The 57,671-nt window shown below is 59.5% G+C and carries 48 protein-coding genes, 1 other RNA gene and 1 pseudogene; 36 read left to right on the top strand and 14 right to left on the bottom strand.

The features are described 5' to 3' along the window. Positions 1 to 211: 211 nt before the first annotated feature. Entirely contained in the window at positions 212 to 2,668 is a 2,457-nt protein-coding gene (locus RQ593_RS07875; protein ID WP_311450259.1) for a non-ribosomal peptide synthetase subunit, read from the bottom strand. 272 nt (positions 2,669 to 2,940) lie between these two features. Beyond that, entirely contained in the window at positions 2,941 to 3,108 is a 168-nt protein-coding gene (locus RQ593_RS07870) for a hypothetical protein (RefSeq protein ID WP_168167599.1), read from the bottom strand. A 380-nt stretch (positions 3,109 to 3,488) separates the two neighbouring features. Here RQ593_RS07870 and RQ593_RS07865 point away from each other — a divergent pair, with 380 nt between their 5' ends. After that, positions 3,489 to 4,817 carry a S1C family serine protease gene (locus tag RQ593_RS07865; protein WP_298699045.1) on the top strand — a complete coding sequence of 443 codons (1,329 nt, stop codon included), beginning with the start codon at positions 3,489 to 3,491 and terminating at the stop codon, positions 4,815 to 4,817. 202 nt (positions 4,818 to 5,019) lie between these two features. Here RQ593_RS07865 and RQ593_RS07860 read toward each other — a convergent pair whose 3' ends face one another. Next, on the bottom strand, positions 5,020 to 5,667 hold the full coding sequence (locus RQ593_RS07860; protein ID WP_311450258.1) for a uracil-DNA glycosylase family protein: 648 nt from the start codon (positions 5,665 to 5,667) through the stop codon (positions 5,020 to 5,022). A 1-nt stretch (position 5,668) separates the two neighbouring features. Further along, a complete protein-coding gene (locus RQ593_RS07855; protein ID WP_044145784.1) occupies positions 5,669 to 6,136 on the bottom strand; it encodes a tRNA (cytidine(34)-2'-O)-methyltransferase in 468 nt (155 codons plus the stop codon). A gap of 180 nt (positions 6,137 to 6,316) precedes the next feature. Between RQ593_RS07855 and RQ593_RS07850 the strand changes: the two genes are divergently transcribed. The 10 genes from RQ593_RS07850 (at position 6,317) to secA (ending at position 20,078) form a co-directional block, all read left to right on the top strand. After that, a complete protein-coding gene (locus tag RQ593_RS07850; protein WP_311450257.1) occupies positions 6,317 to 7,564 on the top strand; it encodes a cysteine desulfurase family protein in 1,248 nt (415 codons plus the stop codon). A 193-nt stretch (positions 7,565 to 7,757) separates the two neighbouring features. After that, positions 7,758 to 8,972, top strand: a complete 1,215-nt coding sequence (mnmA, locus tag RQ593_RS07845) for a tRNA 2-thiouridine(34) synthase MnmA (protein ID WP_311450256.1) — start codon at positions 7,758 to 7,760, stop codon at positions 8,970 to 8,972. Positions 8,973 to 9,046: 74 nt separating this feature from the next. Then, positions 9,047 to 9,445 (top strand): chorismate mutase, encoded by a 399-nt coding sequence (locus tag RQ593_RS07840; RefSeq protein WP_070634482.1) that lies wholly within the window; start codon positions 9,047 to 9,049, stop codon positions 9,443 to 9,445. A 67-nt stretch (positions 9,446 to 9,512) separates the two neighbouring features. Next, the gene (locus RQ593_RS07835; protein ID WP_311450255.1) at positions 9,513 to 10,817 is read left to right on the top strand and encodes a methionine synthase; all 1,305 of its coding nucleotides are present in this window, start codon (positions 9,513 to 9,515) and stop codon (positions 10,815 to 10,817) included. Between the two features lie 55 nt (positions 10,818 to 10,872). Next, the gene (gene mtrA / locus RQ593_RS07830; RefSeq protein ID WP_012903206.1) at positions 10,873 to 11,574 is read left to right on the top strand and encodes an MtrAB system response regulator MtrA; all 702 of its coding nucleotides are present in this window, start codon (positions 10,873 to 10,875) and stop codon (positions 11,572 to 11,574) included. A gap of 34 nt (positions 11,575 to 11,608) precedes the next feature. Continuing rightward, positions 11,609 to 13,363 (top strand): MtrAB system histidine kinase MtrB, encoded by a 1,755-nt coding sequence (gene mtrB, locus RQ593_RS07825; RefSeq protein WP_294627509.1) that lies wholly within the window; start codon positions 11,609 to 11,611, stop codon positions 13,361 to 13,363. Positions 13,364 to 13,598: 235 nt separating this feature from the next. Next, entirely contained in the window at positions 13,599 to 15,305 is a 1,707-nt protein-coding gene (locus RQ593_RS07820; RefSeq protein ID WP_049354277.1) for an LpqB family beta-propeller domain-containing protein, read from the top strand. Positions 15,306 to 15,345: 40 nt separating this feature from the next. Beyond that, a complete protein-coding gene (locus tag RQ593_RS07815) occupies positions 15,346 to 16,248 on the top strand; it encodes a ComF family protein (protein WP_311450254.1) in 903 nt (300 codons plus the stop codon). A 209-nt stretch (positions 16,249 to 16,457) separates the two neighbouring features. Continuing rightward, positions 16,458 to 17,099, top strand: a complete 642-nt coding sequence (hpf, locus tag RQ593_RS07810; RefSeq protein WP_012903212.1) for a ribosome hibernation-promoting factor, HPF/YfiA family — start codon at positions 16,458 to 16,460, stop codon at positions 17,097 to 17,099. 363 nt (positions 17,100 to 17,462) lie between these two features. Beyond that, positions 17,463 to 20,078, top strand: a complete 2,616-nt coding sequence (gene secA / locus RQ593_RS07805) for a preprotein translocase subunit SecA (RefSeq protein WP_311450253.1) — start codon at positions 17,463 to 17,465, stop codon at positions 20,076 to 20,078. Between the two features lie 185 nt (positions 20,079 to 20,263). Here secA and RQ593_RS07800 read toward each other — a convergent pair whose 3' ends face one another. Together RQ593_RS07800 and RQ593_RS07795 are read right to left on the bottom strand one after the other, a co-directional pair. Next, a complete protein-coding gene (locus RQ593_RS07800) occupies positions 20,264 to 20,914 on the bottom strand; it encodes an Rv3235 family protein (protein ID WP_311450252.1) in 651 nt (216 codons plus the stop codon). A 72-nt stretch (positions 20,915 to 20,986) separates the two neighbouring features. After that, entirely contained in the window at positions 20,987 to 21,982 is a 996-nt protein-coding gene (locus tag RQ593_RS07795) for a LysM peptidoglycan-binding domain-containing protein (RefSeq protein ID WP_311450251.1), read from the bottom strand. A 208-nt stretch (positions 21,983 to 22,190) separates the two neighbouring features. Here RQ593_RS07795 and RQ593_RS07790 point away from each other — a divergent pair, with 208 nt between their 5' ends. After that, positions 22,191 to 22,844 carry a histidine kinase gene (locus tag RQ593_RS07790; protein WP_296548067.1) on the top strand — a complete coding sequence of 218 codons (654 nt, stop codon included), beginning with the start codon at positions 22,191 to 22,193 and terminating at the stop codon, positions 22,842 to 22,844. Positions 22,845 to 22,967: 123 nt separating this feature from the next. Here the strand turns inward: RQ593_RS07790 and RQ593_RS07785 are convergent, their stop codons facing one another. Continuing rightward, on the bottom strand, positions 22,968 to 23,201 hold the full coding sequence (locus RQ593_RS07785) for a helix-turn-helix domain-containing protein (RefSeq protein ID WP_044150292.1): 234 nt from the start codon (positions 23,199 to 23,201) through the stop codon (positions 22,968 to 22,970). A gap of 363 nt (positions 23,202 to 23,564) precedes the next feature. On the opposite strand from RQ593_RS07785, the gene RQ593_RS07780 reads away from it, so the two are divergent. The 3 genes from RQ593_RS07780 to RQ593_RS07770 all read left to right on the top strand — a co-directional run bounded on the left by RQ593_RS07780 (position 23,565) and on the right by RQ593_RS07770 (position 27,843). Next, positions 23,565 to 24,257 (top strand): SAF domain-containing protein, encoded by a 693-nt coding sequence (locus RQ593_RS07780; RefSeq protein ID WP_049356534.1) that lies wholly within the window; start codon positions 23,565 to 23,567, stop codon positions 24,255 to 24,257. After that, positions 24,254 to 25,930, top strand: coding sequence for a P-loop NTPase (locus RQ593_RS07775; protein WP_311450250.1), 1,677 nt, complete (start codon positions 24,254 to 24,256; stop codon positions 25,928 to 25,930). Before RQ593_RS07780 ends, RQ593_RS07775 begins: the two co-directional genes overlap by 4 nt. Positions 25,931 to 26,268: 338 nt before the next feature. Continuing rightward, positions 26,269 to 27,843, top strand: coding sequence for a sensor histidine kinase (locus tag RQ593_RS07770; RefSeq protein ID WP_303984083.1), 1,575 nt, complete (start codon positions 26,269 to 26,271; stop codon positions 27,841 to 27,843). A gap of 155 nt (positions 27,844 to 27,998) precedes the next feature. Here RQ593_RS07770 and RQ593_RS07765 read toward each other — a convergent pair whose 3' ends face one another. Next, a complete protein-coding gene (locus RQ593_RS07765; RefSeq protein ID WP_005505386.1) occupies positions 27,999 to 28,247 on the bottom strand; it encodes a WhiB family transcriptional regulator in 249 nt (82 codons plus the stop codon). Positions 28,248 to 28,719: 472 nt separating this feature from the next. Between RQ593_RS07765 and RQ593_RS07760 the strand changes: the two genes are divergently transcribed. Next, positions 28,720 to 29,160 (top strand): alpha-N-acetylglucosamine transferase, encoded by a 441-nt coding sequence (locus RQ593_RS07760; RefSeq protein ID WP_311450249.1) that lies wholly within the window; start codon positions 28,720 to 28,722, stop codon positions 29,158 to 29,160. Between the two features lie 11 nt (positions 29,161 to 29,171). Here the strand turns inward: RQ593_RS07760 and RQ593_RS07755 are convergent, their stop codons facing one another. Continuing rightward, positions 29,172 to 33,734, bottom strand: coding sequence for an FtsK/SpoIIIE domain-containing protein (locus tag RQ593_RS07755; protein ID WP_311450248.1), 4,563 nt, complete (start codon positions 33,732 to 33,734; stop codon positions 29,172 to 29,174). A gap of 644 nt (positions 33,735 to 34,378) precedes the next feature. Between RQ593_RS07755 and glf the strand changes: the two genes are divergently transcribed. The 20 genes and pseudogenes from glf (at position 34,379) to RQ593_RS07660 (ending at position 52,290) form a co-directional block, all read left to right on the top strand. Next, positions 34,379 to 35,566 carry a UDP-galactopyranose mutase gene (gene glf, locus RQ593_RS07750; RefSeq protein WP_005508581.1) on the top strand — a complete coding sequence of 396 codons (1,188 nt, stop codon included), beginning with the start codon at positions 34,379 to 34,381 and terminating at the stop codon, positions 35,564 to 35,566. A gap of 2 nt (positions 35,567 to 35,568) precedes the next feature. Further along, positions 35,569 to 37,575 carry a glycosyltransferase gene (locus RQ593_RS07745; protein ID WP_049352623.1) on the top strand — a complete coding sequence of 669 codons (2,007 nt, stop codon included), beginning with the start codon at positions 35,569 to 35,571 and terminating at the stop codon, positions 37,573 to 37,575. Continuing rightward, positions 37,572 to 38,453: an ABC transporter permease gene (locus RQ593_RS07740; protein WP_049352622.1), complete on the top strand. Its 882-nt coding sequence runs from the start codon at positions 37,572 to 37,574 to the stop codon at positions 38,451 to 38,453. The genes RQ593_RS07745 and RQ593_RS07740 overlap by 4 nt, the downstream gene beginning before the upstream one ends. 4 nt (positions 38,454 to 38,457) lie before the next feature. Then, entirely contained in the window at positions 38,458 to 39,231 is a 774-nt protein-coding gene (locus tag RQ593_RS07735) for an ABC transporter ATP-binding protein (protein WP_049337844.1), read from the top strand. 440 nt (positions 39,232 to 39,671) lie between these two features. After that, complete coding sequence (locus tag RQ593_RS07730; protein ID WP_303987098.1) at positions 39,672 to 40,934, top strand: CpaF family protein; 1,263 nt, start codon at positions 39,672 to 39,674, stop codon at positions 40,932 to 40,934. Then, positions 40,934 to 41,788 carry a type II secretion system F family protein gene (locus tag RQ593_RS07725; RefSeq protein WP_049354294.1) on the top strand — a complete coding sequence of 285 codons (855 nt, stop codon included), beginning with the start codon at positions 40,934 to 40,936 and terminating at the stop codon, positions 41,786 to 41,788. The genes RQ593_RS07730 and RQ593_RS07725 overlap by 1 nt, the downstream gene beginning before the upstream one ends. Next, the gene (locus tag RQ593_RS07720; RefSeq protein ID WP_049345773.1) at positions 41,785 to 42,717 is read left to right on the top strand and encodes a type II secretion system F family protein; all 933 of its coding nucleotides are present in this window, start codon (positions 41,785 to 41,787) and stop codon (positions 42,715 to 42,717) included. The genes RQ593_RS07725 and RQ593_RS07720 overlap by 4 nt, the downstream gene beginning before the upstream one ends. Before the next feature lie 108 nt (positions 42,718 to 42,825). Continuing rightward, positions 42,826 to 43,053: a hypothetical protein gene (locus RQ593_RS07715; RefSeq protein WP_070676030.1), complete on the top strand. Its 228-nt coding sequence runs from the start codon at positions 42,826 to 42,828 to the stop codon at positions 43,051 to 43,053. Positions 43,054 to 43,058: 5 nt separating this feature from the next. Further along, entirely contained in the window at positions 43,059 to 43,508 is a 450-nt protein-coding gene (locus tag RQ593_RS07710; protein WP_397545902.1) for a TadE family protein, read from the top strand. Continuing rightward, on the top strand, positions 43,474 to 44,010 hold the full coding sequence (locus tag RQ593_RS07705) for a pilus assembly protein TadE (protein WP_311450246.1): 537 nt from the start codon (positions 43,474 to 43,476) through the stop codon (positions 44,008 to 44,010). Before RQ593_RS07710 ends, RQ593_RS07705 begins: the two co-directional genes overlap by 35 nt. After that, complete coding sequence (locus tag RQ593_RS07700; RefSeq protein WP_083297895.1) at positions 43,997 to 44,566, top strand: pilus assembly protein TadG-related protein; 570 nt, start codon at positions 43,997 to 43,999, stop codon at positions 44,564 to 44,566. The genes RQ593_RS07705 and RQ593_RS07700 overlap by 14 nt, the downstream gene beginning before the upstream one ends. Positions 44,567 to 44,827: 261 nt before the next feature. Then, a complete protein-coding gene (gene prfB / locus RQ593_RS07695; RefSeq protein WP_005508590.1) occupies positions 44,828 to 45,955 on the top strand; it encodes a peptide chain release factor 2 in 1,128 nt (375 codons plus the stop codon). A gap of 19 nt (positions 45,956 to 45,974) precedes the next feature. Continuing rightward, positions 45,975 to 46,469, top strand: coding sequence for an SsrA-binding protein SmpB (gene smpB, locus RQ593_RS07690; RefSeq protein WP_304276502.1), 495 nt, complete (start codon positions 45,975 to 45,977; stop codon positions 46,467 to 46,469). 129 nt (positions 46,470 to 46,598) lie between these two features. Then, the gene (locus RQ593_RS07685) at positions 46,599 to 47,063 is read left to right on the top strand and encodes a DUF4190 domain-containing protein (RefSeq protein ID WP_049342185.1); all 465 of its coding nucleotides are present in this window, start codon (positions 46,599 to 46,601) and stop codon (positions 47,061 to 47,063) included. A gap of 237 nt (positions 47,064 to 47,300) precedes the next feature. After that, positions 47,301 to 48,197, top strand: coding sequence for a DUF4190 domain-containing protein (locus RQ593_RS07680; RefSeq protein ID WP_311450245.1), 897 nt, complete (start codon positions 47,301 to 47,303; stop codon positions 48,195 to 48,197). A 324-nt stretch (positions 48,198 to 48,521) separates the two neighbouring features. Then, positions 48,522 to 48,894: a transfer-messenger RNA gene (ssrA, locus tag RQ593_RS07675) on the top strand. A 695-nt stretch (positions 48,895 to 49,589) separates the two neighbouring features. After that, the gene (locus RQ593_RS07670) at positions 49,590 to 49,952 is read left to right on the top strand and encodes a hypothetical protein (protein WP_311450244.1); all 363 of its coding nucleotides are present in this window, start codon (positions 49,590 to 49,592) and stop codon (positions 49,950 to 49,952) included. 167 nt (positions 49,953 to 50,119) lie between these two features. Continuing rightward, complete coding sequence (locus tag RQ593_RS07665) at positions 50,120 to 50,569, top strand: 8-oxo-dGTP diphosphatase (protein WP_049333302.1); 450 nt, start codon at positions 50,120 to 50,122, stop codon at positions 50,567 to 50,569. Between the two features lie 687 nt (positions 50,570 to 51,256). Beyond that, positions 51,257 to 51,385 (top strand): annotated as a pseudogene (locus RQ593_RS09470) (phage portal protein); the annotation flags it as partial. A gap of 308 nt (positions 51,386 to 51,693) precedes the next feature. After that, entirely contained in the window at positions 51,694 to 52,290 is a 597-nt protein-coding gene (locus tag RQ593_RS07660; RefSeq protein WP_070614994.1) for a hypothetical protein, read from the top strand. Between the two features lie 114 nt (positions 52,291 to 52,404). On the opposite strand, the gene RQ593_RS07655 is transcribed toward RQ593_RS07660, so the two are convergent. The 5 genes from RQ593_RS07655 to RQ593_RS07635 all read right to left on the bottom strand — a co-directional run bounded on the left by RQ593_RS07655 (position 52,405) and on the right by RQ593_RS07635 (position 57,469). Further along, positions 52,405 to 53,346 carry an inositol monophosphatase family protein gene (locus RQ593_RS07655; RefSeq protein WP_311450243.1) on the bottom strand — a complete coding sequence of 314 codons (942 nt, stop codon included), beginning with the start codon at positions 53,344 to 53,346 and terminating at the stop codon, positions 52,405 to 52,407. Positions 53,347 to 53,427: 81 nt separating this feature from the next. Continuing rightward, entirely contained in the window at positions 53,428 to 54,555 is a 1,128-nt protein-coding gene (rsgA, locus tag RQ593_RS07650; RefSeq protein ID WP_070604484.1) for a ribosome small subunit-dependent GTPase A, read from the bottom strand. Continuing rightward, positions 54,556 to 56,061 carry a 3-phosphoshikimate 1-carboxyvinyltransferase gene (gene aroA, locus RQ593_RS07645; RefSeq protein ID WP_311450242.1) on the bottom strand — a complete coding sequence of 502 codons (1,506 nt, stop codon included), beginning with the start codon at positions 56,059 to 56,061 and terminating at the stop codon, positions 54,556 to 54,558. A gap of 261 nt (positions 56,062 to 56,322) precedes the next feature. Next, positions 56,323 to 56,637, bottom strand: coding sequence for a mycothiol system anti-sigma-R factor (rsrA, locus tag RQ593_RS07640; RefSeq protein WP_070599437.1), 315 nt, complete (start codon positions 56,635 to 56,637; stop codon positions 56,323 to 56,325). A gap of 91 nt (positions 56,638 to 56,728) precedes the next feature. Beyond that, positions 56,729 to 57,469 carry a sigma-70 family RNA polymerase sigma factor gene (locus tag RQ593_RS07635; protein WP_311450241.1) on the bottom strand — a complete coding sequence of 247 codons (741 nt, stop codon included), beginning with the start codon at positions 57,467 to 57,469 and terminating at the stop codon, positions 56,729 to 56,731. Positions 57,470 to 57,671: the final 202 nt, after the last annotated feature.

Genomic DNA, 57,671 nt, shown 5'->3' with positions numbered 1-57,671 from the left:
TCACGGCGTGCTTGTTCAACGCACACCTTAGTGCTGGTCACATTATTAGTGTAGCGGTGGCACACGGGCACAACGGCACAGATACGAGAATATTGCGCCGCTGTTTGCCGACCGTTTACCGACTTCCCAGGCTTTATACAGGAAAGCCGGTATATAGGAAAGCCGGGGTCTAGCCTCACACCAGACCCCGGCCCACCGGCTATTCAGCTAGTTAGCGTCGACGCGCAATCTGCAGATTGCTCATCAGATGCTCCACCACCTCCGCGGCATCAACATCGTGGATACTCTGTGCTACGCCGTTCACCACCTGCACCCGCGACGACGAGGCGAACATCCAGCCCAAGAACTGCACCGTATTCAGCAACCTAGAACTGCGTTCTGCCTGCTTCCGCATCTGAGACCACAGGATGCGGGGGACAGGCACGTCACGGCCCCTATACTCCCGAGAGCTGGCACGAGCCTCCAGAAGCTCAGCGAGCGCCTCAATATTTTCGGTCAGCTCCTTCAAATCCTCATCCCCGGCAGAGGGGCCGACGTAATACCGCTCGACCAGGCTCAAAGGCATGTAACCGCTACAGCTACTCACCCACGCCAGCTTCAACCGCAGATTCTGCAGGCGAAGCACCTGATGCAGAAGCCGCGAATGAGTGCGCAGCACCGACAGCGGCATGGGAGATAACTTCATCTCCTCCGAAAGCAGACCCTCGAAGGAGCCTTCCCCGGAAAACGCCTTATACGGATCCGAGACGCCCGTCAGAAGCACTGGTCCCTCGTAGTGGACGAACGCCAGAACCTCGGGAACACTCGAGAGGGAACGGATGCGCTCGCCAATGGTCGGCAGATCCTCCCCCTCGGGGGCGTACTGTTCACGGCTGAACATCAACGTCTGGATAGGCAGCTCAGCAAGGTCGGGCGAGTCATGAGCAAGCGCCCGCAAATCGGTCACAATCTCCGCCAGAACGCCCTCCTGCTCAACCTGCAGAAGCTCCTGGAGAAGCTCAATGACGGCCTGCGCCTGCAGGCTCAAGACCGCGGCGCAGAACTCCGCATCTTGAAGCTCAAGACGCACCTTCTCCAGGCGCTCTTCCAGCGTGGACTGCACGCCCTTGAGCTCAAACTCGCTCAGCTGCTCAGGGCGGAGCATACGGTGCACACCGTCCTCGCCAGTGCGGTAGAAAAGTTCGCTAAACTCTAGCGTAGACTGAACGCCCCTCAACGCCCGCTCTCGCAACTCGGGCAGAACGTCAAAGGCGACTTCGGTCATCTCATTCCAGACCTTGCCCTCATCGATCTTCGAATCCTTGCGGGCAGTCTTCTTCCAGGTTTCGGCAAGCTGCATAGCGCGGTCAAATTCGCTCAGCTCCACAAAAGCCGCCAGCTTCTGGGCGCTCTCACGCAGATAACGCACCGCGTACAGGCGGTCGCTCAAAGAATCCGGGAGGGCATCCTCCAGCAGACGCCACCGGAAGGTACGCTCAAAGCACTGCTCCGTCAGGTCAATGATGGTGGCGCTCAGCGAGAGTGCATGATCACGGGCAAAAGCGAAAGAGCCCGGCGCCTCCGCCAGACGAGGAAGGGACGTATAGAACTCCAACGCCCCGCTCAGCTTTAGCCGAGACTTCCGGATGGTCTCTTCCAGCTCGGCGGCAAGCACCGCGCGGTCAGCCTGGGCAGTATCCTTGAAACTGTGTAGCGGAGAAACCTGTGCACGCTCCAGCGTCTGCAAGTTCATGACCGCACGCATGAGGTAGTTTTCCAGAATCCTGACCTGCTCCCAGCGCTGACGCTGATTCAGCGGAATATGATTCTCTTGCGTGCCGACCAGCAGATGCTGCGGCACACCGCTAATTGACGGCAGCGCAAAGACTTCATCCTCAGATTTACTGGCAGAAAGCACCATGGGGTAGCGGCTGCGCTGTGCGTTCTCTAGAGGGGGAATGAGCTTGAAGTTGGTGCTCAAAGAGAATGGGTCGGAGGGTGCCGGGTTACTCTTGGGAGTCTGCTGGGCGGCCTCCTGTTGCGGGCGCTTTTCAGGCTGCGCCGGGGTGTTCTGGGGCATGCTCTGTTGCTCCTGGCTTTCTGCTGAATGGTTCTGCCCCGAAGATGAGTCGGCGCTGCCCGCCTGCATTGGCTCCAGTGGGGACGGTGCCGCCACCGGCTGAGGAGGCTGAGGCGAGGGCGCCTGAATCTGCTGGGGGAGCGGGGACTGCGCCTGGGGCGTTGCAGATACCGGGGCCTGCGCGGGGTTCGGTACCTGGTTCTGAACAGGATCCTGCACCGACTGCTGATCGCTACTGCTGGGCTGTGCCGGCTTCGGCTGGTAGTGCATCGGGTAGCTCACCGCGCCCTGTACCTGCTGAGGCGGCATCTGCTGAGGCGGCATCTGCTGATTGGATACCTGCTGATTCATCGCCTGGTTCTGCTGCTGCTGTTGCAATACCTGCCGCCTAATCTCACGCGCGCGACGGCGCGACGGGCTCAACGACGCAAACAACGCCACCATCGCGCAGATCAGAACAAATATAAGCAACGCATACAGGCGGGTTGCGCCGTCCAGCGAAGACGCCACCGCCGGTAGGGTCGGCAGCGCGCCAAGAAGAGCGAAAACAGCAGAAATAATCCTCATGACTTCACCATAACCCAGCCAGCCACCTGCTGCTCGTAGCACCGTTGTCTTACCGCATGCTAAAAGGGAATAGCCGGGGTTCCGGGTACTCTCCGCCAGTGCTTTCCGCCAGTGCCTCCCGCACCAGCGTCACAGTTAAAAGACGATGCGGCGCAAGCCCTCATGCAGGGACCTACGCCGCATCAATCATCACTCAACTCACTATCACACCCGGGCCGGTCCTCACACCGACCCTTCGGGACATACTGGGGATTCTCACCCCTCCGGTGCAGGGCTCTCAACTCCTGCTCCGGAAAACTATCAAACTCTATGCGCTACCTACCGGCGGTCAATGCGTGGGTGGCAAGCGGCTGCGCCAGCTCGGAGGCCTTCTCTGCACGATGACGGCGGTACACCATTCCCGAGCAACAAGCCACAATACCCGCACCGATACCGATGGAGCTTGCCAAGACCGCACAGAAAATCAGGGTTCCGATCATCATGGGTTTCTCCTCGTGTTTGTCCTTTGCATTGGTTTTCGTTCCTATGTGTCTTCAACATTACGGACCGACTCTGTGCTGAAGCTGTGTATGCGGACGCATCATGCTGTGTAAACCGTGGAGAAAAACTGGGCGCTTTAAAAGAGAAGCCTGGGAGCGACGAAAAATAGCGAATAAAGCCCCAAAATAAACCAGCCGCCGCGTGAATCGCCGAGCACCTCAGACCGGCTAATCGGTACCAAATGAAGGGGGATGAGAAAAATTCCCAGGGAACTCCCCGAAAACCAACAGCGAAAAGATATCGAACGCCCTAAAACACCCTCTACAGTAGAAAGATAGCGTGCGCCCAGGGTGACGCATACGCACGACTTCTAGGAGAACTCATGACTCAAAACAACGGATGGTCTTACGGCGGCAATGATGGCGTCACGGACGCAACCCGTCCCATGCAGAACGTCAGCGGACAGGCAGGCTACCAGTCTGCAAACCAGCAGCAGGGTCAGAACGCATACCCGCAGGCATACGCTTCTCCCGGCTACACCTACCCCCAGGCAGCTGCCGCTCAGGTTGCTGCGGCACAGTCTGCACCCCAGGACACCAACAATAACAAGCGTTACGGCGCAGGTGTTGTGCTCACCGCAGCTCTGCTCGCAGCCCTCGTTGGCGGCGGCGTCGGTGCGGGCGTCGGAGGCGGCATCGCGGCATCGAACAACAGCTCCTCCAGCTCCTCCTCCCGCGGTTCCGTTAGCTCCAATATCAGCAACTCCTCCACCGTGGCAGGCGTAGCAGAAACCGCGAAGAAGGTCCTGCCCTCCACCGTGACTATTGTTGCTTCGAACGGTTCCTCCTCCGGCGGCGGTAGTGGCGTCATCCTCGACAAGGAAGGCCACATCCTCACCAACCACCACGTGGTCACCCTCGAATCTTCCAGGGAAGCATCCACCATTGAGGTGCGTCTGAGCGACGGCACCGTGCGCACCGCATCCGTGGTGGGCCTGGACGCAGCCGCTGACCTGGCGGTCCTGAAGATTAGCCCCTCCGGCCTGGACCTGCAGCCCATCGCCTGGGGCGACTCCTCCAAGCTGGTCTCCGGCGAGGCCGTGGTTGCCCTCGGCGCGCCGTATCGCCGTAGCGAATCGGTGACCGCCGGCGTAGTCTCGAACGTCAACCGTGTGCAGCCCGCTGATGCAAAGGGACAGAACTACATCCCCATGATTCAGGTTGATGTGCCCATCAACCACGGTAACTCCGGTGGCCCGCTGGTGAACCTCAAGGGCGAACTGGTCGGCATCAACGCACAGGGCCAGGCAAGCCAGGACGGTGGTGCCGCTGACGGTATGGCGTTCTCCATTACCTCCAACTACGCCAAGCGCATCTCCTCCGAGATCATCGCCAAGGGCAAAGCAACCCACGGCTACCTGGGCGCGAGCGTGAAGAACAGCCCCGCAGACACCGGTTCGGGCTCCTCCAAGCTCATCCCCGGTGGCGTTGAAATTGCCTCGGTGGAGTCTAATAGCCCCGCCGCAAAGGCAGGTCTGCGTGCCGGTGATGTGGTGCTTGAAGCCGACGGTCACGCCGTGAACAAGAGCGAAGAGCTCAACGGTACCGTTCGTGCCGCGGCGGCAGGCTCCGATCTGAAGCTGAAGGTTAAGCGCGGCTCCTCCACCCAGGACATCACCGTGACCCTGGGCGACGCCGACAGCCAGAAGTAAATAGCCAGAAGTAAAACGCCTCTCGCTTCTGAACGTTGAAGGGGCACGGCTGAGAATCACCCGCTCAGCCGACTCTACCGTTCAGCAGGACTAACCGCTCAGCAAGAGCGCAACATGGTGCATACAAAGAAAGCTCCCACCCCATATGCGGGGTGGGAGCTTTCGCTTTTAAAACTCTAGAATCACTGCTCGGCGCGGAGGGCTAGGACTCCTCAAGAATTGCCCGAACCCTACTCTGCAGCTGCGGAATCACCTGCTCCTCGAACCACGGATTCTTCGCCTGCCACCTAAAATTCAGCGGCGAAGGATGCACCAGCGGCAGGAACTTCGGAAGGTAAGACTCCCACGCACGAACCGTCTCCGTCAGGTTCTTCTGCGCCTTCGGGGCGTGCACACCATCCAGGTAATGCTTCTGAGAGTACGCGCCCACCAGCAGAATGAGCTGTACATCCGGCATGAGCTCGAGCAACTGGGGATGCCACTTCGGCGCGAAATCCTTACGCGGCGGGTTATCGCCGTGCGCGCCCTTACCGGGGTAGTAGAAATCCATCGGCAGCAGCGAAATCAGCTCGGGGTCGTAGAACTGCTCGTCCGTCACGCCCATCCACTCGCGCAGCTTCACACCACTCGGGTCATTCCACGGGATACGGCTCTCCTGCGCGGCACGCCCAGGCGCCTGACCAATCACCACGATGCGCGCCTTCGGGGACCCCGAATAAACCGGCTCCCAACCCTGCTCCGTGAACTCCCTATTCTGCGGATCCAGGCGAATCTGATCAGCCAGGGGAGGGGTGGTCTCCAGAATCTGCTGAACCAGAGGCTCCGGCAGATTATGGTGTGCAACAGCCATGCTAGATGGCGCCTCCCTCAAAACCGTTCTGACGCCACGCCTCAAAAATCGCAATGGACGCAGAATTAGCCAGGTTCAGCGAACGACGGCCCGGCTTCATCGGAATCTTCACACGCTCGGTCACATGCGGATCCTGCTGAACCTCAGCGGGCAGACCCACCGACTCCGGGCCAAACATGAACACATCACCGGGACGGTACTCAATATCCGCATACGACGTCGAAGCGGTCGTCGTGAACGCAAAAACACGCTCCGGAGCCAGAGCCTGCCACGCGTCCTCGAGGGTCTCGTGCACCGTCACCACCGCCAGGTCGTGATAATCCAGACCCGCACGGCGCAGATGCGCATCATCAAAGTTAAAGCCCAGCGGCTTCACCAGGTGCAGCTCAGCGCCAGTAATCGCCGCCAAACGGATAGCATTGCCGGTATTGCCCGGAATCTCAGGGGTATAGAAAAGAATCTTGAACACGTTCCTAAGTGTACCGCGCAGCCCCCGACCAGCCCGGAACAGCCCCCGACCAGCATTGAGCGTCCCGGGGCAGTAACGCTCGCCGACCCAGCCGCAGGTGAACACACCTAGAAGAGCACGGATAGAGCGCGATAAAATAAGCGAGGCGAAAAACCGCCAAACAACCCAGCAGGAGGAACCATGAGCGCAGAAACCAACCGTCAGAACGGCCGCGTCTACCTCGACCACGCCGCCACCACCGACGTACTGCCCGCCGCCATCGACGCCATGGTCGAACAGATGCGCAACGGCGGCAACCCCTCCTCCCTGCACGCCGTAGGACGCGACGCCCGCGCCACCGTCGAATATGCCCGCGAACGCATCGCCCGCGCTGTTGGAGCGGACCCCGCCGAGGTTATTTTCACCTCCGGCGGCACCGAGGCGGACAACCTCGCCGTCAAGGGCATCTACTGGAAGCGCCGCGAAGAAGACCCGCAGCGCACCCGAATTCTCGTCTCCTCCATTGAGCACCACGCCGTGGAAGAAACCTGCGAATGGCTCGAAAAGGCAGAAAGCGCACGGATTGAATGGATTCCCGTGGACGAACGCGGCCGCGTGAACCCGCAGACCGTTCGCGAGCTCATCGAAAAGAACCCCGAAGACGTTGCGCTCGTGACCGTCATGTGGGCGAACAACGAGGTCGGCACCGTACAGCCCATCCCCGAAATTGCCGCTATCGCCGCCGAATACGGCATTCCCGTGCACTCGGATGCGGTGCAGGCGTTCGGCGCGGTACCCATCGACTTCCACACCAGTGGCGTGGCGACCCTCGCAATCTCGGGCCACAAGATTGGTGGCCCCATGGGCATCGGCGCGCTGGTCGCAACCCGCGCCGTGCAACTGACCCCCGTGCTCCATGGAGGCGGCCAGGAACGCTCCGTGCGTTCCGGAACCATCGACGCACCCGCCATCGCGGGCTTCGCGGAAGCCGCCGTGCACTCGGTCGAGAACCTCCCCGAGGAATCCGCCCGCATCGCCGCCCTACGCAACGAGCTCGTCGCGGCAATTAGCGCACTCATCCCGCAGGCACACCTGAGCGGCGAAAACCCGCTCACCGAAGAATACCCCGGCCAGAAGCGCCTGCCCGGCAATGCCCACTTCACCTTCGAAAACGCCGAAGGCGACACCTTGCTCTTCCTGCTGGACATGCAGGGCATCAGCAGTTCCACCGGCTCCGCCTGCAACGCCGGGGTGACCCGCCCCTCCCACGTGCTCATGGCAATGGGCATGGACGAAGACACCGCCCGTAGCGCCCAGCGCTTCACCCTCGGCCACTCCACCACCGGAGCCGATATTGCGCGCCTCATTGCGGCACTACCCGCCGCCTACGAACAGGCCGCGAAAGCGGGATTGTCCTCGCAGCTGCCGGATGCCTCCCGCTGGCACTAGAAAACCACAAGAGAAGATACCAACCCGCTCTCAGCCTGCAATCTCAGCGTTCGCTGAGGGCGGGCTGAGGGTGCACTGCCCAATATCCCGCCTGGCCCCTGCGTACAATGGGTAGCTACAGTAACGGAAAGCGCGCCCGCACAGGGCACGCCCCGAATGTTCCTAGAGGCTCAACACAACAGAAGGATAGGCAGTGAAAATTCTTGCAGCTATGAGCGGCGGCGTTGACTCCGCAGTCGCCGCAGCCCGCGCCGTAGAAGCAGGACACGAAGTAGTCGGCGTTCACCTCGCCCTATCCCGCATGCCCGGCACCCTACGCACCGGCTCCCGCGGCTGCTGCACCCTCGAAGACTCCATGGATGCCCGCCGCGTCTGCTCCCAGCTGGGCATCCCCTTCTTCGTCTGGGACTTCTCCGAACGCTTCAAAGAAGACGTGGTCGACGACTTCATCTCCGAATACGAAGCCGGACGAACCCCCAACCCCTGCATGCGCTGCAACGAAAAGATCAAGTTCGCAGCGCTCCTCGAGCGTGCCCTCGCCCTCGGCTTCGACGCCGTGGTGACCGGCCACTACGCCCGCGTCATCACCACCGAAGACGGCAACCGCGAACTGCACCGCGCCGCCGACTGGGCGAAGGACCAGTCCTACGTGCTCGGCGTGCTCACCCACGAACAGCTCAAGCACGCCTGGTTCCCCCTGGCGGACACCCCCTCCAAGGCACAGGTGCGTGCGGAGGCGGCAGAACGCGGCTTCTCCGTGGCGAAGAAGCCGGACTCCTACGACATCTGCTTCATTCCCGAAGGCGATACCCGCGCCTGGCTGGGCGACCACATCAAGATGCGCCCCGGCCTCATCAAGGACACCCACGGTGAGGTGCTCGGCGAGCACCCCGGCGCGCAGGCGTACACCGTGGGCCAGCGCAAGGGCCTGGCTCTGGGCCGCCCCGCCGCCGACGGTAAGCCCCGCTTTGTGCTGGAGGTGCGCCCCAAGGAGAACGAAGTCATCGTCGGCTCCCGCGAGCTGCTTGCCGTGCACGAAATCCGTGGTATCCGCGCCACCTGGGCGGGCGTACCCGTGGAACAGGCGGCACGCTTCCTGGAAGAGCCCGCACAGCTGGGCGCTCGCAGTGAAGAGTTCGAGGTGACCGCACAGGTTCGCGCGCACGCCGACCCGGTCCGCGCCAAGGCGTACATGACCTGGGCACCCGACCCCGAAGCTGAAGAAGAAGGCGCACTGCGCCTAGAAACCGTAGTGCGCCTGCTGGACCCGCTCTCCGGCGTGGCACCGGGCCAGACCATGGTGCTCTACCAGGGCACCCGCGTGCTGGGCCAGTCCACCATCGCCCGCGCCTACTCACTGGACCGCGAAGATATTCAGGAAACCCTGAGCGCCAACTCCCAGCGATAGACACCCCGCGGATTGCCCCAACCACACCGCAACCGCATCGCATAGAAGACCACAAACGATCTGAGGAGAAACCGATGACCGCCGAGAACACGTCCTGCGAATTTGACCCCCACGCCACCTCCATGGGCGATGAAGTCGCACCGGAAGTCTACGAAGAGCTCTTCGCCATGCGCCGCTCCATCGACAACTTTGACGCAGCGCTGGTGCACATCCTCGCGGAGCGTTTTCAGGCAACTAAGCGCGTGGGCATCCTGAAGGCTAAGCACAACCTGCCCGCCGGCGACCCCGGTCGTGAAGAGGCACAGATCGCTCGCCTGCGTGCCATGGCGAAGGAATCCAGCTTGGACCCGGAGTTCGCGGAGAAGTTCCTGAACTTCATTATTTCTGAGGTGATTCGCCACCACGTGCGCATCGCAAACGAGCAGGCTGAGCAGGACGGCGAGGCAACCGAAGCTGAGAAGTCCGAAGGCTAGTAACGCGCTACTTTCGCGTCGCTACGTTTGAATTTGTACGTTATCTGATCCCTCTGGATAAACCCCTATGCCCGCTCATTCTTCCAACCGCCAGGCTGCCCGCACCGAACCTGTGCCGGAGCGCCTGCTCCTGCCCGGTGAGTACCGCGCCCCCGAGGGGGACGAGCTGACCGAACAGGACCTCGCCGCGCTCGCTACCGAGCGTCCGCTGGTACGTGCCAGCGGCCTGGGCGATTTTCCCGGTGACGATTTGGGCGAGGCGATGTCCCGTGTGGAGGGTGAGCTGGGTTCTCCACACCTGCCGTTCCTGCCGCATCTGCCGGCGCTGGGTTGGAAGAGCACCCCGCTGGCACGCACCCTGGCGGTGTGCGAGGGGCTTGCCTTTGACGGTGCCTCGTTTGGCTGGCGCATGGTGCATAGCGGCGGCAGGGGAGCGCGCGAGTCTGCCCTGGCGCAGGATCGTCTGCTCTCGGATATCAATCTCCTAGCTGATCGCGTGGGTGCGCAGAAGAAACGTTTTGGCTCCGGACAGGACACCGCCGCGGTGTATAAGATTCAGCTGGTTGGCCCGCTGACCCTTGCCGCCAGCATCTACCTGCCCGGCGGTGAGCGCGCTATCAGTGACGCGGGGGCGAGCCGTGACCTGCTGGAGTCTTTCCTGGAGGGCCTGGAACGCTGGGTGGATTCTCTACGTGAGGCTCTGCAGGCCCCGCGGGCGCTGATTGCCGTGCAGCTGGATGAATCGGAGTTTCAACGTCTGATGGAGGGCTCGATTCCTACGGTGAGTGGTTTCCGCTCCCTGTCGGCGTTGCAGCCTCACTACTATCAGCAGGTGTACCGCCGTGTGGCGGAGCGATTCGCTGAACTGAACCTGCAGCTCATCCTTGATGTGGACGGCACCGCGCTCAAGCCGGTGCAGGAGCTGAAGCTGCTGAGCCAGGCGCATCCTACCCTTGATGCTTTGGCGCTGGTGAAGGCGATGCAGGTTGAGGGCGCCGCCCCCTGCGCTTTGCTGTTGCACCCTGATCGCGCCCGCCTCAAGGGGCCCGGCACGCTGCAGGTTCCGCCGCTGAGTGACCCTCGTTCATGGGAACCCGTGGCGCAGCTTCTGGAGGCGCAGGCTCAGCTGTGGCTTCCGGTGGTGACCTCTGCGCGGGTGCCGGATCAGGTCCGCCGCCTGCATAGCCTGTGGCGTGAGGTTGGTCTTGAATCTGCCCAGCTGAGCGCGGTGGGTTTGATGCCTGATGAGCGTATTCAGCGGGGTTCCGCGTCTGCTGGGGCGGCTTCGGGTACGGTGAGTGTGCTGGATGCCACGGCTTCCCTGGCTCGTGTGACAGAGTGTGCCCGTGCTTTGGCTGAGCGCGCGGTATGATTAGAGAATCAGCATTTTTATGTAAGTATTTACGACATTTCTTTAGGGAGGTACTGTGAGCGCTAGCGATGCACACACCATTTTGGTGGTTGATGATGATGATGCTCTGGCGGAAATGATTGGCCTCGTGCTCGCGCAGGAGGGTTTCAACGCCGTTTTTTGCGAAAATGGTGCACGCGCTTTTGAAACTTTTATGCGTTCCACTCCCGATTTGGTGCTTTTGGATTTGATGCTTCCTGGCATGAACGGTATTGAAGTGTGCCAGCAAATTCGTCGTTCTTCTAATGTGCCGATTATTATGTTGACCGCTAAAAGCGACACTGAAGATGTTGTTAAGGGTCTTGAGGCTGGCGCTGATGATTACATTGCTAAGCCTTTTAAGCACGCTGAATTGTTGGCGCGTATTCGTACCCGTTTGCGTCCGCGTGAGAGCCGCCAGCTGGTGGTGTCTATTGGCGATATTGTCATGGATATGGACGGCCGTACCGTCAAGTACCACAGCACTGAGGTTCCGATGACTCCTCTGGAGTTTGACCTGTTGGCTGCGCTGGTGCGCCACCCGGGTCAGGCGTTGAGCCGTCAGGAACTGCTGGATATGGTCTGGGGTTACACTGATGTGAGCGATTCGCTGGTAAACGTGCACGTCCAGCGTTTGCGCGCTAAGTTTGATGAGCTGGGTGCGGATCGTTTTATCCAGACGGTCCGTGGCGTTGGCTATAAGATTCCGACCGAGCTGGTGGGATCTTCCGGTAGCTAATCGGAACCTATTCATAGGCGAAGGGATAACCTGATTGTCTGTTGCGAAGTCGAGCCATGAGCACGGCGCTTTGACGGCGGAGGCGGTAGCCTCCGCCTCTTCGCGTACCCGCACTTCCAAGCCGCGTAAGGCGAAAAAGCAGAGTAGTAGGAGCCTGATGCAGCGCGCTCAGCGTTTGTGGAAGGAATCTCTGCAGTTCCGTGCTTTGGGTACTGCGGGCATCATGATGTTCCTGAGCTTCTTGATGGTGGGTTGGTCCTTGTCGAGCCAGATTGCGACGAGTCTTTTTGAGAATCAGAAGGGTCAGGCGCTGGCGGAATCGGAGAGTGGTTTCCGTAACGTTCAGAGCGTGCTGGACTCCTCTGAGGCCCGTAGTGACAGCGAAATTCGCCGTAATGTGAGCCGTACCCTGACCGTGCTGGATGCGGGTAGCTCGGGTAAGCGCAATTGGATTCTTGTGCCTTTGGAAGGTCAAGGTAAGCAGGGTTTTATTCCTGAGCAGAGCAGTAATAATTCTTTGAATTCTTCGAGTATTCCGAATGATTTCAAACAAACTGTTCGCGATAAAGAGGGTATTTTCTGGCAGACGTCTACGGTGACTACTGTCGAAAATAATCGTGAGCGTACCTATCCGGTGCTTATTGTTGGTACACATATTTCTATTTCTCAGAACCCTAATTACGGTTTGTTCCTTGTGTACGATATGACGGATTCTTCCGCCACGATTGCGCATATTAACTTTGTTCTTTTTGGCGGTTTCTGCGCACTGCTTACTGTGGTGCTTTCTGTGGTGTGGATTGTGACTCGTTTTGTGGTCCGCCCGATTACGCAGACCGCTATTACGGCGGAGAAGCTGGCTGCTGGCGATCTGGATCAGCGTGTGTCTGTACACGGTGAGCACCAGGCGGCGCGTCTGGGCTATTCCTTCAACCTGATGGCTGACTCGCTGCAGGAGAAAATTGTTCAGCTGGAGCGTCTGTCGACTCTGCAGCAGCGATTCGTTTCTGACGTTTCGCACGAGTTGCGTACTCCGTTGTCGACGGTTCGTCTGGGTACGGAGCTTCTGTACGATACGCGTAACGAGATGGAGCGCACGCAGAGCCGCACCGTGGAGCTTCTGCACGATCAGGTGGATCGTTTCCAGTCGATGCTTTCTGACCTGCTGGAGATTTCTCGTTTCGATGCCGGTAGCGCAATGCTGACCATCGACACTGAAGACTTCATGCGTGTGCTGTCGAATATTCTGCAGGAGGCTCTGCCGCACCTGGAGCGCACGAATACTAAGCTGAACGTGCATACGAGCCATGAGAGCATCATGGTTGATATGGACCGCGTGCGTATTGAGCGTGTGCTCCGTAACCTGCTGTACAACGCGATTGAGCACGGCGAGTCCCGCCCGATTGACGTGTACGTGGGTGCGAATGCCACGAACCTGGGTGTTGCGGTGCGTGACCACGGTATCGGTCTGTCTGAGGATGAGGCTGTTCAGGTGTTCAACCGTTTCTGGCGTGCTGATACTTCACGTAAGCGCACCCTGGGCGGTACGGGTCTGGGGCTGTCGATTGCTGCTGAGGATGTGCGTCTGCACGGCGGCACGATTGAGGCGTGGGGCGAGAAGGGCCGCGGTGCCTGCTTCACGATAAACCTGCCGCTAATTCACGGTGCGCCTTTGGGCGAGTCGCCGGTTTTGGTGACGGGTGAGCCTGAGGTGAGTGCGCATCGTTCGGCGACCGCGAAGGATACGCTGCCCAATATTGCTCCTCGAGCGAACCTTGAGGGCGAGCTCTAAGGGGTTCAAACGGGGAGAGGCTTTAGGCTTCTGTCATATATCGGTGCGTTGGTGTTGCTCGGCTGTATTTACGCTTATCCTTGCGTATTTGCACTGTTCACCCAGTACAATCAATGCAGATATGTTTTCACGGTGTTGCTATTTCGCTGTGGTCATCTTTTCACCGTGTTGCGATGGCCTGCAACGGTAGTTGGCGATTGTTTGTCTTTGTTCGTAGAGGAAGGTTAAGACCTCCATGGCTCACAGGGCTATTGTTTCTCGACGCGCCGCGCTGTCTTGGGGCGCGGTGTCTTTGGCGACGCTCGTGAGCTCTTGCGCGGGTCTTCCTTCGAACGATCGAGTGACTCAGCACAGCAGCGGTCTGGACGTGAAGAGCGTTAATACTTCTCCGGCGCGTGCGCCGGGACCGCTGGCGGGTGCTACCCCCGAGGCGATTATTGAGGGCTTCGTGCGTGCTGGTGTGGATAGCATTGAGAATTATGCTGTGGCGCGCCAGTATTTGAGTTCTTCTTTTGCGCGCCGTTGGAATCCTATGGGTACGACTCGCGTGTACCGTAATACGGTGCAGCCTCGCAGTGACGATAGTGGAGCTGCCGAGGGTACCTACCATGTGCGTTTCCAGCAGACGGCGACTGTGAATAGTCAGGGTATTACGAGCACCTTCCCGGAGGCTCAGACTGAAACTCAGGACTTCACCATGGTTATGGAAGATAACCAGTGGCGTATTAGCTCCTGCCCGGATGGTCTGTGGCTGGATGGTGCCGAGTTTGAGCGCGTGTTTAGCCCGTGCCGCCTGTACTTCTATGATCGTGCGTTCCGTTATGCTGTGCCGGATATTCGTTGGTTCCCGCATACGGACCGCTATTTTGAGTTGCTGGTGCGTACGCTGATGGCTGGCCCGGCCTCCTACCTGAAGGATGTTGCGTTCTCGGCGTTGAACGAGTCGATGAGCCTTGAGACGGCGACCATGAGCGATAACCAGGATGTGCTGGTTCGTCTTTCGGGTGAGCACCTGGACGATAACCGTTTGGCGCGTGTGCGTGAGCAGATTATGCACGGTTTGGAGAACTTCTCCGGTCTGGGTAAGACCGAGGTGTTCTACAACGGTACTTTGATTCCTGAGAATGCACCGAGCGGCTTTTCTGCGGTGAAGCTGAACCCGGGTGTTCCTGCCCGCACGGTTGCTATTAATTCGAACGGCCAGATGGTGGCGCGTGATGACTACATGAGCAACGCGGGCGAGCAGCTGCTTCTGCGTGGCGTGAGCCAGTTGAGCTCCCCGGCGATGGGTTACACTGCGGATGTTTATGCATGCTTGGCGAATGATGCCGCGAGCCTGTACACGGTGTATCAGGGTACTGCCCGCCGCGTGTGGCAGAGTACCGCTCTGACTGCTCCGAGCTTTGATGCGTACGGTTGGGTGTGGGCTGCCGATGGTACGGGCGTTGTGCGTGCGTTCAAGCCGGACTCTGAGGACGCGAATGAGCGCGAGCGCGGCGTGGATATTGGTCTGTCGTGGCAGCGTAATTTGAGCTTTACGAGCGTGAACGTCTCTCACGATGGTGCGCGCATGGCGATTGTGGCGTCAACTGAGGGTGCGTCGGCTGTGATTATTTCCGGTATTGTGCGTGATGATGCCGGCAAGCCTCTGCGCCTGACGGAGATGGTTCGTCTGAGCTCTTCGGTGACTCCGCGTAATGCCCGTTGGGCTGGCGACCAGAGCGTCGTGGTGGTGAACGTGAAGAACGGTGAGTCTGAGGTGATTTCCCTCAGCGGTGAAGAGACGAAGCTGGACCGTCTGGATGGCGTGATGACCATTTCGACGGCGGATAATACGTCGAACATTATTGCCCACCGTTCTGACGGTTCGTGCTACCTGATGGAGGAGCGCGGCTGGATCCGTCTGGATACGACTCTGCACGAGATTAGTTACGCCGGTTAGCCTCGGGCACCGGGTATAGCGCGCGGAAAGGTTGCTTTCGGTGAGTTCAGAACAGCGTGGTTTGAACGAGCCCGTGAACGGGTCCCTGAGCAAGTCTCTGACCGGGCTTGCGGGTGCTCTCAAGAGCGCCGGCGGGTCTTTGGGTGAGGTTCTGATGCCGCGTACCTGCCCGTGCTGTGCGGTGCCGGTTGCCTATGGTGCAGGTTCGCCGCTGTGCGAGGCGTGTCTGCCGCAGCTGCATTCGGCGTTGGCTCGTGTGGAACAAGTACAGGTTCTGCAGCCTCTGTCTTCTGGCGACTGCGCTACTGGCGGAGGTGCCCCTGAGGTGCGTGCGGCATCCCGTTATGAGGGAATCATGCCGCGTGCGCTGTTGGCGTTGAAGAATGCCGGCCGCACCGATTTGTTGCCCCTGCTGGGCGAGGGTTTGGCGCGTAGCGTGTATGAGTTGCTACGCGCTCGCCGGGAGGAGCTTCAGGCTGAACCCGGTTCTTCTGCGCCGGTTGAGATTCTGTTGGTTCCGGCACCGTCGTCTGCGCAGAGTGTGCGCCGCCGCGGCTATGCGCCGGCGAATCTTTTGGTGCAGGAGGCGGTGCGTCAGCTCAATCGGCGTTTGCCTGCCTCGGTGCGGGTGCGCGCTGTGGACGTTATCGGGTACGTTCCTCGTAAACAGCGGGGGAGTGGCGCCTCCATTATTTCTGATGCGATTTCCGGTGCGCAGAACGAGCAGAAGGGCCTGGGTGCTGTGGGTCGTGCCGAGCGGATGCACGGTGCCTTGCGTGTCATGGAGCCCGCCCTGTGTTCGGGGCGGGTGAGCATTATCTGTGATGACGTGGTGACGACCGGTGCGACTGCCTCCGAGATGGTGCGCGTGCTGCAGGAGGCGGGTTCGCGGGTGCTGGGCGTGTGCGCCGTGGCGGCGGTACCGAAAAAAGCTCAGATGTAGCGTTTCTTGTAGTTAGTTGCAAGAGATACACGATTTTTAGCTGTTAAAGTTCGCAGACCGACGAATAGCTATTATTTGGGCTAAATATTTGTCATATCTAGTGATATAAACCATGTTTCGTACTAAAATAAATACAAGGGAACGGCATTGGAGTCGAACCCCCGTACCGGGTCCAACCGGACGCGGTATAAGCCCCCAACCTGGAGGGAATGATCGTGGAAGTCAACATCTACGGCCGCAATATCAAGGTCACCGAACGCCTGGAAGAATACGTGAACGACAAGGTTCAGAAGTTCGCGCAGCTCGGCGATAACGTGAAGGACATCGACGTCAAGTTCAGCAAGGACGGTCACCTGGGTGGCGAGTCCATCCGCGTTGAGATTACTGTTGTTGGTACCGGCCCTGTCCTCCGTTCCGAAGCCCAGGGTCACGACAAGTTCGCGGTCTTCGATGAAACCTACGGCAAGCTCTTGGAGCGTCTGCGCCGTGCACGTGACCGCCGCAAGCTGCACAAGCGCGGTGGCAAGCACCCCGTCTCCGTGGCGGACGCTACCGGCTCGATTCCCGTGGTTACCGAAGCAATTACCGAGATTCTGCTGCCGGATGTTCCGGTTGAAGAAGCAGCATTCGACAACAGCGAGGTCACCCTCGCCGACGAAGCCGCATCTCCCATCGAGATTCGCCACAAGAGCTTCAAGGGTGAGCGTCTGACTCCCGCAGAAGCTGTTGACCGTATGGAACTGGTCGGTCACGACTTCTACCTGTACATTGACAGCGAGACCGGCGCACCGGCTGCGGCATACCGCCGTAAGGGCTGGAGCTACGGCATCATTACTCTGGACAACGAGTAAAACTAACGTACCTGCTGAATGCTGAGGCGTAAGGCTCTTTAGAGGTCGTACTCAGCGAGCAGGCTCAAGACCCGGGTGGTCTGGGAACACACACCGTGTTTCTCCAGGCCCCCGGGTTTTTCTTTGCCTTCCACACATCTGTTTCTTTAGACGTTCCTTTAGACGGATGGGGCGGCTCCGCCTCAACCGGAAGGTGAAAGATTCGAGCGTCACCAAATGTCACCTCGTGGGCGCACAGCGTAAAAAAGAGCTCGGACGGGCGAATTAGGCGGCTCTGCCATACAATATGTAGGAAGGCCTCACCGCGCGCACTTTCGCGCGCCCTTGGTGAGGGTACCGAAACAAGCAAGGAGTAGAAGCTCAGTGGCATCTTTCTTGGAGAAAATCCTCCGAACCGGCGATAAGAGGGTTCTGCGACAGCTCGAAGCGTACACTAAGGCGGTGAACTCGCTCGAGGACAGTTTCTCATCGATGACCGATGAGGAACTGCGAGCGGAGACCGACAAGTTCCGCGAGCGCGTCAAGGACGGCGAATCCCTCGATATTCTGCTGCCGGAGGCCTTCGCGGTAGTCCGTGAAGCGTCCAAGCGCACCCTGGGCAAGCGCCACTACGACGTGCAGCTCATGGGTGGCGCTGCACTGCACCTGGGCAACATTGCCGAAATGAAGACCGGTGAGGGTAAGACCCTCGTCGCGACCCTGCCCGCATACCTGAACGCCCTGAGCGGCAAGGGCGTGCACATCGTGACCGTGAACGACTACCTGGCTGAGTACCAGGCGAACCTCATGGGTCGTGTGTTCCGCTTCCTGGGCATGGAGTGCGGCGTGATTCTGTCCTCCATGGAGCCGGACGAGCGTCGTAAGCAGTACGCCGCGGACATCACCTACGGTACGAACAACGAGTTTGGCTTCGACTACCTGCGTGACAACATGGCGTGGACCGTGGAGGAGCAGGTTCAGCGCGGCCACAACTTCGCCATTATCGATGAGGTCGACTCCATCCTGATTGATGAGGCACGTACCCCTCTGATCATTTCCGGCCCCGCAGCCGGTGAGGCGAACCGCTGGTACGCAGAGTTCGCGCGCATTGCCGCAACCCTGCTCAAGCGCGGTGAAGACTACGAAGTAGACGAGAAGAAGCGCACCGTCGGCATCCTCGAATCCGGCATTGACAAGGTGGAAGACCACCTGGGTGTGAAGAACCTCTACGAATCCAAGAACACCCCGCTCATTGGCTTCCTGAACAACTCCATCAAGGCGAAGGAGCTGTTCACCAACAACAAGGACTACGTGGTCATTGACGGCGAGGTCCTGATTGTTGACGAGCACACCGGTCGTATTCTGCCGGGCCGCCGCTACAACGACGGCATTCACCAGGCGATTGAGGCGAAGGAAGGCGTCGAAATCAAGCCTGAGAACCAGACCATGGCGACCGTGACTCTGCAGAACTACTTCCGCATGTACGACAAGCTGTCCGGCATGACCGGTACCGCGGAAACCGAAGCGGCAGAGTTCATGAACACCTACGAGCTCGGCGTGGTGCCCATCCCCACCAACAAGGGTGTGCAGCGCATCGACAACCCCGATAAGGTGTACCGCGACGAAATTGCCAAGTTCAAGGCGGTCGTCAAGGACATTAAGGAACGCCACGAGAAGGGCCAGCCGATTCTGGTTGGTACCGCAAGCGTGGAGAACTCCGAATACCTGTCCCGCCAGCTGGCGAAGGCTGGTGTGCGCCACGAGGTGCTGAACGCGAAGAACAACGAGCGTGAGGCAGCCATTGTTGCGCAGGCGGGCCGTAAGGGCGCCGTCACCGTGGCAACCAACATGGCTGGCCGTGGTACCGACATTATGCTCGGCGGTAACCCCGAATTTGAGGCCGTCGAGAAGATGCGTGAGCTCGGCCTGGACCCGAACACCAACTCCGAAGAATACGAGGCACGCTGGCCCGAGGTTCTGAAGGCCTGCGAAGACGCCGCTAAAGAAGAGCACGATGAAGTCACCAAGCTCGGTGGCCTGTACGTGCTCGGCACTGAGCGTCACGAGTCCCGCCGTATCGACAACCAGCTGCGCGGTCGTTCCGGCCGTCAGGGCGACCCGGGCGAGTCCCGCTTCTACCTGTCGCTGACCGACGAACTGATGCGCCTGTTCAACACCGGCATGGCAACCCGCCTCATGGCGGCAGCCCCCGAGGACTCCGCATTGGACTCCAAGATTGTCAGCCGCGCTATCGCTACCGCCCAGTCAAACGTTGAAGGCCGTAACGCTGAACAGCGTAAGAACGTGCTCAAGTATGACGACGTGCTCAACCGCCAGCGTGAAGCGATCTACAAGGACCGCGGTCGTATCCTGCACGGTGACGACCTGAAGGAACAGATTTCCGGTTTCGTGGACGAGGTGCTGACCACCATCATTGACGCCCGAGTCTCTGAAGGCCACGCCGAGGACTGGGACTTCGACGAGCTCTGGAGCGCCCTCAAGCAGGTGTACCCCATCTCCATTACCGTGGACGACCTCGCTGAAGACGCTGGCGACCGCACCAAGATCACTCGCGACCAGATCGTGAAGGAAGTTTTGGCGGACGCACACCTCATCTACGATGAGCGTGAGAAGGGCGTCGGCGAAGAGAGCATGCGCGAAATCGAACGCCGCGTCATGCTGTCCGTCATTGGCGAGCGCTGGCCCGAGCACCTGTACGAGATGGAATACCTCAAGGAAGGTATCGGTCTGCGTGCGATGGCTCAGCGTGACCCGCTGGTCGAGTACCAGCGTGAAGGCTACGACATGTACCAGGCGATGCTCGGCGCGGTCCGCGAAGAGACCGTGACCTACCTGTTCAACCTGGACCTGTCCAAGCAGCGTACTCAGGCTTCTGCCGTGCGCCTGGCTGAGCCTTCGCGCCCGAAGTTCCTGCAGTACTCCGCCCCCGATGAGGACGGCCACGAGCAGGTTCACGTTGAGCGCACCAAGGAAAGCTAGCCTCGGCGTAAACCCGAAAACGCTATAGACGCGCAGAGAGGGTGCGAATCCAATACCGGATTCGCACCCTCTCTGCGTGCCTCTGTATGTCTGAGGGTGTCTGTGCATGCCTGTGGGTATCTGGGCGTGTCTCTGCGTGTCTGGGCGTGTCTCTGCGTGTCTGGGCGCGTTGTGTACGGGAAACCTTAGTCTTCGTCCACTCGGCTCTGCGGCTGCTCGATCGAGGTAATCAGCCACATACCGTGAATCAGGCGCATCTGCATGGTCACCACGCGAACCTTATCCGCACAACGCAGTAGCGCCACCGCCTCGTAGAGCTCCTCGTGCACCTTCTGCGCTCGCACCCGCAACAGAACCGGCGGAAGGGTCAACAACATCTCCTTGCGCACCTGACGCGGGTTCTTCGGGAAGAACGGCAGCAGACGGTGGAAACAATCGGCAGACACCCACTGCGCCAACTGCTGACGCGAACGACGAGCCGACATAATCTCCAGGTACGCAATCGCCACACCCGCGCAACGGCCCTCCAACTGGCGAGCTAGTGCATCCGCCGGACGCAACGGGCGGCCCTTCTTCATCACCTGCGGACGCTGCGCCGAATGCTGCTCGTAACGCGGCAGCGGCAACAGCGAGTAAACCGACGGGCTATTACGCTTCTGCACCAGAGCCATCGTGCCCTGACCCTGCTCGGGGAGAGGCTCCGCTTGCTGCGGAATGACCGGCTGCTGAACCACAGACTGAGCGGACGGGCGACTCTTCGAATACGGGCTGACAGGCTGTGCAGGCTGATGCGGCGGGGTCCACGGGGCGCGGGGGAGAAGATGGGAGAAGCTCATGACGGCTCCTTTCGGTGCAGGGTATGTGAGGTGGGTTGAGCGAAAGCTATCGGGTGAGGTAAAAGGCGAGGGCTAATGAACGGGCTGTTCGGGGATCTGCAGAACCTGCCCCGCGTAGAGCAGTTCGGCGTTCTGGCCCAGAGCGTCCTTATTCGCCTCGTAAATATCGAGAGTGTAGTTGTAAATGGTGGAGGCGTCGGTGCCTTCACCCAGCTGCTCGGCGGCAATGGACCAGAGCGTATCGCCCGCCTGAACCGTGTAGGAGTATGTGCCCGCCTCAGCACGGGGTGGGGAGAAGAACGGGCTGCGATCCTGCAGAGAGCCTGCAGCCTCCGTGGGTTGAGGAGCCAGCGGAATATCGGGAATCTCTGCAGAGAGAGCCAGGGGAGCGGAGGCGGCTTCCGGGGTGACGCTGTCCGTGGTGGTACTGGTGGGCTCCGCATCTGAGGCGGTGGCTGGGCTGGCCTCTGCCGTCGCGGTGCTCGTTGAAGCTGCGGTGCCCATTGAAGCTGCGGTGCTCGTTGAGTCTGTGGTCATGACCGCCGAAATGGTCGTCTGCGGTAGTCCCTCCGTGCCGTTTACCCCGGCGTTGCTGGGCGTAGCCACCGTAGCCTGCGCGGGAGCCAAAACCGCACCCACTCCAAGAGCCGTGCCGCCGAGCGTCAGGACGATGCGGCGCATAAAGCGCGGACGGAAAATTGCCGGGACCTTCAGCACTGCGCGGTCAGCGTTGCGGCTTGAAACTCGCAGGGAACGAGCGTAGAAGAGCGCGCAGATAAAGCTGATGAACCACCACGCGGTAATGAGGAGCGCCGCCGCTCCAGCGCAGAGCAGCGAAGCGTCTGTCAGCGGGTGCGCCGAGGGGATGCGGTGCAGGTTCACACTCAACGCGCCCAGGACCGCCGCGGAAAGTAGGGGAGGGGCGATGAAGAGCAGAGCGTCCTGGTAGTTAGCCTTGGTGCTGGTTCCGTGACCTGCGTCAGTGCCGGATGCCAGAGGAGTAACGGACGCAAGGGGATGCGAAGCGAAGGCTGCGGGTGCCTGACCCGGCGTGGAAAAACGGTCCACAATGACCTCCAAATGGTGTGTTTGATATGTTTTGGTGTTGCTTCATTTATACAGGAAGTAACACCAAAAATGAAGCAAAAAGCATCAAAATGTATGAAAAACATGTAATTTGGGGGAATTTGGTTCAAAAATCAAGCTTGGCAACCGTCACCTGAGCGGAAAAACGCCCCGGTTCGTATCTGCACCCATCCTCAGGTAGGGTCATAGCATGAGCATGGAAAAGTTCCTACGAGACATTGAGGCGCGCCTCGCCTCCGAACGCGCCTGGGATATGGAACAGGACGCCCGCCAAGTCGCCCGCGTCCACTACTCCACCATCACCCTCGACGACCGCCTCCTCGCGCAGGTTGGCGGGCCCATCCGCATCTGTGCCACCGACATGCAAACCTACGAAGGCAAGCTCGAAATGGTCGGCGAGGAATGGGTCAGCATCGAAGCGCGCGGCGAGAACATCATCATCCCCCTGCGCGGAATGCTCTGGTGGGAAGGCGGCATCGCCCCCGGTCGCGCCGATATTCGCCCCGAACGCTACCGCATGAAAATCCAGCTCGCCCTCCGCTCCCTCGCCATGGCGCGCGAACCCGTCCGCCTCTCCCTCGAGGGCGGAACCGTCAGCTACGACGGCGTGATTGAGCGAGTCGGCGCGGACTTCCTCGAGCTGCGCCTGCTCAACGGTGGCCAGTATCCGCGCATCTACGAACGCGACCAGTACGCGCGTGCAGCCTATGGCTCGCAGGGGGTCTACGGTCAGGCAGGCTATAGTCAGGGTGCCTCCGGCTACTCCCGCGCACCTCGCGGCGCCGGCGTGCGCACCATCCCGCTGGCTCGCGTCAGTGCGGTGATTGCCCGTATCTCGCGCTAAAAAGCCCGCATCAAAGCAATAAAAATACAAAAAGGTCCGCCCCTCTTCATTGAAATCTCAACGAGAGGAGCGGACCTTTCTGAAACCACTCGAGCGTTGCGCCCGCGAGGTGCATGTCGAATGCTACTCAGCCTTAGCCTTTGCAGTGAGCTTGCCGGAAGCAATTGCCTCCAGAGTCTGCTCGTGGCGCTCGGTAATGTACTCTTCGAAACGAGAGCGTTCAATACGCCACTGGTTACGCCCACCAATCTGAATGGCGGGAAGTTCGCCGCTACGCACCAGAGCGCGTACCTGCGAAAGCGAAACCTGCAGCTCCTCGGCGACGTCGCTCAGAGTGAGGAAACGAGGTGCAGTCATCGAATTGGATCCTTTCCGTGAGTGAAATCCTGGGCCCCTAGCTACCGTTAGTAGCCTTTCAGATAGAGTTCGTAGTGAACATCTATTGAGTACTTTCAGTATATGCCATCACCGCGAAATTTGCCCGCAAAAAGCCTTATATGAGCTGAAAAGTTATCTAATCACCCCTTCAAAAGGGACGAAACTCAAAAATATTTCATAAACACGACTCTTGTTGAGAGCGAGTACTAAATGAAATATGCTGTTAGGGTTAGCGCCAGAATCCAGTCAAAGCACTAACGAACACACACCACTCGCTCATCGGTCAGTTGAACACACCCCGGAATCACCGCCGGCTTCCGCACCGAAAGGCACAACCACATCATGCGCATACGACAGAACGCGACGAAGCGTTCCACCCTCACCGAGCCCCACGCCAAACGCCTCAAAAGGCCCACCGTCAAGGACTGGCGATTCATCCTCGGTGTGCTGCTCGTGCTCGTCTCCATCACCGGCGTGCAGCTCTACGTGCAGGCGAACAACAGCAAGACCGAGTACTACACCGCCAAAAGCGAGATCCGCCTCGGTGAGAAGATCACCGAAGATAAACTAGCCCGAGTCGAAGCGAACATCGACTCCGCCAAGGACAAGTACTTCACCCGCGCCGACGCCGCCCAGATGAACGGCAAAATCGCGATTCAGCGCATCCCCGCCGGCAACCTCATCAGCAAAGAATCCGTAGGTACCGAAACCTCCCCGGGCCGCCGCCTCGCCACCGTCAGCATTGACCGTGCCGCAGCCTCCGCGCTGAAGGCGGGCGAGCGCGTGGACGTGTGGACCTCCGGCCCGCGCAACCCCGACACCAAGAGCGATAACCGCACCGAAAACGGTGCCCGCGCCATCGTCACCAACGCAGAAATCGTCGCCATCACGGTCGACGAGGGCGTGCTCGGCGCCAACGGCAAGGCAACCGTGCAGCTGTGGGTCAAGGAAGAAGCCCTCACCGACCTGGTGAAGGAAAGCAATAGCGACTCCAAGATCAGCCTTATCCCCGGCACCTACGGGGAGGGCCAGTGAACATCCCCGTCATCCTCTACGGCGATGACGGCTCGCTCCTGACCCGCATCGAATCCCAGCGCGGCCGCGTCTCCGTGGCGCGCACCGTGCAGGACTTCAGCGAAGCCGTCGGTATGGCGCACACCGGCATCGCCCGCGTGTTGCTCTGCGCGCACGTGCCCGCCGAAATGAGCGCCTCCACCGTGGATGCGCTCGCCGCCTCCGAGGTGCTCCTGGCGGTTATCGCCCCGGACAACCTGCCCCTGCCCACGCAGGCACACCGCATCCGCCCCGAAGCTGCCCTCGACGAGATTCTGGGCTCCCTCGAGCAGGCAGTGGATGCGGCGCTCGCCCGCCCCTCCGTCGGTTATGGTATTCCCGCACAGGCCCCGAATCAGACGCCCGTGCAGGCGGTGCACCACCCGGAGGCCGCCTACGGTCAGGACGCAGGCTACGGCTACGATGTGGGGTACGGCTACGACAGCGCGTATGGCGGCTACGGTTACGATAACGGCGGACACAGCCCGGCTGGGTACGAGTCGGCTGGGTACGGCTACGACCCCGCCGCGGGTACTGCTGTAAACGCCGGCGCACCCTACGGCGCCGACTACGGAGGCTACGGAATCGACCCCGCAGCCCCCGCCACCCCGGCACCCGGTGCGCATGAGCCGGCGGAAGCCTCCTCAACCGCTCCCAGCAACGAGGAATCCGTGCTCAGCCAGGCCGCCGCCATCGTCGACTCTTTTGCGCCCGGCAGCGACTACGCCCTGCACGTGCAGAACGAGAACAACGACGGCACCCTGCCGCAGCACCCTGACATCAACCAGGATCCCGCCGCGCCCTCCCGCTACCAGCCGGGCCACCGCCTCGGCAAGATTGTGACCGTCTGGGGTACCCACGGCGCGCCCGGTCGAAGCACCATTGCCTTCAACCTCGCAGCCCTCGCGGCACAGCAGGGCCAGCAGGTCTGCCTCATCGATGCAGACACCTACGCGCCCAGCCTGGATGCGCTCATGGCGCTCGAGGACACCGGCTCCGGCCTGGCGATTCTCTGCTCGGACGCCGACCGCGCCCAGCTTGACGAGAAAAAAGCCGGCGCCATCATGGAGCGTGTGCCCCTCAAGAACGGCACTTTCGACTTCTTGAGCGGCATCACCTCCTCCTCGCGTTGGCCCGAGGTGCGCGCCCGCGCCTTCGCCGAAGTACTCGAATGGCTTAAGCACCGCTACGACCTGGTCATCTGCGATGTTGCCGCACCCATCGAGGTGGACGAGGAGCTGACCTTTGACGGCCCGGCACCGCGCCGTAACGCCGCGACCCTCACCGCGCTCGCCTGCGCCGACCGCGTGATTGCGCTCGGCGAAGCGGACGTTATCGGCCTGCCGCGTCTGATCAACCTCGCTCGCGAGGTGCAGTCGCGCCCGGACCTGTTCGCACCTGAAACGGATGTGCAGTACTGGCTCAACGGCAGCCGCCGCGAAGCCGCCGGATTCAACCCGGAGGCGAAAATGCGCGATAACTGGGCACGCTACCTGTCGATTCCGCTCACCGGTGTGATTCCGTACGAGCGTAAGGTCATGGACCGTTTGCGCCGCAACGGTGAGGCACTGCTGGAGGTGGCACCCCGCCACGCAGTCGTGCAGTCCTTCGAAGCGATGCTCGAGGGCATGTACGCGGTGCGCCCCATCGTTTAACATCAGTCCCGGCGGGTAGGCCCGTCAGCTACAACTAATGCCCGCCAAAGGTGGGTGAAAGAGGCCCGGCTTATCGGTATTCCTCCCAGAACAGGGGAGCGCCGGTATGCCGGGTTTTCTGCATCTTCACCCGGGGCCAAGGCAGAGACGTGGTGCGAATGTCTCACTATCCAACTGAGGGGTGCATCTCATCTCTCTGCGTCATATTTGGGAATAAAAGCGTGCTTCAAGAAATGCTCTGTAAACTATTCCACATATTGCCGTTTGAATGGGACTCACGACGACCAAACCCGTAAAATGGTTGAATCTACCCGAACTCATGGGAAGCACACAAATATATGTCTTTTGCAGAAGGAATTATGAGCGCCTGCGACTTCGGTCCCGGCGACACTGAACGCGTTCACCTCATCATGGGCGAATGGCAGGTCATCTCTGACATCGCCCAGAGTGACCTGGTTCTATGGTTCCCCACCGACTACGTTGTTGCCGACGGCAGCTCCCCGGATGCCGTATCTGGCCCCAGCGAAACCAGTACTTTCCGTGCCTTCGCGCACGTGCGCCCCTCCAACGTCCGAACCCTCTTCCACCACGACATCATTGAGCAGGAAATGGAAGACGGAATCCGCGACGAAGCATACCGCGTCTGGATTGACCAGAACATCAGCACCTACACCGACGAAGGCAGCGGTGAAGGCGTCGGTGCCCGTCCGCGCGTACACGTAACCTTCGTACCTATTGTGCGTAACAACCGCACCATTGCGTTGCTGACCAGCCACAAGATTGCCACCCCCAACGGCTACCCCTCCATCAGTGACGAGGTCTACGAATTCGCCGCCGACACCATGCTTTCCATGGTGCACTCCGGCCTGTGGCCCGACCCCCTCGCCCAGGGAAACAACACCCAGGGCAACCCCCGCGTGATTGACGGCATTATTGTGCTTGACCCTGCCGGTCGCGTGGTGGTGGCTTCCCCGAACGCGAACTCGATGTACAACCGCATGGGGCTGAGTGGTTACCTTGAAAAGCGAAACCTCGCCGACGTCACCCGCGCCATGCTTCCTGCCGGTGAGCAGGCAGACGAAACCCTGCAGCTCGTCCTTGCCGGACGCAGCGACCTGCGCACCGAACTTGTCATTGCCCGCGCTCGCGTCACCATGCGCTCCATCCCGCTGCTGGCGCAGAGGCGTGCCCGTATCGAGCGTGAGGGCGCCGTGATTCTCTGCCGCGATGTGACTGAGTTGCGCCGTCGCGAGCTGGAGCTCATGACCAAGGATGCGACCATCCGCGAAATTCACCACCGCGTGAAGAACAACCTGCAGACTGTGTCTGCTCTGCTGCGCCTGCAGTCACGCCGCATGACCACTGACGAGGCGCGTCAGGGCCTGGAGCAGGCGATGCGCCGCGTGGCAACGATTGCTACCGTGCACGAGGCGCTCTCGCAGGGCCTGACCCAGAATGTCGACTTTGACGAGTTGATTGAGCGTCAGTTCCACCTTGCTGCTGAGCTTGCTTCCCCCGGTCAGCACGTGTCCACCAAGCTGATTGGCTCCTTTGGTTCTTTGCCGAGCCAGTTCGCTACCCCTCTGGCGCTGGTCATTAACGAGGTTGTCGCGAACGCCGTGGAGCACGGCCTGGACGGCGAGACCGGCACCGTGACCCTCGAGGGTATTCGCGGCACTAACGATGAGGGTGAGAACATCCTCACAGTCGTGATTACCGATGACGGTAAGGGTATGGGCGATAAGAAGATTGAAGAGTCCGGACCGAACGCCTACCGCCCGGTGACTGGCAAGGAAGGCCTGGGCATGCAGATTGTGCGTACCCTGGTGGCGAGCGAGCTGAACGGCTCGATTCGCTGGGAGGCTAATGAGCCGAAGGGTACCCGCGTGGTCATTACCGCGGTGCTCGTCTAGCCGCCTTCTTGCATGACATGTAGAACTGCCGCCGCTTCCAATCAGGGGAGCGGCGGCAGTTTGCTGTCTAGATAGGTTCTGTATATGGCAAAAGCGTGGTGCAGTGACAATGTCACTGCACCACGCTTTTGATGCCCTATTGAATACTCCGGAAGTTAGGATGCACGGCGGGCACGAGCTGCGCGACGCTTCATCGCACGACGCTCGTCTTCACTGGTGCCACCCCATACGCCGGAGTCCTGGCCGGTCTCGATGGCCCACTTCAGGCAGACGTCTACAACCTCGCAAGAGCGGCAGACGGTCTTAGCCTCTTCAATTTGCAACAGGGCAGGTCCGGTGTTTCCTACAGGGAAGAACAGCTCCGGATCCTTGTCCAAACAAGCTGCACGACTACGCCAATCCACGGTGGACCTCCTTCATGATTTACGGTCTCACGCGGTGGCAAGACACATCTATTTTCCTGTGCGCGTGTCAAATACATCCGCTAATGGGATGCACACCCTGGGTTAGGGTGAAAATTGACTTATCAACTTTCGCATGTTGGAGCGGATGTGACAAGTACTTTTCTCTAAAAACTTCAGTATTACACTGAGGCATCTATCACTTAGGCAAACCTTTGTCTAATTGAGAGGTTGAGGAATCGCATGGTGACATATCTGTTCTGAACCCCGTCTCATAGGCGAGGCGTGGGCGGCTGGGTGAGTGGCGCCTCGGGCATAATATAAAGCGGTACCTAACCCCTGCACACCGCACCGACGACGAGGCGGTGGCCCCGAGGCAAACCCGCGGCAGGGGAGCACCCACCCGCTAATGCACCAGCGCATCGGACCGAAAACACCCCGGTCTGCCGCCGACACTACCCATGAGGAGCCCACCGTGCCGTCACGCCCGTTCAACGTCATCTACGCATTCGCCCTGACCGAAACCTTCGCAGCATACATTCTGATTCGCGGTATCATCTACCCCTTCCTCCTATCTAATGGCGAGCCCGCCCAGGGCGTGGTCGGCGGTGTGCTTCAAATACTCATCGCCGCGGGCATGACCTTTTACGCCCTGCGGTTCTACCGTGGACGTTACGGCTCGCGCCTGCCCATGATCCTGATTACCCTCTGCGCCCTGTGGGTCACTGCAAGCACCCTCATCATGAACGTGAGCGCCTTCGGCTTCAACATTAACCAGTCCACCACAATTGCGGGCGTTATTGGTGCGGCGGTAGCCTTCATCTTCGTCCTGATGCCCAGCAGCCGCCGCTATATTGAGGCGGTTACCGAGGCATCGGGCGAAGAAGCGGAGAAGTACAACCGCCGACGCCGCTAAACCACTAAACCCTAGACCGTTGCCGGTACCTTCTGTACAGACGTAGCAGCTTGCGCTACTGGTGCCAGCGCCAGGGGAACCTGCGCCGCATAGACGGAGGCGCCGTCCACTACCACGAGGCGACCGGCGGGCTGCTCACCCTGCGTAAACCGGTCCAGCGGTAGCGCGGTCACCGTGCACATGTCGGCATCCGCCAGGGAGGTGGGCGCGAGCAGGAGCGCACGCGAGCATCCCATGAGCGCAGCCAGCATGGGTGAGGAGACGCGCCTCGGCCAGGGCGTGTAGGCGACCAGCATGGCGCGGAACTCACCGCGACGCTCCAGAAGTAGCTGCTGAACGGCGGGCTGTAGGTACTGCAGATCGTCAATGAGCACGAGCGTGTGCGCGGGGTTCTTCACCGAGTCCAGGAGCGCACGGGTACGCTCCACGCTTGGCGGCTCACCCGAGGCGCCGCCAGCACCCGAGGCGCCGCCAGAACCCTCAAGGACGAGGGTATCCAGCTGCGGGTTGAGTCGAGCAATGCTTTCCAGCAGGGTACTTTTACCCGCCGACCGGGAACCCTGCACCGGAACTACCGCGCCAGCCGGGGCGCTCAACCATACCGGCATCTGCCGGCGGTCAAACGCGACGAGAAGCTTAGCGCCCTGAGGATTGCAGGCGGCGTGGGCGGCGGTCACGTACTCGGTCGAGGGCATGCGATAGTACTCGGGGAACTGCCGCAGAAGAGTGCCGGGGCGAGTGCTCGACCCGTTAGAAGCGCTCGCGGCGTTACCCCGCAGAACCTGAACCAGCTCCTGGAAACCCGCAACGCAGGGCGAAAGAATCGACGCGCTCAGCGGCTGATCCCCGATCAATTCCTCATTGATGGCACCTTCCACGCAGTAGTGGCTCTGCGCCGGAGTTGGGTAGTCCTTGCTCGTCGAACGCATCAGGTCGGCGTCCAGGAAGCGGCGGCTCAACAGCGTGGAATGTGCCGCAGCAGCGAAACGACCGCGCGGGTTCAACGCGGAGGTGAACACCACCGAATAGCCGCGGCGGCACCCCTGTGAGAGCAGATCGTAGAGCAGGTTCTCCGTGTCGGGCTGGCGAACCAGCGCCTCCAGCCAGCTGTCCAGGCCGTCCACAATGATGAGCGGGCGGGCGGTACCCTCGGCACCCCACAGGTTCGGGGCGCGCAGCTCCTCCAGGCAGAACCGCAGATGCGAAAGCTCCTGAGCACCCACCAGCGCCTCAAAGGCACCGGTGTAGGGTTCAAGATCGCGGTGGAGCGCACCGTCGGAGGTCAGCAGAACAACCGGCGTGCGGGCGGCAAACGCCTGAGCTAAAAGCCCGTAAAGCATCGGGGCGCGTTCGGCGTTCTGCGCCAGTAGCGCCAGAGCCTGATGCCCCGACCAGCTGATTGGGCGGCGGACACCGTAACGGGCAATCTCCAGCTCGCCCAGCAGGCACCCTTCGGAGGCGGTGTTGGGCTCACCAGGTTCCTGAGAGGCAGCCGCCGGGTCAATACCGTACGCGACCGGTCCGCTAACCGGCGCCTCGAGCGCGGGTAGCGGGGTGTTTTCGGGAAGCTCCGGCGGAATCGGGCAGTACTTATCCTCAACCGCCGCGCTCTTCTGCGCACCCAGCGGGGAATACTCGCGTTCATAAAGCGCACGAATCTGCTGTGCCGAACGAATCAGCAGCTCATCCTCATTGCCGCCCAACGTCTGAACGGCAGAAGTGGCAGTCAGCTCACGCCAGCCGCCCTCCTCAAGACCCAGCACCTGCACCGGACGGGCATCGCTGCTCGAGGGGACCGCATCCACCAGCGGGGCGCGGAACGGCAGGGAACGGCCATCCGGCAGGCGCACATACCCGGCACCCGGATGCGCCGCCGAAATATACGCCGCAGACTCATGCTCCAGCAGGTTATAGGAATCCTGAGCGCTCGCCACGCGCAGGCAAATGCTCGTGGCAATATTGGCGCGAATATCCTGCGAAATAGCACCCTGCGGACGCTGAGTCGCCAACACCAGATGCAGACCCAGCGAGCGGCCAATCGTGGCGATGCGCATCAGCTCAGCCATAGCGTCCGGCATGGAATCGATGAGCATGCGGAACTCATCCACCACAATCAGCAACTCGGGGTAGCGCGGAGTGGTACCCGCCGCCTGACAGGACGCCAGGTAGTCGCGGTAAGAGTTCACGCCGAGCGCCTGCAGATCCACCTCGCGGCGATGAATATCGGCGCGCAAAAATTCGAGCGCACGCTCCACCGCGGACACATCAAAATTGCTCAACACGCTGAGCGCATGCGGTAGCTGAGCAAGAGGACCCAAACCAGCCGAACCCTTGAAATCCACCAGAATCAGGCCGAGGCGCTCGGGCGGGTAACGTAACGCAGCGCTGAGCACCAGCGAACGCAGAAGCTGCGACTTACCGGCACCGGTCGTGCCACCGAGCAACCAGTGCGGGCCGTGCTCAGACAGACCAATATTCAGCAAACCACCCGAAGAAACACCCAGGTAGCAGCGAATATCGGAGGCGTAACGCTGAGCAGACCAGCGCTGCAGAACGGACTCCACCGCCATGTCATCGGCGCGGTTCTTCTGCTGTGCGCTCTGCCGCTGAAGCGAAGAGAACAGGTGAGCCGACTGGTGCACCTGCGCTTCGTTGAGCGCGCCCTGCTCCTGCTCGCATCCGGCGCGGTACAGGTTCTCAAGAGCGGCGCAGAACGACTTAACGCTCAGCCCGTCGGCGTGCTGGCACAGGCCCTCACACGCCAGCGGGTGGACCTGATAGACACCCTCGGTAGGCTGTACCGGAGGCGCCGAATAGCCGTGCGCGCGGTAACGGATGCTCTGCCGATGGCTACCCTCGCTCGCACACTCAACCCAAGAGGCACCAAAAAGCGCACCGGGGGTATTGGCAGAATTCTCGCCCTCGGCACTGCCCAACACGCAGAGCGCCGGGGCGTTCATCTTCTGCTCACGCGGGGAAGAGAACGCACGAGAGTGCGAAGACTCCGCAGTCGCACCAGAAGTTAGGGCGGTCAGCAGGGGAGCGTAAACCGCGCTCGCATGCTGCGGCATGAGAATTAGCGGCGGAACAGATGCGGACAGCTCCGACTGCAGGCTACTTTGCAGAGCCTGCAGGTACTTCTCCTGGTGCGCGCCCGGCAGGCAATGCACGCTTACGCCCGGCAACACAGCCAGAGTTTGCAAGAGACTATTGGTGCGCTGCTGATCAGCGCTTTCAGCACCCGCCAACAGAACATGCACCGCACCCGGATAACCCGCCACCAGCTGCACCAGGTAGGCGCGCAGATGTGCCTCCTCCAACTTCAGATAGTGGCCGAGAGACGGGGCGGGCAACGGCAGGTAGTGGGGCGCATCCAGCTTCTCCAAAGTGCCCAGCGGCAGGTTACGCCCGCGCAGGTAAGGCTGGCGAGGACCGCACCCGAGCACAATAGCCGGGTAGGCGGCATCATACAGGGCAGAGGGGCCCGAAATTGCCAGGTCGCCCGCGGTCGCCAGGGCGAGGGCACGTTCCTTCTCCTGTGCCGCCGCCTGACGGGTCTGCTGCGAAGCGGCACGGTTCTCCGCCCGACCGCCAAAGAAATGCAGAAGCATCAGCAGCGAAGACGCCGCAGACATCAGCAGAAGGAACCACATGCCGGTCACCAGCACAATAATCAGACCCACCACAATCGGCAGGCACACGCTCAACAGAATCTGCTTGAGCTTACGCGGCGCGGGAGGGTTCACGACCACCGGCTCAAAGGGGTTGCCGGCGTCGCCTAGGGGAGCGAGCGTCTGCGAGGGCTCGCCGGGGGAAGAACCGGGGGTAGCGGCGGTTGCGCTCGCCTTTTCTGCAATATGGCCGCCCTGACCGGTGGGGGAGGTGAGCACGCAGAGCGAGGAGCCGAGGCGAAAGGGTTCATCCCAACGCAGGACGCGCGGCTCGGCGCTCTGCATCTTCTTGCCGTCCTGCGCTTTCTTGCCGCCATGCACCTTCTCGCTACCCTCGCTGGCGGAGGGGCGCTTCTCGATCCAGCGGATGCCGGAGCTATCGGCGTAGAAGCTTCCGTGTACGGGCTTGAGGAATGGATCTTGCAGGTGAATATGGCGCGGCTGTTCTCCTCCGCGGGGACCTAGAGCCGCCCTGCCGAGGCTGGTGCGGCCGCGGCTGATGGGGAAGGACGCGCCTGCGTCGGGGCCGCGCAGGATGCGCAGCACACTGACAGCGGGTGCTTCGGGGGTCTTAGAGCCAATCGGAACGTTGCCGCCGAGAATATTACATTCGGGCACAATTCGTTCAGAGGCACCATTTTCAGAAGTGTTCTGCGGGTTCTCTAGCTCGGCGCCCTCGCGCACGGGGAATAGCTGAAACGGGGTGTCCTTCGCGGTTAGGGACGCGCCGGTTTCAGACTGCTGTAGAGCCTGGTTGAGTGCCTGTTCCAGGGAGGAACCGTCGCTTGCGTGTGCCGGCTGAAGCTGTACCCCGTTAGGCGCCGCCTCACCGTCGAGGCGGATGACGCGGGGGTAGGGGAGCGCGTCGGTGGTGTTGTGGTGGTCGAGAAAGAAGAGAGTCATACCCTCAGGAAACATTAAAAAGCATTAAAGTTCAATAAATAGGCTATTTATAACCTAAAATGTTCGTATTTTTTGAATTTTTCGCTCTGTTTTTCAAAAAACTGTGGATAACCCACCGAAATACTGCCCAGATTGCCGCTCGAAAGCCCGGCAGTGCACCCGCTGAAACATCCATGCTTGACCCTGCTTGCGCATCCTCATTGACGCCCCCTAGAAGACTCCGGTATCCGAATTGGTTCATGGCTTATCCTGTCGATTGTTTGGTGGTTCAGCAAAATCGTGATCGCTATTCACAATGAATATTTACCCGTAAACCAACTTTCCTTGCCATTGGTGGAACGTCAAAATCTGCAGAAAAAGGAACTCGCTCAGACCCGCTTGACCTCGGGGTTCGTGAAGAATATTCACTTGGGGAAAGAGTGTGTGAACAATAGTCCAAAAGCCACTAAAAACACGTCATAAGTATGCGTGACGCATGATAAACGGGTATCTTAGATTATGACTATATCCATCACGGGTGACGCTTTTTGCCTCCACCCGTGCGGATTGCGGCGCGACTGAGAACACTCGGATGTGTCCAATCTGGTAGGTGAATACCGCCCTCGCAGAAGCGGCGGTGCGCCGTGATAATACAGGAGAAAACATTGACCGCTGACCTCGTAGTAGTCGGTTCGGGCCTCTTTGGTCTGACCATCGCAGAACAGGCTGCCACTGAGCTGGGCCTGAAGGTTGCCCTGCTGGACCGCCGTTCCCACATCGGTGGTAACGCATACAGCGAGAAGGAGAAGCAGACCGGTATTGAGGTGCACCGCTACGGTGCGCACCTATTCCACACCTCCAACGAGCGTGTCTGGGAGTACGTGAACCGTTTCACCGAGTTCACCAACTATGTGCACCGCGTGTACACCCGCCACAACGGCATCGTCTACCCCATGCCGATTAACCTGGGTACCATCAACCAGTTCTTCAACGCAGCTTACTCTCCCGCAGAGGCAAAGGCGCTCATCGCTGAGCAGGCTGGCGAGCTGGCTGGTACCGACCCGCAGAACCTGAACGATAAGGGTATCTCCCTGATTGGTCGCCCCCTGTACGAGGCGTTCATCAAGCACTACACCGCTAAGCAGTGGCAGACCCCGCCGGAAGAGCTGCCCGCATCCATCATTTCCCGCCTGCCGGTTCGCTACAACTACGACAACCGCTACTTCAACGACAAGTACGAGGGTCTGCCCGTTGACGGCTACGCAGCATGGCTGGAGCGTATGGCGGCGCACCCGAACATTGAGGTGCACCTGAACACTGACTTCTTCGAGCCCGGTCACCAGTACTCTCGCGAGAACGTCCTGGGTCAGATTCCCGTGGTCTACACCGGCCCGGTTGACCGCTACTTCGACTACGCTGAGGGCGACCTGTCCTGGCGTACCATCGACCTGGAAGAAGAAGTCCTGCCGATTGAGGACTTCCAGGGTTGCTCCGTGATGAACTACCCCGATGCTGATGTTCCCTTCACCCGCATCCACGAGTTCCGTCACTTCCACCCCGAGCGTGACTACACCAAGGACGCAACCGTCATCATGCGCGAGTACTCTCGCTTCGCGAACAAGGGCGACGAGCCGTACTACCCGGTCAACACCTCCGTGGACCGTGAGAAGCTGCTGGCGTACCGCGACCTGGCTAAGGGCGAGAACAACGTGCTGTTCGGTGGCCGCCTGGGTACCTACAAGTACCTGGATATGCACATGGCTATTGGTGCTGCACTGTCCATGTTCGACAACAAGATCCGCCCGCACTTCGCTAACGGTGCGAAGATCGAGTCCGGTGGTGTTGACGCATAACCATGGCTGATAAGACTTTGAAGAACCTGCAGCGGGTTATTTTCCCGAGCGCTGTTGAGACTGACGTTGTGCCCCTGTACGTGGATGCGAGTGTCGCGACCGGCGTTCAGCTGCCCACCCGTATTGATGGCGATGCTTCGACCTCCATTGCGGAGGCGATGAACACCTCCGGTCAGTCTGTCTCGAGCGCCAGCGCAAACCGCGACGCCGCGAATAACCTGAACAGCCGCCGTTCCATTACCGTGAGCGCGGGTCAGAGCCTGTCTTTCGGTACGTACTTCAACGCGTTCCCCGCGTCGTACTGGCGCCGTTGGACTGACCTGAAGAAGGTCGTGCTGAGCGTTCAGACTCGTGGCGAGGGCATGGTCATTGTGTACAAGTCCAATGGCCGTGGCGTGATTCAGCGCGTGGATGCGAAGCTGCTCTCCGGCGAGGAGACCAACACCTTCACCCTGCCCCTGGCACCGTTCGGTGACGGTGGCTGGTACTGGTTCGACCTGGCGGGCACTACTGACCTTGAGCTGGTTGAAGCGAACTGGCTGGGCGACATTGAGCCCCGCGCAGACGTGAAGGCTGGTCAGGCGACCGTGCAGATTACCACCATGAACAAGGTGGAGTACTGCATCAACAACATTCGTGCTCTGGGTGAGAGCCCCGAGATTTTCGATGCTGTGCACGAGTTCCTGATTGTGGATCAGGGCACCCAGAAGGTGCAGGACCACGAGGACTTTGAAGAGGTCGTGAAGCCTCTCTCCGGTAAGTTCCGCATCATTAACCAGGGTAACCTGGGCGGTTCCGGTGGCTTCTCGCGCGGCATGTTTGAGGCCGTCAACAACGGTTCTGACTACGTGCTGCTGCTCGATGATGACGTCATCGTGGAGCCCGAGTCGATTCTGCGTATGGTGACCTTCGCGAACTACTGCAAGGAACCCACCATCGTGGGTGCGCACATGTTCGACATGTTCGACCGCTCGGTCCTGCACGCATTCGGTGAGGTTGTTGACCCGTGGCGTAACTTCTACGCTAAGCCGCACGATGACATGGCGATGGGCCACAACCTGGGCCACCACAACCTGCGTAACACCCCGTGGCTGCACCGCCGCGTGGACGTGGACTACAACGGCTGGTGGATGTGCCTCATCCCGACCGCCGTCATCAAGGAAATCGGTCTGTCCCTGCCCCTGTTCCTGAAGTGGGATGACGCTGAGTACGGTCTGCGCGCTAAGGCTGCAGGCTTCGCTACCGTGTCCTTCCCCGGCGCGGGCGTGTGGCACGTTTCCTGGACCGATAAGGATGACTCGGTCGGCTGGCAGGCGTACTACCACGAGCGCAACCGCCTCATTACCGCACTGCTGCACTCGCCCTTCGATAAGGGTGGCCGCGTGCTGCTGGAGTCCCTGTTCTTGGACGTCAAGCACACCCTGTCCATGCAGTACTACACTGAGGCTGGCCGCCTGATGGCGCTGGAGGATCTGCTCTCCGGCCCCGAGCACCTGCACCCCTCGCTCTCGCAGCGTCTGCCGGTGATTCGTGCGATGGCTAAGGAGTACCCGGAGTCTCAGGTGAAGCCGAACGTGGATGACTTCCCGGCTATTCAGACGAAGAAGCCTCCGTTCCGTGGCCGCCGTTCCTTCGCGTCCCCCGGTTACAAGAAGCTTGCTTCCTGGACCGCGAAGACTGTTGCTCGTCAGCTGTTCAAGCCGGTGAGCGAAGAGGCGAAGGCTCACCCGCAGATTCAGCTGAACTACGGTGAGACCAACTGGTGGACCCTGTCGAAGTTCGATTCGGCTCTGGCGACTAACGCTGAGGGTACCGGCCTGTTCTGGTACCGCCGCGACCCCGAGCAGCTGAAGTCGAAGCTGGCACAGGCTGCTAAGCTGCACGTCCAGCTGGTGACCGGCTGGGAGAAGCTGCGTGAGCAGTACCGTTCGAAGGCGGCCGAGGTCGCATCCTACGATGCGTGGGCTAAGACCTTCGCTGAGCATACGGATTCTGAGCTGACCCGATGAGCGATCTGAAGTCTGTTCCCCTGAAGGCGCCCGGTCGCGGCCGCGGCATCCTGGATGCGATGAAGAATCGCTACCTGCTTCGACTTCTGGTTGATAAGGAAATCCAGGTTCGCTACCGCGGCTCGGTGCTGGGTATTCTGTGGTCCTACATTAAGCCGGGTGTGCAGTTCCTGGTGTTCTACATTGCCATGGGTCTTTTCCTTGGTCTGGAACGCGGTATGCACAACTACGCTGTGTATCTTTTCTCGGGCATGATTGCCATTAACTTCTTCTCGGAGGGTTTTGGTAATGGTGCTCGCGCCATGGTGGTTAACAGCGCTCTGATTCGCAAGATTTATCTGCCGCGTGAGCTGTTCTCGCTGTCGACGGTGTGGGTGGCTCTGGTGCATTTTGTGCCGCAGATTGTGGTCATGCTCCTGGCATGCTTTGCGGTGGGCTGGCATCCGTCCTTGTTGGCTTTTGAGTCGATTCTGGCGGGCATGCTCATCGTGATGCTGCTGTCCTACGGTCTGGGTCTGATTTTCGGTGTGGCTAACGTGTTCTTCCGCGATTCGGAGAACATTGTGGACATGCTGCTGATGGTGGCTACCTGGTTCGCCCCGGTGCTGTACTCCTGGACCATGGTGCGTGACACTCTCTACCCGTGGGTGTTCAACGTGTTCATGATGAACCCGCTGACCGTTGCGGTGGAGCTGTTCCACTATGGCTTCTGGCATCCGACGCTCCGTCCTGAGGATTTGGCGCTTCCTGCTTCGCAGGTGGTCCCGCATCTCTTCAGCTTCTGGACTCCGATTGCCATTGGTATTTCTCTGCTGACCGTTTTGATTGGTGATTTGCTCTTCCGTAAGTTTGAGGGCAACTTCGCCCAGGAGCTCTGATTCTGTGGATATTAAGAAGCTTGAGTTCCCTCCGGTGAGCCCGGACGCTCCCGTGGTGATTCACGTGGAGAACCTGGTGAAGCGCTTCGTTTTGCGCCACACCCGTTCGATGAAGGAAGCTTTTGTTTGGCTGATTAAGGGCCGCAAGGGTGATCTTTCGGAGAAGTTCAATGCGCTCAACGGCGTGAGCCTGGATATTCGTCAGGGTGAGCGTGTGGCTCTGCTGGGTCTGAACGGCTCGGGTAAGTCTACGCTGCTGAAGATGATTTCTGGCGTGATGCGCGCTGATGAGGGTGAGGTTCTCACTCGCGGCAATATTGCGGGTCTGATTGAGGTGGGCGCTGGTTTCCACCCGGATCTGACTGGCCGCGATAACGTGTACCTCAACGGCGCTATCTTGGGTATGACCAAGGAAGAGATTGAGGCTTCCTTCGATTCGATTGTGGATTTCGCTGAGATTCACGACTTTATCGATACTGAGGTGAAGTTCTACTCTTCGGGTATGTACCTGCGCCTGGCGTTCTCGGTTGCGGTTCACACGAACCCGGATATCTTCCTGGTGGATGAGATTCTTGCGGTGGGCGATGAGCCGTTCCAGAAGAAGTGTATTGCGAAGATTCAGGAGCTGTGCTCTGCCGGTAAGACTCTTGCCGTGGTGAGCCATGACCTGGATTTGGTGTCGAAGATTTGTGACCGCGGCGTGGTGCTGGAGCACGGTAACCTGCGTTTTGACGGTCCGATTAAGGAAGCTGTGAAGGTGATTCGTGGCGGCGACTAACCGCTAGATGTATCGCTTGTGATGGGGCGTGTATTCCCGATGGGGGAGTGCACGCCCCTTTGCTGTGCCCGAATATTGTTGCTTCGGGATGGGGTGCGAGGCTTCAAGATGGCGGCTGCGGGCTCTTTAAGACGAAATGTTACGTGTGCACCAAGTGCAATATAGTCGCGGTCAGGGGTGGGTGGTTTGAGATGCGCGCAGGCAGCTGTTCTGTGAGTCACAGCTGACTAGGTGTTTTGAATTTTGATGCACTTTAGGTAACGATATGTGTGATTCTACGCATCAAAAATACTCAAATACTATACTCGTAAATATTAAGGGGCGTTTTATTACATTTTGATAAATTTGATGCTTTGACGCTAGGGTGATGGTGGCATTGATGTATCAATGCTTCACCGTATTCCACACAACCACACCACACACAGCATCGGATCACTTCAATGGAGAACACCGTACTGGATACCCGGGCGGAGCATCTAACTCTGCTCGAAGAAAATATCCGCGAGGCAATGCGCCACCGCAGCCTGGACCCGCACGAGGACCAGCACGCCGTTCGCGGGCTCATTGACGAGCACCTGAGCGATTACGAGCAGCGGCGTACCCGCATCTCCCTGCCCGATTTGGGCGACCGTGACTCCGTGGCCCAGCGCCTGCATGACGAAATCTGCGGCTTCGGCGTGATTCAACCGTTCCTGGATGATGAGAGCGTTGAAGAAATCTGGATCAACTCTCCCGATGAAATCTTTATTGCCCGCAATGGCGAGAGCGAGCTGACTGGCCTGCACCTGAGCGCCGAGGCGATCAATAGCCTTCTGGAGCGTATGCTCAAGCCTTCGGGCCGCCGTGTGGACCTTTCCTCCCCGTTCGTTGATGCATCCCTGCCGGACGGCTCCCGATTGCACGCGGTGATTCCGGACATTACCCGCAAGCACACGAGCATCAATATCCGTAAGTTCGTGGTGCGTGCCCGCCGCCTGCCCGACCTGGTGCGCATGAACTCGCTGAGTGCCGGCGCGGCGGCCCTGCTACACGCTGCGGTGGAGAGCGGCATGAACATCCTCGTTTCGGGTGCGACCCAGGCGGGTAAGACCACGATGCTGAACTGCTTGTCGGCGTCCATTCCGCCGCGTGAGCGTGTGATTACCTGCGAAGAAATTTTTGAGCTCGCGGTTCCACTACGCGATGTGGTGGGTCTGCAGTGCCGCCAGCCGAACCTTGAGGGCACCGGCGCCATTGAGCTGCGCCGCCTGGTCAAAGAGGCGCTGCGTATGCGCCCGGACCGCATCCTTATTGGTGAGGTGCGTGAGGCGGAATCCCTGGACATGCTCATTGCGCTCAATGCTGGTCTGCCGGGCATGTGCACGATTCACGCGAACTCGGCACGTGACGCGGTGACGAAGATTTGTACCCTGCCGCTGCTGGCGGGCGAGAATATTTCCTCGGCGTTCGTGGTGCCGACCGTAGCGTCCTGCTTTGACATTGTGGTGCATTGCGGTCGCGATTCGCGCGGTCAGCGTCAGGTCGAAGAAATCAGCATGCTGGGTGGCCGCGTTGAGGACGGCGTGATTGAGATGTCCCCGCTGTTTGTGCGCCGTGATGGCCGGATGGTGTGCGTGGCGTTGGAGCTGCCGAACCCGGATCGTTGGGTTCGTGCCGGTCACCGTCCCGAGCAGGTGCTGGCTGCGGCGAAGGCGGGTCAGTAATGCCTCTGTTTCTGAGCCTGATTTTGGGGTTGGGCGTCTGCCTGATTTACCTCTCCTGCTTTCCTGATAACGGCAAGCCGCCGAAGCCGAGTAATGACCCGGCGCTGGTAATTGCTCTTCGTAAGGCGGGCATGCATTCGTTGACGCCTCGCACGTTCATGTGGGTGAGCGTCGCCAGCGGTGTGACTGCCTCGGTGCTGTTGCTGATGGTCACTCAGCTACTGCCGTTGGGTCTGCTGGGCCTGATTGGCGGTTTTGTGGCGCCCCGCGTGGTCGTGAATCATCGTGCCCGCGCGGCGGATGCCCGCATTTGGCAGTTGTGGCCGGATGCGGTGGACCACCTGCGTTCTGCGATTCGTGCGGGCCTGTCCCTGCCGGAGGCGCTGATTCAGCTCTCCTACCGCGGCCCGGAAGAGCTGCGTGATGCTTTCGCTCATTTCTCTCGTGATTACCGCGCGTCGGGTGAGTTCGTGCCCTCGCTGAACCGTTTGAAGGAGTACCTTTCTGACCCGGTGGCGGACACCATTATTGAGGCGTTGAAGATTGCCCGCGAGGTGGGCGGTTCGGACCTGGGTAAGCTGCTGGGCACGCTGAGTGATTTTCTGCGTGAGAATGCGCGTACCCGTTCGGAACTTCTGGCTCGCCAGTCGTGGACTGTGAATGCGGCTCGTCTCTCCTGCGTAGCGCCGTGGTTTGTGCTGTGCCTGATGGCGACTCAGCCTGCCGCGCGCATGGTGTATAACTCGTTTGCCGGTGCGATGCTGATGATTGCCGGTGCCGCTATTTCTTTGGCGGCGTACCGTCTGATGCTGCGTATTGGTGAGTTGCCGCGTGAACGGAGGGTTTTCGGATGAACCTGCCTCTGATTTTTGGTCTGCTGTTGGCGACCGGCGTGGGTCTGATTCTTTCCTCGGTGCTGAATACTCGCAGTATTTCGTTCTCTGATCGTGTGGCATCGCAGCTGCGCGGTGAGACTTTGCGTGAGTCGCTGTTGAAGGAGCAGGAGCGCCGTGAGCCGAGCCTGTTGGAGGCGATTTCGGCGTTCTGTGCGCCGCTGCTTCGTTCGCTATCTTCGTCGTTGAGCGGTTCGTCGCTGAGTGATAGTTCGGTGCAGGAGCGTCTGCGCCGCGCGGGTTCTTCGCAGAGTGTGAGCGCGTTTCGTGCTGAGCAACTGCTGTGGGCGCTTGCCGGTGTGACCGTCATGAGCGCCCTGACCGTTATCGGTGTGGTGCAGGAGCGTTTCTCCATCCTGGTGGCTCTTGTACTGGTGCTGGTGAGCGGTTTGAGCGGCTTTCTGGCGCGTGACTGGTGGCTGGGCGAGGCAGTGACTAAGCGTGAGAAGCAGCTGGTCGCTGAGTTCCCGGCGCTGGCGGAGATGATGGCTCTGTCGGTGACGGCGGGCGAATCGGCGCTAGCGGCTTTGGAGCGTATCTGTCTGACTTCGCGTGGCGAGTTGGCTCGCGAGTTTTCTGAGATTTTGGCGCAGACCCGCACCGGTGTTTCGCTCTTGAGCGCGTTGCAGGAGTTCGCGGAGCGTACTCGCGTGCCGGCGTTGAGCCGCTTCGTTGAGGGTATTGCTGTTGCGATTGAGCGCGGCACCCCTCTGGCTGATGTGTTGCGTGCGCAGGCTCAGGATGTGCGCGATAACGCTAAGCGTGAGCTGATGGAAACAGCCGGTAAGAAGGAGATTGCGATGCTCGCCCCGGTGGTGTTTTTCATCCTGCCGCTGACCGTCATTTTTGCGGTCTTCCCGGGCCTGTCGCTTATGCGTTTGAACTTTTAGATTTTGCGGCGGGTACACACCGTACCGGCTGCACCGCGGTGGGCTGGGCTGATTGCCCGGCGCGCCGCACCAACCACACACTACACCCTTTGATAGAAGGAGAAAATCATGTTCCGTCGTTTCCGCACCACCCTCACCGTGCTGATTGCCCTGGCTGTCGCATCCGTGCTGGCTCTGCGTCTGAAGAACAAGCAGGATGACCCCGAGCGCGGCGACGTGCCCGGCTGGGTCATGATCACCATGATGAGCGCCGTGCTGGTTGCCGCTATCCTGGCGATTGCTCAGCCCGCTCTGACCAAGATGTTCAACGATGCGATTGCTCTGGTTCACCAGTAATGCGTATGCCCCGCTTCGCTTCTGAGCTGACTGCCGCTGAGCTCTCCTCCGCGGAACATTCTGTGGAGGATAGCGAGCGCGGTGACGCCAGCACGGAATTCGTCATGGTCGGTGCGCTGTTGGTGTTGCTGACCATGGCGATTCTGCAGGTTTCTTTCGCCCTGTATGCACGAACCATGTTGGTGGATGCTGCGGCGGCTGGGGCACGTTACGGTACGATGCGTGACCGCACTCCGCAGGAGGGCATGGAGCGTACCCGTCAGCTGATTGAGGGGGCTCTTCCGTCTTCCTACGCTGAGAATATTTCGTACCGTCAGAGTAGTGATTCTACGGGGGTGCGCACCTTGGAGGTGACGGTGAAGTCTCCGTTGCCGGTGCTGGGTCCGTGGGGTTTTCCGGATTCTATTGAGGTGAAGGGGCATGCGATTTATGCGGAGCATCGTTCCGGTGATTAGTGGCTTTTCGCTTCGGCAGCGTGTGAAGGAACGCCTGAAGAGCCGCTCTGATCGGCATCTTTCTGATCGGCCTCGTTCTAACGAGCACAGCCGTGAAGAGGGTAGCGCCATTGTGGAGTTCCTGGGCTTGGGTATTACTCTGCTCATCCCGGTGCTCTACGGTATTCTGACGATTTTTAGCTTGCAGTCTTCGGTGATGGCGGCTCATGCGGCGAGCGCCCAGGTGGTGCTGTACGTGCAGGAGCAGCCGCAGGATTCGTCTGTCGGTCCTGATTTGGCTCAGCGTCTGGCGGTGCATGCTGCCGCGGATTACGGGGTTGAGCCCTCCGATGTGAGCGTGTCATTGAGCTGTCCGTCGGGGGAGTGCGTCTCAGGTACGAAGGCGTACGCCACGGTGACGGTTCAGGCACGTCTGCCGTTGCTACCTTCGTTTATGGGTGGCGGCGTGATTCCGGTGAGTTCTCACGCGACGAGTTGGGGGTCTGGTCATGCTGATTCCTAATGGTTCGCCCGCTCGCCTGTTATCGCCGGCTCGCCTGCTTTCCTCGGTGCGGGAGCGCTACGCTAACGCATGCCGTCGTACCCGTCTACAGGCTCGTGCCCGTGCGCAGAGCCGGGCGCTCGCCTCAGACCCGTTTGCCTCAGACCCGGAAGAGGGCAGTATTGCCCCGCTGATTGTGGGCATGTTGGCGTTGCTTCTGCTCATCGGTTCGGTGACAGTGGCGATTACGGGTGCGTATCTGCAGACTCAGCATCTGCAGGATATGGCGGACGCTCAGGCGAACTCGATTACCCGCACGATGCGCACTCCGGATGAGGCGAGTGGTTCGGCGGCGTGGGAGTATGCGAGTGCGTACTTGGCTGAGGTTCAGCCGGGGCAGGATTTTCAGGCGTTGCGTCTGGAGAATGTGTCCGTGGATTCTGATCAGAGCGTGCACGTGTACCTGTCGGCTCGTATTCGTCCGCCGCTGCTGTCGATTCTGGTGCCTGATGGTATTGAGGTGACCGCTCATGGTTCGTCGCGTTTGAAGACGAGCCAGGGCCCGTCCACCGATTAGTGCGTCCATCAACGGCGCACGGGCGTAACGGCGCACGGGCGTAACGGCGCACTCGCTTATTGGTGTGTTGTGAGCCCCATAGACTGCGAGGGCGCATCCGCAAGGTAGTGTAACGGCTAGCGGATGCGCCCTCGTTTTATGCCTTTTTATGTCTTCGTTGCGCGGCTTCTGCCCTCTAACCACCCTGTCCTTCTGCGCTGTGGGCTGTTGCGGGCTGTAACGGCGGGACTTTCTGGCCGTTTCGCGATAGTGTTAAAGGCTATGGCATCCTTCGACTTTTCTGCTGAGATTAAAGAGCTTCGCGCGATTTTCACCTCTATTGCTGCTGTGAGCGATATTGAGGGGATTGAGCGCGCCATTGAGGACCTGTCTGCGCAGGCTGCCGCGCCCGATTTGTGGGATGACGTGGAGAACGCGCAGAAGGTGACGAGCGCACTGTCGTATAAGCAGTCGGAGCTGAATCGTCTGCGGTCGCTGTCTTCTCGCATTGATGATGTTGAGGTGATGGTGGAGCTTGCCGAAGCGGAGGATGAGGAGACTGCCGCCGAGCTGCTCGCTGATGCTGAACGCGAGTGCGCTGAAATCCGCGCCAAGCTGGAAGAGCTTGAGGTGCTGGTGCTGCTCTCGGGTGAGTACGATCAGCGTGAGGCTGTGGTGACGATCCGTTCGGGCGCCGGCGGCGTGGATGCTGCTGATTTCGCGGAGATGCTGCTGCGCATGTACCTGCGTTGGGCGGAGAAGAACGGATACCCGACGAAGGTTCTGGACACCTCCTACGCTGAGGAGGCGGGCCTGAAGTCGGTGACCTTCGAGGTGAACGCACCGTACGCTTTTGGCCGCCTGTCGGTGGAGGCGGGTACTCACCGCCTGGTGCGTATTTCGCCGTTTGATAATCAGGGCCGCCGCCAGACCTCGTTCGCGGCGGTTGAGGTGATCCCTCTGATTGAGCAGACGGATGCTATTGAGATTCCCGAGTCTGAGATTAAGGTGGATGTGTTCCGCTCCTCGGGCCCGGGTGGTCAGTCGGTGAATACGACGGATTCGGCGGTGCGTATGACTCACTTGCCGACCGGTATTGTGGTGTCGATGCAGAATGAGAAGTCGCAGTTGCAGAACCGTGCGGCGGCTTTGCGTGTGCTGCAGTCTCGCTTGTTGCTGTTGCGTAAGGAGCAGGAGGATGCGAAGAAAAAGGAGCTTGCCGGTGATATTAAGGCAAGCTGGGGTGATCAGATGCGCTCCTATGTTCTGCATCCGTACCAGATGGTGAAGGATCTGCGTACCGGCTATGAGGAGGGTAATACCTCTAATGTTTTGGATGGCGGTTTGAACGCCTTTATTGATGCTGGTATTCGCTGGCGTGCTTCGGGGCGCGCGGCTGAAGAGAGCTAAGACGTATAAGGATTGAGTGATGGCTCAGAAAAAGAAGAAAGACGCGAAGAAGGACCCGAATAACGCGATTATTGCCCAGAATAAGAAGGCTCGCCACAACTACAACATCGTGGATACCTATGAGGCGGGTATTGTTCTGCTGGGTACTGAGGTGAAGTCTCTGCGTGAGGGTGGCGCGTCCATTGTGGACGGTTTCTGCCAGGTGACCGATAACGAGATGTGGCTCGAGGGTATTCATATTGCGGAGTATGGTTACGGCACGTGGACGAACCATGCGGCTCGTCGTCGCCGTAAGCTGCTGCTGCATCGTTCTGAGATTAACAAGCTGGCGCAGAAGCTGAAGGAGACCGGTTACACGGTGGTTCCGTTGAAGCTGTACTTCTCGAATGGTCGTGCGAAGGTTGAGATTGCCCTGGCGACCGGTAAGCGTGAGTACGATAAGCGCCAGGCTTTGCGTGAGCGTCAGGATGACCTGGAGGCGCGCCGCGCGATGCGTTACCGCAACCTCGGCTAAAGCTGAGGCAACGGCCGGGGTGCACGGCTGCTCCAGGAACTTGCCGGTAGGGTCTAGGCGCGGTTCCTCGCGTATAATGGTTGAAAATTCGCGGTGTACCGCGAGCACCATACGTTTTTGAGGAGACACATGTCTGAGAACCCGAACTACCAGCAGAACCCGGGCGAGTTCATCCCCGCACCGCAGCAGGCACCGGCATACAACATGCAGGGCGGCTACCCCGGCTACCAGCCGACCCCGAGCTCGGCTCTGGCGATTGCTTCGCTGATCCTGGGTGTTATTGGTCTGCTGTCTGGCTGGCTGATTTTCGGTGGCGTGCTGGGTCTGGTTGGCGTGATTCTGGGTATTGTTGCCCTGGTGAAGGTGAAGAACGGCACTGCCTCCGGTAAGGGCATGGCGATTGGTGGTATTGTCACCGGTGCGCTGGGCATGATTGTTGCTGTTGTTGTGCTGATTCTGGGCTTGATTGGCATTGGCATGCTCGGCGACTGCGCTGAGAAGGCCGTGCAGGATTCGAACGGCAACTACGTGTGCACCATTCACGGTGAAACCATGACGATGAGCCCCGATGAGTACAAGATGTACCGCCGTTAAATCGCATTGAGTCTTTGAAGCTTGAGGGACCGAATAGTGTTGAACTATTCGGTCCCTTGCTCTTTTTCTGCGCTGATTCTGCCCGATTGATGGATTCTGGGGGATGATTCTGGAATCTTGGACTTCACAGATGACCCAAATGACGGCTTATTTATATAATGGAACCGAACTCAGCGCGCAATGGTGCGTTGGGCGAGTATAAATTGTTCGCTGCAACTGTGAAGGAAAGAACGACGGATGTCTGAGAATAACTACGGAAACAACCAGGGGAACGCACAGAACCCCTACGCTGCTCAGCAGCCTAATTCTTCCGCCCAGGGCTCGTACGGTCAGGATTACGGCCAGGCTCCTTCGGCACAGAACACCTACGGCCAGGATTACGGTCAGAGCGCATCCGCTCAGAACACCTACGGCCAGACTCAGCAGCAGAACGCTACTCCGCAGAACTCGGCCCAGCAGAACCAGTACGGCCAGTTTGGTGCGCAGCCCTCTTCGCAGAATGCTTACGGTCAGAACGCCGCCCAGGGTGCTTCGGCTCAGGGTGCTGCAGCGCAGAACACCTACGGCCAGGCTCAGCCCGCCCAGCAGCAGTACGGCTACGGTCAGGACGCTTCCTACCAGGCGCAGCCTGCTCAACAGAACCAGTACGGTTACGGCCAGGACGCCTCCTACCAGGCGCAGCCCGCTGACTACAACTACCAGCAGAACTCTTACCAGCAGCAGCCTCAGCAGGATGCTTACGGTTACGGTCAGCCCGCAGGTTACCCGTATGCGGCTCCCGTGACGAAGAAGGCTCCCGGCATGGCGCTGGCGGCGATGATTCTCGGTATTGCGGCTGTGCTGACCGGTTTCTTCGTGTTTGGCGCTCTGCTGGGTATTGCCGCAATCATTCTGGGTGTGCTGTCCCTGAAGAAGGTCAAGGAAGCTGGTGCAGGTAAGGCATTCGCGCTGACCGGTATTATCACCGGTGCGGTGTCTGTCCTGATTTCGATTTGCATGCTTTTCGTATTCATTTCTTTCTATCAGACCACTCAGAAGTGCCTTGAGGTTGGTACCGAGGACGGTCACGGTAACGTGGTCTGCCAGATTGGTGACAACCCGAACAACCGCATGACTGTTTCTGCGCGCCACTAAGGTTTGACCGCCTAGCACGGTACACGAACGGGGTGAGGCTCCCAGAATATCTGGGGTGCCTCACACCCCGTTTGCTGTGCCCGTCGTTGAGCCGGGTGTGTGCGGTGGAGGAGCGCTCGCCGGGTTCTCTGCAGGTGTTCTCTGTAAGTATCCGCCGGCTGTGTTCTCTGTCAGTGAGAGCGTCGTGTGTGCGGGGTGGGGGACTTGCACGCCGTTAAACACCTCGGATATACTGAATCTCTACCGTGTTTGAATGGCACCGCGGCATCAAGGTATGTTGAGGAAAACTTTCAGAGGACGGTGGGCTTTTTGATAAAAGCATAGGGGGATGATCGGTTTCGACGATGTGAGTTGAGATGGGTGAAGCGTGCCGAGGATGCAGGGTTATCTCGTTAACGCCCTCTGCAAAAAATTAAGTGCAGAATCTAAGCGCACTGACTTCGCACTCGCTGCCTAAGCGCGAGTTGCCGTCTGTCGGCCTGAGCATGCCTTTGGCTCAGTTACCGGCATCGACTTAAAAGGCCACTGCTGCTAGCCCTTGTTGCGGGGGCTGGCGGGACTTTTACGTGACTAGGTTCGTCGGTATATGTGTTTATGCAAGTACCGGAGCTGAAAAGTAGCGTTCGCATAAACTGCGCACGGAGAAGCCCCGTTGACGCCACATCGGACCGGGGTTCGATTCCCCGCATCTCCACGATCTCCCAACCGTCCGCTCACCTTCACGGGTGTGTGGCGGTGATTATCGGTTCCACTCCAGAGGATGAACCGCGGTAGGTTTCTACCACCCGGCAGGACGCCTCACGGCGTCACCTGCCGGGTATTTTTATGCCCAATTGGTCGGTCCTGTATTGCCGGTCTGTTCTGGAATGTACCGGCGTGCCCGAGGGTGCTCATGTGACCGCATTGTAATGAGAACGCCATCAGAGAATGACGACTCATATGTCGTTGACTTCGAGGGCCTGTCTATCTCTCCTCATCCGTTCGAGGGACGATATCGGGGTAGCTGGTCCTCATTCAGAGACTACCTCACTGACGAAAATAAGGATGAGTGGCACAGCTGACTCGACAAAGATGTGTGCTATTTCGATGGGGCTGTCTATGAGCGAAATGCACGCTTTGAGTACAGCACCATCAATGTCTCGGATAGGAAGGTTTTCAGCTTTGCCTTGCTATGAGCCTCAGCCCGATATCCGTCGCCCACATGGTAATTTGGGTCTTGCCTCCCCGCTAGAAGTATTTGATATCGATAATGTTGTCAATGATGATACACTCAGGTGGTCAGACACCGATTATGGGACAGATTCTGAGGCTTACTGAACCCAGCAGCCTACATTGTTCCTAGGGGTTCAGAATCGACCGATTTATTGTGACATGGGTAGCAAAGGAGCGGCGATGGCGGAGGACCTTACCGAAAATCAGGTGCGCGACAAGGCCAGGGGAATCCTCGACTTCGAGGACAAGCCGGGGGTCGTCTCTGGCGTCGGACAGCTCATGACGTTCAACCGGGTGGGCTTCAAGGGTGTGGCGGACAAGCCGGACGGGTGGTATCTGCCCGACAACGTGAACGACCCCGCCGTCGTGCTGGAAACCAAGGCCAGCCGCATCGTGCTCAAAAAAGACCAAGTCGATGAACTGCTCAAGAACATACGCATCCTCATAGGCTCAAGGATATGGGCTATCAGATGTTTCATACGGCGATTCATTCGGTTCTGTCGAAATGGCTTGAGAGCGCCGCAACCAAAACACGAAGATTGACATCCTGCTGGAGGAGTATTCCAACATCAAGATGAACACGACGGACAATCAGAAGGCAATCAATGATTTCATTGATTGGGTGATTGAGATTAAAGAGTTTCTCTGTGAATTGCTGGAAGCGATGTACGAAGAACTTCCTGTTCCGAAAAAGAAGAAGTGAGAATAATATGAGCAGAACGGAAAATGTTGAATTGACGGTATTGTGTCTCATCACGGATGGGGACAGAATGCTCCTTCAGAACAGAGTAAAAAATGACTGGCAGGGATATACGCTTCCAGGCGGTCATGTGGAACCGGGAGAATCTTTCGTTAATGCGGTTATCCGTGAAATGAAAGAGGAAACGGGGCTGGATATAAAGAATCCACGGCTTGTGGGTGTGAAGCAATTTCCAATCAAGGACGGACGCTATGTTGTTATTTTGTTCAGGACTAACGAATATAGCGGGACGGTCATGTCTTCTGACGAGGGTCAGATGGAATGGGTGGAAAGCAATCGCCTATCAGAGATAAACACGGTCGATGATTTTGAGGATTTGATGCGAGTAATAAACGATCCGGCTCTGACGGAATTTCAGTACCTGGTCGATGGGGATACATGGACAGTCTCTATAAAATAGTATGAGTACACGAGGTTGAAAAATGAGCAGACCCATAACAACTTTATTTATGCTTATGTCGGTAGACGGCAAAATCAGCACAGGCTCCTCGGACGAATTGGATGTAGATAAGGATTATCCTACTATAACTGGCGTGTCGGAAGGCTTGCATCAATCACTATGATTTTGCTCCTGAGAATGGGAGCCCAAGACTGAGCTGGAAACAGTAGAGTCGTAGATACCGACAAAATATCCGGCATCCTCCGTTGTCTCACAGAAAGCAATGGTGGCCTCCGTAATACCAGCCTTGGAAGAGGTCCAATGCGTGCGAAGAATATATTTACACTAGGATTTTTTCTCACTATTGTTCCGGTGTTCTGGGTGATTATCTCATTTGCCAGAGACGGGGAGTTCTTTAATCCAGTATCAATTCTAAGTGCAATTTTAGGAGGTCTTTTGGTTACTTTTGCAGCCAGAAAGACGCTTGAGAGTGATTCAAAGTTCCCTAAGGGACCCCCTAAAGGACCTAGTGTGTAAAACATCGCTTAGAAGTTTCTACGTGGTCAACGAGATGTGGTAGCAGTTTTAAAACTGCTGCCACATCTTGCTGTATATGTAAATGTAATATATGAGTCTTTTATCTTGGTTTGGTCGTAAATCGCCTGCTCCATCAGCACCACAGAACACCTGTCTTTGACGAACACCGAGTTCTTCGCTTCTCCCACGACGTCGGGTAAGACGGTGACGGAACGCTTTGCGATGCAGATGACCGCCGTCTACGCCTGCGTCCGCATCCTGGCCGATGCCGTCGCCTCGCTGCCGCTCCACCTCTACCAAGAGAGGGCGGGTACTACGGTATGCCCAATTGTCGGTCTGTTCTCGGGTGTACCTGCGTGGGTGTATCGGCGTGCCCGAGGGTGCTTAGGTGACCGCATCGTAATGAAGACGTCATCAGAGAAGACGAAAACGCACCCTATGCCGTAGTATCGAAGGGTAGATATCGTTGTTCGGCGTTGATTGTTCATTCAATCTCACCGGTAACATTCGAGAGCAACCGCAGAGCCACAGATTAGCCGGTCATAGGGATGCCGCCGCTACGATGCGGTAGCTACATACCCGCTATGACGACCACTCAAGGACACACCATGGAAAACCAGATTCCCGCCCCCTCCTTCCCGGAGCAGAACAATGCAAACTCCCCGCAGCCGGTACCTGCAGGCGTCGCACCCGGCGCTCCCCTCGGCGCAGCACCCGCACCCGCCCTGGGCGTGGCACCGGCTAACGTGCGCGACCGCGACGACAGCTACCAGCGCATCCCGGACATCTACCGGGTGCCGGCTGAGCACCGCCGCCCCTACGGCGAGACCACCGGCGACTTCCGCGGCCCCGGCTACTTCTACTCCATCGGCGCGTTCGGTGCCTCCCTGGGTGCCCTGGCGCTGACCCTCTACGCGTGGGTTCAGGTAGCGGCACTCCACTCTGAAGCAACGCTCAACTCCCGCGGTTACAGCTCCTCTGCATATAGCTCCGGTCTGAGCCCCAACATCATGGTGATTGCTCTGCTGCTCGTGGGCCTAATCCCGGTAGGCGTGTCTATCTGGCTCGCCATCTACTCAGCGAAGGTGAACGCCGGTCACACCACCAAGTACACCTCGAAGATGACGACCTTCAACATTCTGGCGTACATCATCTCGGGTCTGAGCCTGCTGGGTCTGCTCGGCACCCTCACGATGCTGTCCTAAAACAGGCAACGCTTGCTCTCATAGCGATACATAGCGAGGCGGCGGCTTTCCACTTACCGGAAAGCCGCCGCCTCGCTATATTGTCACCGTCACCGGGGAGGGGGGGAGTGCAGGCTAGGGTTGGGGCGCGAGCGCCTCCAGCACCTGCTGCTGGACCGCCGCAGTATTACTTGCCACCAGGGACACCGGGCGCACACCGGCGGCCGAAACGCCCGCGTGCTCGGGCAAATCACCCTCCAGGGTGGAGGCGACGCCGCCAGCCTCACGAATCAGCGGCAGTAGCGCCGCCACCTCATAGAAAGACAGGGATGCGTCCATGACGGTGTCCACGGCACCCTCAGCGAGCATACACGCCGCCCAGAACGAACCGTACGCGCGGGAACGACCCACTGAACCCAGAAGCTGTACAAGCTCGCCAGAGCGGTCCACAGCGCCTTCAGAGGCTGCCTTCCAGGAGGAGAGGTCGGTGTACGCGGCAGACAGCTGATCCAGCTGAGTCAGCGAAGACACCTCAAGACGAGTCGCCTGCGCCAAGGACTTACCCGTGTACGCGCCCGAGCCGCGAGCAGCCCACCAGCGGCGACCCAGCGCGGGTGCAGACACTACACCCACCACCGGCTCACCCTGATCCAGCAAAGCAATCAGAGTCGCCCACACCGGCACGCCGCGGCGAAAATTATCCGGCTCAGCAATCGGCGCAATCACCCACTGGCGCGCCGCCTGACCGTTATAGCCGGCATGCGCACCGGCAATACCGTCACGAGTACGCACACGCGACAGCTGCGCGCGCAGAAGCTCCTCAACCTCCTGAGCCACACTCGAGGCGTAATCGTCAGGCTCCTGCACCGGCACCTGCGGCTCTGCGGGCTGCTGAGCAGCCTGCTGCCACGGCGCCAACGGTGCCGCAGCGGGTGCAGCCTCGGGGGGCTCTACCACCTCGGAAGCGGGGGAGAAGACCGGGCGGTCACGAAAACGCATGGCGCTCACACGATCGACGCTATCGGCAAGAATATGCGCAAGACGCAAATCGTCGGTGTACTGCTGGGGACGGCTCATAGTAATGCTCTTCTTCAATATTCGGTGATGTAGTCAGCAAAAATGTGCGTGTAGTGCTGTGTGCAGTGCAGGGGAGAGAACCTAGACGAGAGCGCCCAGTTCCTTCTCCGAATCGCCCTCTTCAGGAGTCAACAGCAGTAGCTTACGCAAGGAGTCCAGGCGGGCGGGACCGCTCTCACCGGCGTGACCGGCAGCAACGTACGCCTCCAGACCGCACTCGGGAGCCTGCGCCGCGTGAGTACACGCCTTCGGGCAATCCGCCGCACCGGGTGCCAGGTCCACGAACGCCTCCACGACGGTCTCCGGCGGCACATGCGCCAGACCGAAAGAACGAATACCCGGAGTGTCAATAATCCAGGTGCCTGGCTCCATCGGGTCGCCGTTCGCATTCACCGGACGCAACGCCAACGCCGACGAGGACGTGTGGCGGCCACGGCCCGTCACCGCGTTCACATGACCGGTCGCACGCTCAGAGCCGGTCAGCGCATTCACCAGGGTCGACTTACCCACACCCGAATGGCCCAGAAGCACCGACACCTGACCCAACAGCTCCTGCAGAAGCTCCTGAACCGGTGCCGACTCCAAACCGGCAGCGCCCTCCTGACTCGGCGCCAAACCATCCGAAGACGAAGACAGCACAATTTTCAAACCGCTCGCCGCATAGTAATCCAGCAGGTTCTGCGGGTACCGCACATCGGTCTTCGTAATGCACAGGATCGGCTCAATCCCGGCGTCAAACGCCGCCACCACGGCACGGTCAATGAAGCCGGTGCGCGGCTCCGGGTTCGCCGCAGCAACCACAATCACCAGCTGCTGAGCATTCGCCACGACCACGCGCTCCGACGGGTCGGTGTCATCGGCGCTACGGCGCAGAATCGAGGTGCGCTCGCCCAGACGCACAATGCGTGCCAGGGTATCCTTCGCGCCGGAGGTGTCACCCACCAGGTCCACAAAGTCGCCGGTTACAATCGCGGTGCGGCGCAGCTCCTTAGCGCGCGCCGCAATGAGGGTACGCTCCTTCTCGGTACCCTCATCAACGACGACCGACCAGCGGCCGCGGTCCACAGTAATGACCCTGCCACGAATCGCTTCTTTGAAGGTCGGGCGGTCCTTCGTGCGGGGGCGGGAGCCCTTCTTGTTCGGGCGCACGCGCACATCCGACTCATCCCATTCGGAGAAATCGCGCACGTTCATGCGGGAAGAACCCATTTAGAAGACCTCCTGGTTGGCGGTAACGTCAGAGGTGGAAGCGCCGGCCTGCCATTGCGCCAGCATGTCCTCCCACATTGCGGTAAATTCGGGCATGGTCTTAGCCACGGTGGCTACGTTCTGCACCACCACATTGGGGCGGCGCAAACCAATAATCGCCGCGAAGGTTGCCATGCGGTGATCGTCGTAGGTGCGCGCCAGAACCGGCGCAACCTCCGCGGCAGCGGGGATGGGCGCCTCAATCACCAGCGAATCGGCGGTGTCGTGGGCGGCACCTCCCAGGCGGTTAATCTCAGCGGCGAGCGCTGCGAGGCGGTCCGTCTCATGACCGCGCAGATGCGCAATGCCGGTCAGCTCAACGCGGCCCTTCACGAAAGCACAAGCAGCCGCCATAGTCGGCGCCAACTCGCCACCGGCAGACAGATCAAAGGAGAAGTCACCCTCGGGAAGCTGCGCGGGACCGGTCACGGTCAGACGGCCCTCAGCGTAGCGAACCTGCGCACCCAGCGCGGGCAGAAGCTCACGCCACATATCGCCCACCTGGGTCGTACCCGCCGAAGAGTCAGCCGCGGGTGCAGGCCAATGAGGAATAGTCACCGACTCGCCGGTAACCACGGCGGCGGCAAGGAACGGACCGGCATTCGACAGATCAGGCTCAATGGTCATCTCAAATCCGGGGAAAGAACCGGGATGAACCATCCAACGGTACTCGCCGCTCTCTGCTTCATTGGCTTGGTTCGGGTAGTGCTCCTGCACCTCGATGCCCATCTGGCGCAGTGCCTCCACGGTCATCTGAATGTGCGGGATGGACGGCACCGAAGAACCCTCGTGCACCAGCACCATACCCTGCGGTAGGCGAGGCGCCATCAGCAACAGAGCCGAAACGAACTGGGACGACGTGGAAGCATCAATACGAACCACGGGCGCCTCAGAAACACTCTCTACGCTCGCCAGACCGGGGGAGCGCAGCACGAAGGGCAGAGCGTTCTCGCCCTGCTCACAATCCACCTGCACACCCAGCTGACGCAGACCCTCCAGAACAGGACCCATCGGACGCTGACGGGCGTGCGGGTCACCGTCAAAAGCGAACTCACCCGGCAGCAGCGCCGCCAGGGCGGGCACAAAACGCATCACGGTACCGGCAAGACCGCACTCAATCGACACCGGCTGAGCGGAATCGGCCTGCGCCTGAGCAGAATGCGTTTCCACAAAGTTCAGGGGAGTGACCTTAACATCTGGACCGAACGGCGAATCGGTCGGCACCAGCTCAATACCCGCACCCAGCTGACGCAGCGCCTCAATCATCAGCGCCGAATCGCGCGAATGCAGCGGCGCACGCAAGTACGAGGGGGAATCAGCCAGAGCAGCAAGTAACAGATAACGGTTCGTGAGCGACTTAGAACCCGGAATATGCGCCAGCGCGTTCTTGCCAGCGGCTTCGCTGGAGGCGGGTGCCAGGGGAGCGGGCCAATCACCGGGGGAAAGCTGCACTGCTGCGTCGCTCATACATCCTCTTCTGGTTCAAATCATGGGGAGGGCGCAGAATCAGAGAGGCTGCGCCGGTTGACGTCTACCCCTATTCTACCGGTTGAGGGTTTGCGAGCCGCTGAGGGCTCCAGCGATGAGATGGGCAGCGCGAGCCAGACAACACGGACCAGACAGCGCGAACCAATCAATACGCGTAAAGGCGGTGCACCGTTATTGGTGCACCGCCTTCACTCATCATCAGATGTCTATACCCCCAGCGGGGCAACAGCTTGAGGCAGCTTAGAGGTTAGCCTCGGCGCAGAACTTCTGCACATCCTGCAGTAGACGCGCCTTCAGCTGCTCGGGCGCCTGCTGAGCGCACGAAGAACGCATCTTCTCACGAATCATCAGCTCAAAGTCCTTCACATCCGCGCAGTCGGGGCAGGCATCCAGATGTGCCTGAACCGTGCGCAGCTGCTCGGGGCTCAGCTCCCTATCGAGGAATTCGTAGAGGTGCTTGAGAGACGACGAGCAGGGCTGGCCGCCGCAATCCTCCAGCGGCTCAGAAGCCGCGGAGGCTTCGGGGACAGAAGAATTCTTGTCTGTGGTTGACATCGGGGTTCCTTTCACACGGAAGGTATAAAGCGTTAGGGGAGTCTAGCCCCAACCTGATGGGGGGGGCTAGATTACGTGGAGAAGAGCGAAACTAAGAATCTGCAGGCACCTTGGAGCCAGAGCCCGCCGGCGGGGACTTTACGCCCTTGGCCGTCTTAGTGCCCTTGGTAGCCTTTGCCGGCTGCCCCTTAGCGCTCGCCTTCGCGGCTGCTTTCGCCTCAGCCTTCGCTTCTACCTTTGCGATGGTTGACGGGCGCAGACCGTTCTCACGCGCATAATCGAGCAGCTTCTCACGCAGAATACGGCGGCCACGATGCAGACGAGACATCACCGTGCCCAGAGGGATATCCAGAATCTCCGCAATATCCTTGTACGCGAACCCCTCCACATCGGAGTAGTACACCACCATGCGGAAATCCTCAGACAGCTCGTTCAGAGCCTCACGAACCTCCGTATTCGGCAGGGCACTCAGCGCCTCCGCCTCGGCAGAACGCAGACCCACCGCATCATGCTCACCGGCCTGAGCCAGCTGCCAATCCTCCACCGTCTCACCCTGAGACTGCTGCGGCTCACGCTGACGCTTACGGTACAAATTGATGTACGTATTCGTCAGGATGCGGTACAGCCACGCCTTCAGGTTCGTACCCTCGGTGAACTGGTGGTACGAAGCAAAAGCCTTCATGTAGGTTTCCTGCACCAAGTCTTCAGCATCGGCAGAGTTGCGGCTCATCCGCAGGGCGGCAGCGTAGAGCTGATCCACATACTGCATAGCGTCCGCGGTAAAGCGTTCGCGCAGCTCGCGGGTATCCGCTGCGGTGTTGGTTTCAGCCATGTTTCTCCTCTACAGGAACGCGCCAGGCGTTCACTTCCATAACGTAGAATTCTTCTCTTTATTCCGCAGAATGCGCACAAACATCTGCGGGTAAAGCAAAACCCCGGGTCCGAATAATATCCGAAACGCCGGGGTTTTAAAGTGTATGCAAGATACCTTATGCGTTGGGGCGCTTACCGTGGTTTGCGCCGCCCTTACGACG

The organism is uncultured Rothia sp. (genome assembly GCF_963507905.1).
Lineage (GTDB): Bacteria > Actinomycetota > Actinomycetes > Actinomycetales > Micrococcaceae > Rothia.
The sequence above is the reverse complement of the archived record's forward strand: the minus strand, read 5'-3'. Positions and strand labels throughout refer to the sequence as shown.

Coding starts and splice junctions, on each gene's coding strand:
- RQ593_RS07870 (WP_168167599.1), bottom strand. CDS start 3,108: ATGATGATCGGAACCCTGATTTTCTGTGCGGTCTTGGCAAGCTCCATC.
- RQ593_RS07865 (WP_298699045.1), top strand. CDS start 3,489: ATGACTCAAAACAACGGATGGTCTTACGGCGGCAATGATGGCGTCACG.
- RQ593_RS07860 (WP_311450258.1), bottom strand. CDS start 5,667: ATGGCTGTTGCACACCATAATCTGCCGGAGCCTCTGGTTCAGCAGATT.
- RQ593_RS07850 (WP_311450257.1), top strand. CDS start 6,317: ATGAGCGCAGAAACCAACCGTCAGAACGGCCGCGTCTACCTCGACCAC.
- RQ593_RS07840 (WP_070634482.1), top strand. CDS start 9,047: ATGACCGCCGAGAACACGTCCTGCGAATTTGACCCCCACGCCACCTCC.
- RQ593_RS07835 (WP_311450255.1), top strand. CDS start 9,513: ATGCCCGCTCATTCTTCCAACCGCCAGGCTGCCCGCACCGAACCTGTG.
- RQ593_RS07820 (WP_049354277.1), top strand. CDS start 13,599: ATGGCTCACAGGGCTATTGTTTCTCGACGCGCCGCGCTGTCTTGGGGC.
- hpf (WP_012903212.1), top strand. CDS start 16,458: ATGATCGTGGAAGTCAACATCTACGGCCGCAATATCAAGGTCACCGAA.
- RQ593_RS07800 (WP_311450252.1), bottom strand. CDS start 20,914: ATGAGCTTCTCCCATCTTCTCCCCCGCGCCCCGTGGACCCCGCCGCAT.
- RQ593_RS07790 (WP_296548067.1), top strand. CDS start 22,191: ATGAGCATGGAAAAGTTCCTACGAGACATTGAGGCGCGCCTCGCCTCC.
- RQ593_RS07785 (WP_044150292.1), bottom strand. CDS start 23,201: ATGACTGCACCTCGTTTCCTCACTCTGAGCGACGTCGCCGAGGAGCTG.
- RQ593_RS07780 (WP_049356534.1), top strand. CDS start 23,565: ATGCGCATACGACAGAACGCGACGAAGCGTTCCACCCTCACCGAGCCC.
- RQ593_RS07770 (WP_303984083.1), top strand. CDS start 26,269: ATGTCTTTTGCAGAAGGAATTATGAGCGCCTGCGACTTCGGTCCCGGC.
- RQ593_RS07755 (WP_311450248.1), bottom strand. CDS start 33,734: ATGACTCTCTTCTTTCTCGACCACCACAACACCACCGACGCGCTCCCC.
- RQ593_RS07745 (WP_049352623.1), top strand. CDS start 35,569: ATGGCTGATAAGACTTTGAAGAACCTGCAGCGGGTTATTTTCCCGAGC.
- RQ593_RS07740 (WP_049352622.1), top strand. CDS start 37,572: ATGAGCGATCTGAAGTCTGTTCCCCTGAAGGCGCCCGGTCGCGGCCGC.
- RQ593_RS07730 (WP_303987098.1), top strand. CDS start 39,672: ATGGAGAACACCGTACTGGATACCCGGGCGGAGCATCTAACTCTGCTC.
- RQ593_RS07725 (WP_049354294.1), top strand. CDS start 40,934: ATGCCTCTGTTTCTGAGCCTGATTTTGGGGTTGGGCGTCTGCCTGATT.
- RQ593_RS07720 (WP_049345773.1), top strand. CDS start 41,785: ATGAACCTGCCTCTGATTTTTGGTCTGCTGTTGGCGACCGGCGTGGGT.
- RQ593_RS07715 (WP_070676030.1), top strand. CDS start 42,826: ATGTTCCGTCGTTTCCGCACCACCCTCACCGTGCTGATTGCCCTGGCT.
- RQ593_RS07710 (WP_397545902.1), top strand. CDS start 43,059: ATGCCCCGCTTCGCTTCTGAGCTGACTGCCGCTGAGCTCTCCTCCGCG.
- RQ593_RS07705 (WP_311450246.1), top strand. CDS start 43,474: ATGCGATTTATGCGGAGCATCGTTCCGGTGATTAGTGGCTTTTCGCTT.
- RQ593_RS07700 (WP_083297895.1), top strand. CDS start 43,997: ATGCTGATTCCTAATGGTTCGCCCGCTCGCCTGTTATCGCCGGCTCGC.
- prfB (WP_005508590.1), top strand. CDS start 44,828: ATGGCATCCTTCGACTTTTCTGCTGAGATTAAAGAGCTTCGCGCGATT.
- smpB (WP_304276502.1), top strand. CDS start 45,975: ATGGCTCAGAAAAAGAAGAAAGACGCGAAGAAGGACCCGAATAACGCG.
- RQ593_RS07685 (WP_049342185.1), top strand. CDS start 46,599: ATGTCTGAGAACCCGAACTACCAGCAGAACCCGGGCGAGTTCATCCCC.
- RQ593_RS07680 (WP_311450245.1), top strand. CDS start 47,301: ATGTCTGAGAATAACTACGGAAACAACCAGGGGAACGCACAGAACCCC.
- RQ593_RS07670 (WP_311450244.1), top strand. CDS start 49,590: ATGGCGGAGGACCTTACCGAAAATCAGGTGCGCGACAAGGCCAGGGGA.
- RQ593_RS07665 (WP_049333302.1), top strand. CDS start 50,120: ATGAGCAGAACGGAAAATGTTGAATTGACGGTATTGTGTCTCATCACG.
- RQ593_RS07660 (WP_070614994.1), top strand. CDS start 51,694: ATGGAAAACCAGATTCCCGCCCCCTCCTTCCCGGAGCAGAACAATGCA.
- RQ593_RS07655 (WP_311450243.1), bottom strand. CDS start 53,346: ATGAGCCGTCCCCAGCAGTACACCGACGATTTGCGTCTTGCGCATATT.
- rsgA (WP_070604484.1), bottom strand. CDS start 54,555: ATGGGTTCTTCCCGCATGAACGTGCGCGATTTCTCCGAATGGGATGAG.
- aroA (WP_311450242.1), bottom strand. CDS start 56,061: ATGAGCGACGCAGCAGTGCAGCTTTCCCCCGGTGATTGGCCCGCTCCC.
- rsrA (WP_070599437.1), bottom strand. CDS start 56,637: ATGTCAACCACAGACAAGAATTCTTCTGTCCCCGAAGCCTCCGCGGCT.
- RQ593_RS07635 (WP_311450241.1), bottom strand. CDS start 57,469: ATGGCTGAAACCAACACCGCAGCGGATACCCGCGAGCTGCGCGAACGC.